Annotated in this window: 45 protein-coding genes; 16 read left to right on the top strand and 29 right to left on the bottom strand. The window is 71.0% G+C overall.

Annotated elements, in window-relative coordinates; genetic code table 11:
• From A3IC_RS0140940 to A3IC_RS0140915, 5 genes are all read right to left on the bottom strand, one after another.
• On the bottom strand, positions 1 to 572 hold a 572-nt coding region (locus A3IC_RS0140940), incomplete at its 3' end, for a potassium-transporting ATPase subunit KdpA (protein ID WP_020555860.1).
• Positions 573 to 662 (bottom strand): K(+)-transporting ATPase subunit F, encoded by a 90-nt coding sequence (gene kdpF, locus A3IC_RS63975; RefSeq protein WP_020555859.1) that lies wholly within the window; start codon positions 660 to 662, stop codon positions 573 to 575. It lies immediately after the preceding gene.
• Positions 663 to 1,044: 382 nt separating this feature from the next.
• Positions 1,045 to 1,863 (bottom strand): DUF3710 domain-containing protein, encoded by an 819-nt coding sequence (locus tag A3IC_RS0140925; protein WP_020555857.1) that lies wholly within the window; start codon positions 1,861 to 1,863, stop codon positions 1,045 to 1,047.
• Position 1,864: 1 nt separating this feature from the next.
• Positions 1,865 to 2,392 carry a dUTP diphosphatase gene (dut, locus tag A3IC_RS0140920; RefSeq protein WP_020555856.1) on the bottom strand — a complete coding sequence of 176 codons (528 nt, stop codon included), beginning with the start codon at positions 2,390 to 2,392 and terminating at the stop codon, positions 1,865 to 1,867.
• A complete protein-coding gene (locus A3IC_RS0140915) occupies positions 2,389 to 2,970 on the bottom strand; it encodes a PaaI family thioesterase (protein WP_106669162.1) in 582 nt (193 codons plus the stop codon). Before A3IC_RS0140915 ends, dut begins: the two co-directional genes overlap by 4 nt.
• A gap of 98 nt (positions 2,971 to 3,068) precedes the next feature.
• Between A3IC_RS0140915 and A3IC_RS0140910 the strand changes: the two genes are divergently transcribed.
• Both A3IC_RS0140910 and A3IC_RS0140905 read left to right on the top strand, forming a co-directional pair.
• Positions 3,069 to 3,962 (top strand): SDR family oxidoreductase, encoded by an 894-nt coding sequence (locus tag A3IC_RS0140910; RefSeq protein ID WP_020555854.1) that lies wholly within the window; start codon positions 3,069 to 3,071, stop codon positions 3,960 to 3,962.
• A gap of 32 nt (positions 3,963 to 3,994) precedes the next feature.
• The gene (locus A3IC_RS0140905) at positions 3,995 to 4,444 is read left to right on the top strand and encodes a DUF3093 domain-containing protein (RefSeq protein WP_020555853.1); all 450 of its coding nucleotides are present in this window, start codon (positions 3,995 to 3,997) and stop codon (positions 4,442 to 4,444) included.
• 277 nt (positions 4,445 to 4,721) lie between these two features.
• Here the strand turns inward: A3IC_RS0140905 and A3IC_RS0140900 are convergent, their stop codons facing one another.
• Entirely contained in the window at positions 4,722 to 5,018 is a 297-nt protein-coding gene (locus A3IC_RS0140900; protein ID WP_020555852.1) for a DUF4193 domain-containing protein, read from the bottom strand.
• Between the two features lie 248 nt (positions 5,019 to 5,266).
• On the opposite strand from A3IC_RS0140900, the gene A3IC_RS0140895 reads away from it, so the two are divergent.
• The 3 genes from A3IC_RS0140895 (at position 5,267) to A3IC_RS69265 (ending at position 8,007) form a co-directional block, all read left to right on the top strand.
• The gene (locus A3IC_RS0140895) at positions 5,267 to 5,785 is read left to right on the top strand and encodes a gamma carbonic anhydrase family protein (protein WP_026219310.1); all 519 of its coding nucleotides are present in this window, start codon (positions 5,267 to 5,269) and stop codon (positions 5,783 to 5,785) included.
• A 123-nt stretch (positions 5,786 to 5,908) separates the two neighbouring features.
• On the top strand, positions 5,909 to 6,814 hold the full coding sequence (locus A3IC_RS69270) for an ABC transporter ATP-binding protein (RefSeq protein WP_020555850.1): 906 nt from the start codon (positions 5,909 to 5,911) through the stop codon (positions 6,812 to 6,814).
• The gene (locus A3IC_RS69265) at positions 6,811 to 8,007 is read left to right on the top strand and encodes an ABC transporter permease (protein WP_020555849.1); all 1,197 of its coding nucleotides are present in this window, start codon (positions 6,811 to 6,813) and stop codon (positions 8,005 to 8,007) included. The genes A3IC_RS69270 and A3IC_RS69265 overlap by 4 nt, the downstream gene beginning before the upstream one ends.
• 73 nt (positions 8,008 to 8,080) lie before the next feature.
• Here A3IC_RS69265 and A3IC_RS0140880 read toward each other — a convergent pair whose 3' ends face one another.
• The 3 genes from A3IC_RS0140880 to A3IC_RS0140870 form a co-directional block, all read right to left on the bottom strand.
• Entirely contained in the window at positions 8,081 to 9,031 is a 951-nt protein-coding gene (locus A3IC_RS0140880; RefSeq protein ID WP_020555848.1) for an acyl-ACP desaturase, read from the bottom strand.
• Between the two features lie 214 nt (positions 9,032 to 9,245).
• On the bottom strand, positions 9,246 to 10,730 hold the full coding sequence (locus A3IC_RS0140875; RefSeq protein ID WP_020555847.1) for a sensor histidine kinase: 1,485 nt from the start codon (positions 10,728 to 10,730) through the stop codon (positions 9,246 to 9,248).
• A gap of 8 nt (positions 10,731 to 10,738) precedes the next feature.
• Positions 10,739 to 11,392: a response regulator transcription factor gene (locus A3IC_RS0140870; protein WP_020555846.1), complete on the bottom strand. Its 654-nt coding sequence runs from the start codon at positions 11,390 to 11,392 to the stop codon at positions 10,739 to 10,741.
• A gap of 332 nt (positions 11,393 to 11,724) precedes the next feature.
• Between A3IC_RS0140870 and A3IC_RS69860 the strand changes: the two genes are divergently transcribed.
• Complete coding sequence (locus tag A3IC_RS69860) at positions 11,725 to 11,898, top strand: hypothetical protein (protein ID WP_020555845.1); 174 nt, start codon at positions 11,725 to 11,727, stop codon at positions 11,896 to 11,898.
• A gap of 153 nt (positions 11,899 to 12,051) precedes the next feature.
• Here the strand turns inward: A3IC_RS69860 and A3IC_RS0140860 are convergent, their stop codons facing one another.
• Entirely contained in the window at positions 12,052 to 12,843 is a 792-nt protein-coding gene (locus tag A3IC_RS0140860) for an inositol monophosphatase family protein (RefSeq protein ID WP_020555844.1), read from the bottom strand.
• Between the two features lie 21 nt (positions 12,844 to 12,864).
• Positions 12,865 to 13,998 carry a ferrochelatase gene (locus A3IC_RS0140855; protein WP_020555843.1) on the bottom strand — a complete coding sequence of 378 codons (1,134 nt, stop codon included), beginning with the start codon at positions 13,996 to 13,998 and terminating at the stop codon, positions 12,865 to 12,867.
• Between the two features lie 150 nt (positions 13,999 to 14,148).
• Here A3IC_RS0140855 and A3IC_RS0140850 point away from each other — a divergent pair, with 150 nt between their 5' ends.
• Positions 14,149 to 15,477: a D-arabinono-1,4-lactone oxidase gene (locus tag A3IC_RS0140850; RefSeq protein ID WP_040878008.1), complete on the top strand. Its 1,329-nt coding sequence runs from the start codon at positions 14,149 to 14,151 to the stop codon at positions 15,475 to 15,477.
• A gap of 64 nt (positions 15,478 to 15,541) precedes the next feature.
• Here A3IC_RS0140850 and A3IC_RS0140845 read toward each other — a convergent pair whose 3' ends face one another.
• Positions 15,542 to 16,447 (bottom strand): hypothetical protein, encoded by a 906-nt coding sequence (locus A3IC_RS0140845; protein ID WP_158696308.1) that lies wholly within the window; start codon positions 16,445 to 16,447, stop codon positions 15,542 to 15,544.
• A 466-nt stretch (positions 16,448 to 16,913) separates the two neighbouring features.
• Here A3IC_RS0140845 and sepH point away from each other — a divergent pair, with 466 nt between their 5' ends.
• On the top strand, positions 16,914 to 18,038 hold the full coding sequence (gene sepH / locus A3IC_RS0140840) for a septation protein SepH (RefSeq protein WP_020555840.1): 1,125 nt from the start codon (positions 16,914 to 16,916) through the stop codon (positions 18,036 to 18,038).
• Positions 18,039 to 18,126: 88 nt separating this feature from the next.
• Here the strand turns inward: sepH and A3IC_RS0140835 are convergent, their stop codons facing one another.
• Entirely contained in the window at positions 18,127 to 18,969 is an 843-nt protein-coding gene (locus A3IC_RS0140835; RefSeq protein ID WP_026219308.1) for a sulfurtransferase, read from the bottom strand.
• Positions 18,970 to 19,079: 110 nt separating this feature from the next.
• On the opposite strand from A3IC_RS0140835, the gene A3IC_RS0140830 reads away from it, so the two are divergent.
• Positions 19,080 to 19,859 (top strand): VOC family protein, encoded by a 780-nt coding sequence (locus A3IC_RS0140830; RefSeq protein WP_020555838.1) that lies wholly within the window; start codon positions 19,080 to 19,082, stop codon positions 19,857 to 19,859.
• Between the two features lie 397 nt (positions 19,860 to 20,256).
• Here the strand turns inward: A3IC_RS0140830 and A3IC_RS0140820 are convergent, their stop codons facing one another.
• The 3 genes from A3IC_RS0140820 to A3IC_RS0140810 all read right to left on the bottom strand — a co-directional run bounded on the left by A3IC_RS0140820 (position 20,257) and on the right by A3IC_RS0140810 (position 25,357).
• A complete protein-coding gene (locus tag A3IC_RS0140820; RefSeq protein ID WP_020555836.1) occupies positions 20,257 to 21,423 on the bottom strand; it encodes an alkaline phosphatase family protein in 1,167 nt (388 codons plus the stop codon).
• Positions 21,420 to 22,007 carry a DUF5998 family protein gene (locus A3IC_RS0140815; protein ID WP_020555835.1) on the bottom strand — a complete coding sequence of 196 codons (588 nt, stop codon included), beginning with the start codon at positions 22,005 to 22,007 and terminating at the stop codon, positions 21,420 to 21,422. The genes A3IC_RS0140820 and A3IC_RS0140815 overlap by 4 nt, the downstream gene beginning before the upstream one ends.
• Before the next feature lie 617 nt (positions 22,008 to 22,624).
• A complete protein-coding gene (locus A3IC_RS0140810; protein WP_020555834.1) occupies positions 22,625 to 25,357 on the bottom strand; it encodes a bifunctional acetate--CoA ligase family protein/GNAT family N-acetyltransferase in 2,733 nt (910 codons plus the stop codon).
• Between the two features lie 123 nt (positions 25,358 to 25,480).
• Between A3IC_RS0140810 and A3IC_RS0140805 the strand changes: the two genes are divergently transcribed.
• Together A3IC_RS0140805 and A3IC_RS0140800 are read left to right on the top strand one after the other, a co-directional pair.
• Entirely contained in the window at positions 25,481 to 25,819 is a 339-nt protein-coding gene (locus A3IC_RS0140805; RefSeq protein WP_020555833.1) for a VOC family protein, read from the top strand.
• A 30-nt stretch (positions 25,820 to 25,849) separates the two neighbouring features.
• Positions 25,850 to 26,860 (top strand): pseudouridine-5'-phosphate glycosidase, encoded by a 1,011-nt coding sequence (locus A3IC_RS0140800; RefSeq protein ID WP_020555832.1) that lies wholly within the window; start codon positions 25,850 to 25,852, stop codon positions 26,858 to 26,860.
• 239 nt (positions 26,861 to 27,099) lie between these two features.
• Here the strand turns inward: A3IC_RS0140800 and pdxA are convergent, their stop codons facing one another.
• Together pdxA and A3IC_RS59470 are read right to left on the bottom strand one after the other, a co-directional pair.
• On the bottom strand, positions 27,100 to 28,167 hold the full coding sequence (gene pdxA, locus A3IC_RS0140795) for a 4-hydroxythreonine-4-phosphate dehydrogenase PdxA (protein WP_040878007.1): 1,068 nt from the start codon (positions 28,165 to 28,167) through the stop codon (positions 27,100 to 27,102).
• Positions 28,154 to 29,449: a four-carbon acid sugar kinase family protein gene (locus A3IC_RS59470; protein ID WP_040878006.1), complete on the bottom strand. Its 1,296-nt coding sequence runs from the start codon at positions 29,447 to 29,449 to the stop codon at positions 28,154 to 28,156. Before A3IC_RS59470 ends, pdxA begins: the two co-directional genes overlap by 14 nt.
• 208 nt (positions 29,450 to 29,657) lie before the next feature.
• Here A3IC_RS59470 and A3IC_RS0140785 point away from each other — a divergent pair, with 208 nt between their 5' ends.
• Positions 29,658 to 31,397 (top strand): AMP-binding protein, encoded by a 1,740-nt coding sequence (locus A3IC_RS0140785; RefSeq protein ID WP_026219306.1) that lies wholly within the window; start codon positions 29,658 to 29,660, stop codon positions 31,395 to 31,397.
• A 48-nt stretch (positions 31,398 to 31,445) separates the two neighbouring features.
• On the opposite strand, the gene A3IC_RS0140780 is transcribed toward A3IC_RS0140785, so the two are convergent.
• A complete protein-coding gene (locus A3IC_RS0140780; protein WP_020555828.1) occupies positions 31,446 to 32,129 on the bottom strand; it encodes a hypothetical protein in 684 nt (227 codons plus the stop codon).
• A 174-nt stretch (positions 32,130 to 32,303) separates the two neighbouring features.
• Here A3IC_RS0140780 and A3IC_RS63345 point away from each other — a divergent pair, with 174 nt between their 5' ends.
• Positions 32,304 to 32,714 (top strand): hypothetical protein, encoded by a 411-nt coding sequence (locus tag A3IC_RS63345; protein ID WP_052174037.1) that lies wholly within the window; start codon positions 32,304 to 32,306, stop codon positions 32,712 to 32,714.
• Between the two features lie 120 nt (positions 32,715 to 32,834).
• Here the strand turns inward: A3IC_RS63345 and A3IC_RS59460 are convergent, their stop codons facing one another.
• The 4 genes from A3IC_RS59460 to A3IC_RS0140755 form a co-directional block, all read right to left on the bottom strand.
• Positions 32,835 to 35,300 carry an HAD-IC family P-type ATPase gene (locus tag A3IC_RS59460; RefSeq protein WP_079027008.1) on the bottom strand — a complete coding sequence of 822 codons (2,466 nt, stop codon included), beginning with the start codon at positions 35,298 to 35,300 and terminating at the stop codon, positions 32,835 to 32,837.
• Between the two features lie 78 nt (positions 35,301 to 35,378).
• Positions 35,379 to 36,743 (bottom strand): M16 family metallopeptidase, encoded by a 1,365-nt coding sequence (locus A3IC_RS0140765; protein ID WP_020555825.1) that lies wholly within the window; start codon positions 36,741 to 36,743, stop codon positions 35,379 to 35,381.
• Positions 36,740 to 38,059 carry a M16 family metallopeptidase gene (locus A3IC_RS0140760; RefSeq protein ID WP_026219305.1) on the bottom strand — a complete coding sequence of 440 codons (1,320 nt, stop codon included), beginning with the start codon at positions 38,057 to 38,059 and terminating at the stop codon, positions 36,740 to 36,742. The genes A3IC_RS0140765 and A3IC_RS0140760 overlap by 4 nt, the downstream gene beginning before the upstream one ends.
• 130 nt (positions 38,060 to 38,189) lie before the next feature.
• Positions 38,190 to 38,435 carry a DUF2630 family protein gene (locus A3IC_RS0140755; RefSeq protein WP_020555823.1) on the bottom strand — a complete coding sequence of 82 codons (246 nt, stop codon included), beginning with the start codon at positions 38,433 to 38,435 and terminating at the stop codon, positions 38,190 to 38,192.
• A gap of 249 nt (positions 38,436 to 38,684) precedes the next feature.
• On the opposite strand from A3IC_RS0140755, the gene A3IC_RS0140750 reads away from it, so the two are divergent.
• Positions 38,685 to 41,153 carry a DNA gyrase/topoisomerase IV subunit A gene (locus tag A3IC_RS0140750; RefSeq protein WP_020555822.1) on the top strand — a complete coding sequence of 823 codons (2,469 nt, stop codon included), beginning with the start codon at positions 38,685 to 38,687 and terminating at the stop codon, positions 41,151 to 41,153.
• Positions 41,154 to 41,251: 98 nt separating this feature from the next.
• Here the strand turns inward: A3IC_RS0140750 and A3IC_RS0140745 are convergent, their stop codons facing one another.
• On the bottom strand, positions 41,252 to 41,725 hold the full coding sequence (locus A3IC_RS0140745) for an HD domain-containing protein (protein ID WP_020555821.1): 474 nt from the start codon (positions 41,723 to 41,725) through the stop codon (positions 41,252 to 41,254).
• A gap of 114 nt (positions 41,726 to 41,839) precedes the next feature.
• Between A3IC_RS0140745 and A3IC_RS0140740 the strand changes: the two genes are divergently transcribed.
• Complete coding sequence (locus A3IC_RS0140740) at positions 41,840 to 42,787, top strand: ferredoxin family protein (RefSeq protein WP_020555820.1); 948 nt, start codon at positions 41,840 to 41,842, stop codon at positions 42,785 to 42,787.
• Here A3IC_RS0140740 and A3IC_RS0140735 read toward each other — a convergent pair.
• The 3 genes from A3IC_RS0140735 to A3IC_RS0140725 all read right to left on the bottom strand — a co-directional run bounded on the left by A3IC_RS0140735 (position 42,781) and on the right by A3IC_RS0140725 (position 47,271).
• Positions 42,781 to 44,394 (bottom strand): solute symporter family protein, encoded by a 1,614-nt coding sequence (locus tag A3IC_RS0140735; protein ID WP_020555819.1) that lies wholly within the window; start codon positions 44,392 to 44,394, stop codon positions 42,781 to 42,783. The two genes, A3IC_RS0140740 and A3IC_RS0140735, sit on opposite strands and share 7 nt — an antisense overlap.
• On the bottom strand, positions 44,391 to 44,771 hold the full coding sequence (locus A3IC_RS69855) for a DUF485 domain-containing protein (RefSeq protein ID WP_169400961.1): 381 nt from the start codon (positions 44,769 to 44,771) through the stop codon (positions 44,391 to 44,393). The genes A3IC_RS0140735 and A3IC_RS69855 overlap by 4 nt, the downstream gene beginning before the upstream one ends.
• A gap of 379 nt (positions 44,772 to 45,150) precedes the next feature.
• The gene (locus A3IC_RS0140725; protein ID WP_020555817.1) at positions 45,151 to 47,271 is read right to left on the bottom strand and encodes a DNA gyrase/topoisomerase IV subunit B; all 2,121 of its coding nucleotides are present in this window, start codon (positions 47,269 to 47,271) and stop codon (positions 45,151 to 45,153) included.
• Between the two features lie 385 nt (positions 47,272 to 47,656).
• On the opposite strand from A3IC_RS0140725, the gene A3IC_RS0140720 reads away from it, so the two are divergent.
• Positions 47,657 to 47,887: a DUF7455 domain-containing protein gene (locus tag A3IC_RS0140720; RefSeq protein ID WP_020555816.1), complete on the top strand. Its 231-nt coding sequence runs from the start codon at positions 47,657 to 47,659 to the stop codon at positions 47,885 to 47,887.
• Between the two features lie 132 nt (positions 47,888 to 48,019).
• Here the strand turns inward: A3IC_RS0140720 and A3IC_RS0140715 are convergent, their stop codons facing one another.
• Together A3IC_RS0140715 and A3IC_RS65915 are read right to left on the bottom strand one after the other, a co-directional pair.
• Positions 48,020 to 48,814 carry a S1 family peptidase gene (locus tag A3IC_RS0140715; protein ID WP_020555815.1) on the bottom strand — a complete coding sequence of 265 codons (795 nt, stop codon included), beginning with the start codon at positions 48,812 to 48,814 and terminating at the stop codon, positions 48,020 to 48,022.
• Positions 48,815 to 49,052: 238 nt separating this feature from the next.
• The coding region (locus A3IC_RS65915) for a sigma factor-like helix-turn-helix DNA-binding protein (protein WP_020553877.1) at positions 49,053 to 49,214 on the bottom strand (162 nt) is incomplete at its 5' end.

Raw genomic sequence — 49,214 nt, 5'->3', positions numbered from 1 at the left:
GACGCGACCAGCACGATCGTGCCGATGATCGCGATCGGCAGCAGGATCCGGATCGAACCGCGGATCAGGTCGACCCAGAAGTTGCCGATCTCGCCCGAGCGGACCCGAACGAACCCGCGCACCAGGGCGATCGCCACCGCCATGCCCACCGCGGCCGACACGAAGTTCTGCACGGTCAGACCGACCATCTGGACCGTGTGGCCCATCGCGGTCTCACCGGAGTACGACTGCCAGTTCGTGTTCGCGGTGAACGACGCGGCGGTGTTGAACGCCTGGTCCGGCGTGATCGGCTTCATCCCGAGGTTGAACGGGAGGTGGTCCTGGAACCGCTGCAGGGCGTACAGGCCCAGCAGCGAGAACATCGAGAAGCCGAGCACGCTGCGCAGGTAGACGGTCCAGCGCTGCTCGGCGTTCGGATCGGCGCCGATCAGCTTGTACAGGACGCGCTCACCGCGCATGTGCTTGTCGCTGGAGTACACACGGGCCATGTAGTCGCCGAACGGGCGATGGACCGCGGCCAGGACGGCTATCAGCAGGGACAGCTGGAGTATCCCCGCGAGCGTGACGCTCACCTAGAACCTCTCGGGGAAGATCAGGGCCAGGACCAGGTAGCCGAGCAGGGCGATGGCAACGCTCAGGCCGACGATGCTGTCCGCGTTCACAGCTTCGCCACCCCCTTGGCGATCAAGACGACCAGCGCGAAGAACGCGATCGTCAGGAATACGAAGGCCAGATCAGCCATCGCGGATGCTCCTTGGGACGGACAGGCGCTTGATCGCCCGTAACGAGGACATTGATAGCACTTCCAAGCCGTCAAAAATCCCCATAAAAAGGGCAAAACCCAAAGCGTTGGCGGCGCCCTAACGCACCCATATGCCTTCTTGATGCGCCCTTGACATCAAAATTCGAAACAACCCGAACCGAACACCACCGGGGCACGCGCCGCCCGACTCCACAGCCCTGCGAAAACCGGGCCCGAAACGCACGAAGCCCGGCCCCGCCTTTCGGCGGAACCGGGCTTCGGTGTCTTGTGGTCCTTCGCTGCTACCGGACCTCGGTGATCTCCGGGCCACGCTGGAACGGGTCCAGATCGCCCGCGAAGCGGTCCTCATCGGCGCCCTGCGGCGGCACCGCGAGCCCGCTGTTCGGGTCGACCTGGGCGTTCTCCGGCAGGCGCAACAGGATCGGGTCGCGCGGTGCCATCGGCTCGTTGCCGCGCACCACCACGGTGTCGCGGAACATGCTCTCCAGATCGGCGCCCACGGCGGGGTCCACCGCGGCACGGCCGGAGATCACTCCGCGCAGGAACCAGCGCGGCCCGTCGCACCCGACGAAGCGGACCAACTGGTGGCCCTGCGTGCCGTCCGGAAGCTGCACGGGCACCTGGGCCCGCAGTTCCCAGCCGAGGCCGGCGTCCTGCTCGTCCACGATGCCACCCTGCTGGGTGATCCCGGAGGCGATCTCGGCGCGCACCTCGTGCCAGATGCTCTCGTTGCGCGGGGCGGCGAACGCCTGAAGTTGCAGACCGCTGTCCTCGAGCACCACGGTGGCGGCGATGATCAGGTCGTTGGAGACCTCGACCCGCAACTCCATCCGGGGATCGCTCGGAATGAGCATCCCGCCGAGGTCGATGCGGTCCTCGTGCGGGTCCTCGAGCTCGTCGAAGTCCCACGGACCGTCCGGCCGGGGCGCGGGCGGGATCGGTCGGCTCAGCTCGTCGAGGTCCGAGTCGTCGGAGCCTTGCGCGGCCCCGTCGCTCGACGCCTCGTCGGCATCGCCCTCGTCATCGATGATCTCGTCGAGGTCTTCGTGCTCCTCGACGGGCAGATCATCCTTTTCGCTGCGTCGGCGACGACCGAACACGTCACAGTCCTTCCCTGTCGGAAGCCGAGTCTTGCACGATGCCCGCGCTGCCCGCCGCCACGGCGCTCGAAACGCCGATCGCGGCGTGCCCGCCGGTGGAACCGAAGCCGCCTTCGCCGCGCCCTGAACCGGGCAACTCGGCGACCTCGTGGAACCCCGCTCGCTCGACCCGTTGGATCACGAGTTGGGCGATTCGGTCGCCGCGACGAAAAACGACCGGCGTACGCAGGTCGTGGTTGACCACGACAACCTTGATTTCGCCACGGTATCCCGCATCGACGGTGCCTGGGGCGTTCACCAGGGATACTCCGCACCGCGCGGCGAGCCCGGAGCGCGGGTGCACGAACGCGGCATAGCCGTCCGGGAGCGCGATCGCGATGCCCGTGGGCAGCACCATGCGCTCACCGGGCGCGATCTCGGCGTCCTGCGCGGTCACCAGGTCCGCGCCGGCGTCGCCCGGGTGCTCGTACGCGGGCAGCGGAAGACCGGGGTCCAGCCGGCGCACCAGGATGTCCACACTCGTGCTCACGGGTTCACCTCGAACGCTCGGGCCGCCTTCATCAGGTCGGGGTTGTCCATGACGCGCTGTACGTCCTCCGCACGTCCATTGTCGACGAAGTGCTCGAGTCCCACGCTCACGAACAGCGCCGCGGCCTCGACCGCGATCGGCCCGTCCGGGGAATCGAGCCGGCCCACCGCGCGTGAGTAGATCTTGCGGCCGGCCACCGCCTCGCACCACGCGTGGATGTGCAGCGTGGACCCCACCGGCACCGGGCGGCGGAAGTCCGTCTCCAGGTGCCCGGTCACCGCCGTGGTGTGCAGCATGTACCCGATCGCCCCGAGCGCCTCGTCGAACGCGCAGGTCAGCAGCCCGCCGTGGGCCAGGCCCGGGGCTCCTTGGTGCAGCGCGGTGACGGTGAACTCGGCGTCCACGGACACGCCCTCGCCGGCGCGCGCGCGAATGCGCAGCCCGCCGGGGGCGGCCTCGCCGCAGCCGAAGCAGTCGCTGTAGTGCTCGCCCAGCTCGGTGCCGGGAGAAGGTGCGTCCGGGTGGGGCCGGGGCGCCACCGCTTCCGGAGGCGGGGTCAGGGATGTTGGTCGACTCACGCCGAAGGACACTACCGTCGTTGCGACCGACACCCGCGCAGCGGCTGGGGAGCCGCCGGCGCCGCGGCCCGAAAGGGGCGCGGGACGGAAGGAAGCGCATGACCAAGAGCGTGGTCGTCACCGGGGCGACCGGTGGCATCGGCCTTGCCGTCGCCCTGGAGCTGGCGGGATCCGGCTTCGACGTGATCGGCACGGCCAGGACCCAGGAACGGGCCGAGCGCCTGCGCGAGGCCGCCGAGCGCGCCGAGGTGGGCGTGCGCACGGTCCTGCTCGACGTCGCCGACGCCACGTCGACGGTGCGCGCGTTCACCGAGATCGCCCAGATGACCGCCGGCGGCCCGTGGGCCGTGGTCAACAACGCCGGGATCGCACAGCCGGGTGCGATCGAGGACGTGGACGACGAGCAGATCCGCGCCCAGCTGGAGACCAACCTGATCGCACCCGCCCGGATCGCGCGCCTGGTGCTGCCGCAGATGCGCCGGCGTCGGGACGGGCGGATCGTCAACATCTCGTCCGTCTCCGGCCGGGTCTCGGCCCCGTTCTTGGGTTGGTATTGCGCGAGCAAGCAGGGGCTCGCCGCGACCACCGACGCGCTGCGGATCGAGACCGCCGGGTTCGGCGTCAAAGTGGTGCTGATCGAACCGGGCAACTTCGGCACCGACATCTGGGAGCGCGGCATGTCCCGCCTGCCGCCGCGCAAGACGTCGGCTTACCACGACTCCTACGACCTCGCCGACGACGTGGTGCGCCGGGCGAAGACGCTGCCCGCTCCGACGCCGGTCGCGCACGCGGTACGGGTCGCGCTGAGCGTGCCGCGGCCGCGGCCGCGCTACCTGGTGGGCAACGACGCCAGGGCCGGCGCACTGCTGGACATGGTGGCGCCGACCGCTCTTTCGGACTACGCCAAAGGGGTGGCGACGGGCCTGCGTACGCCTCCGGAGCGGGTCACCCGTGCGCTGGCCCGGTTGACCCGGCGGCACGGCCCCCGCTGAACCGTGTCCGCCGCGCATGACAGGCTGGGGCCATGCAGGCGTACAGCGAACGACTCGGCGTGCCGGCCTCCTGGTGGGCCCTGACCGTCCTGATGGCCGTCTCGGGCGCGCTGGTGGGCCTGGCCTTCGGGCTCGTGGCGACCATCGTGCTCGCGTCGGTCCTGGGTGCTTTGACGGCGTGGGCCACCAGTGCCTACGGCGCGGTGCGGATCACCGTGACCGAGACCGAGCTGCTGGCGGGCCGGGCCCGGATCCCGCTGACCGCGCTCGGTGCGGGCGTCGCGCTCGACCCCGAGCAGGCCCGCTCGCTGCGGATGGAGAACGCGAACCCGCGCGCGTTCATGGTGCTGCGCGCGTACATCCCGGGGGCCGCGCGGATCGAGGTCACCGACCCTGCCGACCCCACGCCCTATCTCTATCTGTCCTCGCGCAACCCGCAACGTCTGGTCGACGTCGTGGCCGCGCTGCGCGCCCGCGCCTGACCGGGCGCGAACGGGCTCGTTCCCGGCTCGGGCGAGCCGGGAGTGAGCGAATCGTCCGGCGCCCAGGTGGTCACCGGACAGTCAAGAACGCCCGCCGGCGAGTCGGCGGACGTTCGACTTCGTACGTCATGCGTGCGGCTTCATCACTTCCCACGCTCCGTATCGTGCTTTCGCGTTCAAGGACGCTCGGCGAACGTCGACGGTCCAACTCCTGCCGATACCCGTATGGCGTGTGCAGGGTTGCCGTTCATCGCCGGTCGTCCTCGACCGCACACGATCAGGCGCAGTCGCTGCAGATCGCCTGGCCGTCCTTCTCCTTGGCCAGCTGGCTGCGGTGGTGCACCAGGAAGCAGCTGGAGCACGTGAATTCGTCGGCCTGCTTCGGGACGACCCGGACGGACAGCTCCTCATTGGAGAGGTCCGCACCGGGAAGCTCGAGAGACTCGGCCTGCTCGAACTCGTCGACGTCGACCGAACCGGCCGACTTGTCCACGCGCCGAGCCTTCAGCTCCTCGATGCTGTCTTCGTTGATGTCGTCATCGGTCTTACGCGGGGTGTCGTAGTCGGTTGCCATGTACCTCTCCCCCTCCGGGTGGATCTGCGGTGCTCAATCGTGCGACATCGCCCGAGGACCTTCGTGGACGATGCCTTCAGCGCACGTAACGCGCGAGGGGCCGGAGTTGTGCCCGACCCGAAGCGCAGATTTTGCCTTACATCAAGGCTCGTTACGCAATCGACACCCAACCGAACCCCCAAAGAGGTGACTTGGTTGGATGGGGGGCCACTGTAACCCCGTACCGCCCTGCACAACCAGGAGGAATCGTGACGGTCTACGCGCTGGGTGATCAAATACCCAAGGTGCACCCCGATGCATACGTGCACCCTGATGCGGTCGTGATCGGCAGCGTGGAGATCGGCGCGGATTCTACGGTGTGGCCGGGTGCCGTACTGCGCGCCGACCACGGCCGGATCGTGATCGGCGAGCGCACGTCGGTACAGGACGGGTGCGTACTGCACACGACGGCGCCGTGGCCGACGGTAGTGGGCGACGAGTGCGTGATCGGTCACATTGTGCATTTGGAGGGCTGCGTGATCGAGGATCGTTGCCTGGTGGGCAACGGCGCGGTGGTCATGCATCAGGCCGTCGTGCGCACAGGTGCGCTGGTGGGAGCGGGTGCGGTGGTCGGAAATCGGATCGAGGTGCCGTCCTACGCGATGGCCTTGGGGGTGCCCGCGAAGATTCGCGAGAACGCCGTTTCGCCGGGCGCGTTCGCCGAGGCGGTGCGCAGTTACGTCGACAACGGTCGCCGATTCCGTCGGGATCTGCGCCGGATCGACTGATCGGCGCGCCTGCTCGCGGTCGGCGGGGTGTGTCGGATCGCACACGTCCGCTTCGGTTTGAAGGCCCCGTTCGGCCCCGTATATAAGTGCGACACGGGGGCTGGGAATCACACGGGGAGTGTCGTGCTCGAGTTGGCCGGCCTGGACAAACGATTCGGTGAAAAGGTCGTCCTCGACGACCTCTCACTGACCGTACAGCCAGGCCAAATGTTTGGTTTCGTCGGTACCAACGGTGCCGGGAAGACCACGACCATGCGTATCGCGCTGGGCGTGTTGGCGCCGGACGCGGGCGAGATCCACTGGCACGGCGCGGCGGTGGACCGCGGCGTGCGGCGACGCTGGGGCTACATGCCCGAGGAGCGTGGTCTGTATCCGAAGATGCGCATCCGGGATCAGCTGGTCTATCTGGCCGAGCTGCACGGGATGACCCGCGCCCGGGCGCACGAGTCAACCGAGCGCTGGTTGGACCGGCTCCAGGTGGCGGGCGGGCCCGCGGACCGGCTGGAGACCCTCTCGCTGGGCAACCAGCAGCGGGTCCAGCTGGCCGCCGCGCTGGTGCACGAGCCGGAGCTGCTGGTCCTGGACGAGCCGTTCTCCGGCCTGGACCCGGTCGGCGTGGACGTGATGGCCGGCGTGCTGCGCGAGCGCACCGCCGCGGGGGCCTCGGTGGTCTTCTCCAGCCATCAGCTGGAACTGGTCGAGTCGCTGTGCGACGCGGTCGGGATCATCAACAACGGCCGCATGCACGCCGTCGGTACCGTCGCCGAGCTGCGCGGGGACGACCGTGCGGTGCGCTACCGGGTGCGGCTCGCGCAGGCGCCGACGGGCTGGGCGGACGAGCTGCCCGGGCTGAAGGTGCTCTCCGCACAGGACGACACCGTGCTGGTCGAACTGCTTGCCGGGACGAGCGAGCAGGCGCTGCTCGACGCGGCCCGGGCGGCGGGCCGGGTGCTGGCCTTCGCGCCCGCGACCCCCTCGCTCGCCGAACTCTTCCGCGAGGTCGTCAACGGGACGGAGGTCGGCGCGTGAGCACCGGCGGCAGCACGTTTTGGTCCGCCGTGCGTCTGGTCGCGCGCCGCGAGTTCACCGAGCGCATCCGGGATCGGGGCTTTCAGATCTCGGTCGGGGTGATGCTGGCGATCCTGCTCGCGTCGGTGGCCATCCCGGCCGCGATCGGCGGCGGCTCGAACAAGTACGACGTGGCCTTCCTCGGCCCGCAGCAGACGCAGCTGGCGCAGACCGCGCAGCGTCAGGCGACCCTGCTGGACGTGGACGTGCGCGTCGGCTCCGTGGCCGACCGCGCGGCGGCCGAGAGGGCGCTCTCGGACGGGAAGCTGGACGCGGTCGTGGACAACGGCCGGATCCTGGTGGACAGCAAGCTGGCCGACCCGTTGGCCGCCGTCCTGCAGAGCTCGTGGGCCACCGTGGAGCGTGATGTGCGCCTGGGCGCGGCGGGCATCGACCCGAGCGCGGTGAACCAGGCGTCGGCGATCGCGCCGATGCCCAGGACCACCCTGGATCCGAACGCCGACCAGCGCGACGCGCGCAAGGGCATCGCCTTCATCGGCACCCTCGTGCTCTACGGCATGCTCATGCTGTTCTGCATGTGGGTGGCCAGTGGCGTGGTCGAGGAGAAGTCCAGCCGGATCGTGGAGATCCTGCTCGCGACCGTGCCCGCCCGCGCGCTGCTGACCGGCAAGATCCTCGGGATCGGCCTGCTCGGCCTGCTCCAGATGCTGGTCACCGCGGTGGTCGGGCTGGCCGCGGCGTCCGCGCTGGGCACGATCGAGTTGACCGGCGCGATGGTCTATCCGGTGGCGCTGGTGCTGCTGTGGTTCGTGGTGGGCTACGCGATCTACGCGTGCATGTTCGCCGCCGCCGCGGCCCGGGTCTCGCGCCAGGAGGACCTGCAGAACGTCATCACGCCGATGACCTCCCTGCTGATCGCCTCCTTCCTGGCCGCCGTCTTCCTCGGCCAAAAGGGTGGCACGCTCGCCCACGTGCTGGCCTACGTGCCGCCGTTCTCGGCGATGCTGCAACCGGCGATGACCGCCGCGGACGAGGTCTCCGTGCCGGAGAACCTGGCCGCGTTCGCGGTCGCGCTGCTCGCCCTGGTGGGGTTGGTCCGGCTCGCGGCCCGGATGTACGAGGGCGCGGTGTTGCGGATGGGCGGCAAGGTCGGCTTCAAGGAGTCGCTCGGCAAGTCGGCCCGCAAGCGCTGACCCGGTGCGCGCGTACGAAGGCCCGCCGTCCCCGGGGGGATGGCGGGCCTTCGGGTGTCGCGTCGGGGCCGACTCAGCGTCGGTTGGCCGCCTTGCGGGCCTCCAGGGCGAGCCGGCGCTCCTCGAAGCGCACCACCTGGGAGTCCAGGCCGCCCAGGAACAGCGCGAGCTCCTCTCGGGCCTTCTCGCCCTCCGGGCCCAGGTCCGTGCGCTCCATGATCTTGAGGTTGCGCAGCACCGGCAGGATCACGTCGTTCTGGTGGATCGGCAGGTTGTACACGCCACCCACCGCGAGCTTGGCCGCCGCGCGCTCGAAGCCGCTGATCCCGTGCCCGGGCATCCGGAAGTCGGTGACCATCTCGGTGACCGCGCGCATCGCCTGGTCCGGGGCGATCTCGAAGGCGGCCTTGAGCAGGTTGCGGTAGAAGACCATGTGCAGGTTCTCGTCGGTGGCCACCTTCGCGAGCAGCTGCTCGGCGATCGGGTCGCCACACGTGCGGCCCGAGTTGCGGTGCGAGACCCGGGTGGCCAGCTCCTGGAAGGTCACGTAGGCGATCACGTGCAGCGGATTGTCCATGTGGTCGCCCTGGTAGCCGGCCTCCATGTGCTCCATCCGCGAGCGCTCCAGCGCGACCGGGTCCACCGCGCGGGCGGCCATCAGGTAGTCGCGGATCGCGATGCCGTGCCGACCCTCCTCCGCCGTCCAGCGGTGCACCCAGGTGCCCCACGCGCCGTCGCGGCCGAACATCGCCGCGATCTCGTAGTGGTAGCTGGGCAGGTTGTCCTCGGTCAGCAGGTTCAGCGTAAGCGCTATCCGACCGACGTCGGTGAGCCCGGACTCCTCCGGGGTCCACGCCTCGCCGCCGAGCACGCCGTCGAAGTCGCGACCGGCACTCCACGGCACGTACTCGTGCGGGAACCACTCCTTGGCCACTGCCAGGTGGCGGTCCAGCTCGACGGCGACCACCTGCTCCAGTTCACGAAGCAAGTGCTCACCGGTCGGGGCGGGGGCGAGAAGGTTCATCGGCTCTCCAGGGCATAGGCAGACAACGTCGTACAGCGGCAGACACGGAGGACGGCGCTGTGCATCGCCCGCACGACGCGTCCCTACGATTCCGTAACTTACGACAGCGTAGGTTGGTTCCACCCCAAGACGGAAATGTGATCCACGACTCTCGTACGCACGTACGAATAAATTGGGTCACGGCGACGGCCGCACGGGCCGGCCATCGCGTCGATCAGCCCGCCGGGAAGCCGATCCGCATCATAAGACCGCCCTCGTCGCGCGGCTCGACCTCGATCCAGCCGCCGTGCGCGCGCACGATCGAGCGCACGATGGACAGCCCGAGCCCCACGCCCTTGTCGCTGGCGATCCGCTCCGTGCGCAGCCGCCGAAACGGCTCGAACATGTTGTCCACCTCGTAGCCGGGCACCACCGGCCCGGTGTTGACCACGGTGAGCACCGCGACGCCCGCGGTGGACTCGGTGGAGATCTCGACCGTGCCGTCGGGCCGGTTGTAGCGCACCGCGTTTTGGATCAGGTTCATCGCGACCCGCTCCAACAGCACGCCGTTGCCCTGGAGCACGGCGGGAGCGAGCTCGTCGTGCAGGGTCACCTTGCGCTCGGCCGCCTCCGCGCCGGTCTGGTCCACCGCGCGGCGGGCCACCTCGGCCAGATCCACCGGCTTGCGCTCGGTCAGCTCGTTGTCGCTGCGGGCCAGCAGCAGCAGGCCCTCGATCAGGCCCTCGCTGCGCTCGTTGGTGGCGAGCAGGGTCTTGCCGAGCTGCTTGAGTTCGACGGACGCCTCCGGATCACCGAGCGCGACCTCCAGGAGGGTGCGGTTGATCGCCAGTGGCGTGCGCAACTCGTGCGAGGCGTTGGCGACGAACTTGCGTTGCGACTCCAAGGAACGGTCCAGCCGGTCGAGCATGTCGTCGAAGGTGTCCGCGAGCTCCTTGAACTCGTCGTCCGGCCCGTCCAGGTCGATCCGGCGGTGCAGGTTGGATCCGGCCACCTCGCGGGCGATCGAGGTGATCCGCTCCAGCGGGCGCAACACCCGACCCGCCATCACGTAGCCGAAGCCGAAGGCGATCACCGACAGCAGCAGCAGCGCCAGCAGCGACTGCTGGAGCAGCGAGTTCAGCGCGGCGTCGCGCTGGTGGATCTGCTGGATGGTCTGCCACTGCTCGAACTGCTCGGGCGTCATCGGCACGCCGTTGATGGTCATCAACGTGTTCGGTGCCAGGCTCAGATTCAGCCGGCCCTCGGTCAGACTCTGCCGCACGAGCAGGTAGACGGTGCCGAGCAGCAGCACCCCGGCGATCAGGAACATCCCGCCGTACAGCGCGGTCAGTCGCATCTTGATGGTGGACCGCAGCAGCGCGGGCAACTGCGAGGGAGCCATCCGCGACAGCCGGGACATCTCCGCCGCGTCGTCGGCGTCCCGACCCAGGATCAGCCGTCGGCCACCGGCGGTGGGGCGCTGCGGGTCGCGGGCGGGTTCGCGGTTGGGCTTGGGTGGTGTGCCGGGCGGTGCGCTGGGACGCGGCGGCTGGGGCGGGCGGCCCGGGCGCGGCGGTGGACCGGACTTGGGCGCCGGGCCGGGCTTGGCCGGCGTCGAGCTCGGCTTCGCGGGCGCGGTCGAGGCGCCCGCGACCGGCTGCGCGGACCCGGCTGCGGTACTTCCGGCTTCCGCCGGGACTGCCCGAGAGCTGTCGTTCATGGCGGTCCTCAAATGCGGTATCCGGCGCCGGGCACCGTCAGGATGACGGGCGGCTCGCCGAGCTTGCGGCGCAGCGTCATGACGGTGACGCGGACGACATTGGTGAACGGATCGGTGTTCTCGTCCCATGCCTTCTCGAGCAGTTGCTCGGCCGAGACCACGGCGCCGTCGGCGCGCATCAGCACGTCCAGCACCGCGAACTCCTTGGGCGAAAGGTGCACCGGGACGCCCTCGCGCAGCACCTCGCGCCGGTTCGGGTCGAGCCGGATGCCGGCCCGCTCCAGCACCGGCGGCAGCGGGGAGACGGCCCGCCGGCCGAGCGCGCGCACCCGGGCGATCAGCTCGCTGAACGCGAACGGCTTGGGCAGATAGTCGTCCGCGCCCAACTCCAGTCCCTCGACCCGATCGCTGACGTCGCCGGCGGCGGTGAGCATCAGCACCCGCATCGGAATGCCGGTCTCCACCACCGCCCGGCACACGTCGTCGCCGTGCACGATCGGCAGATCCCGGTCGAGCACCACCACGTCGTAGTCGTTGACGGCGATCCGCTCCAGCGCCGCCTCCCCGTCGTATACGACGTCGACGGCCATGGCTTCCCGGCGCAACCCGGTCGCGACCGCGTCCGCCAGGAGCTGCTCGTCCTCGACTACGAGAACCCGCACCGGCTGTGCCTCCTGCTCGATGAAAGGGGATGCATCCGCTGTCCATCTTCCCCCGCACCCCGGTAAAGCCCCGGTAAGCCGACCGGCGGCCCGGGACGGGCGGGGCCGGCCTCTCCGGCCGGGCGGGTCGCGAAGTTACGGCACCCCCCGAAGGAGGGAAGGATTCCGGTACGCCCCGGAAAGTCCCACACCGTGCCGTTGGGTAGGACAAGTCCCCTGGTCAGACGCCTCGGTCGGGCGTCGCCAAAGGCCCGGATCGGTGGTTTCCCCGGCGTTGCACGGGGGGTAGGACAACCGAAACCGGCGACGACGAGTGACATTGGGGCGGCCTTATGGACGAATTCACGGCCGGCGTACTGCGACGCATACGTGAGACCGAGCAGGCACTGAAGCAGGCATGCGACACCGGCGACGATTTCCTCGTCGAGGTCGAGCAGTCCGAGCTGGACGACCTTTTGCGGATGGCGTCGGAGCACGGCGTGCGGGTGCTTCCCGAAAGCGCCTGAGCCGCCGCGACACCACCCGAACCACAGGAGAACACCAGACACACGGATTCTTTCCCCCGGCGAGGTTCCCGAGCGGACGCCGGGGGTTCGGCTGTCGGGCCGACCCGCGCGGGGCCCGGATCATGCGATCCGGGCCCCGCGCCCGCTTCGGGTCTACGCGTGCAGAGCGGCCAGGGCGGTCTCGAGTTCGGCGCGCAGCCCGCTGGGCGCGGCCAGGCAGACGCTCGACCCGTCGGGTTCGGGCCACAGGTCCTCGATCACCTCGGCGCCGGCCTCGCGGGCGATCAGCGCGCCCGCCGCGACGTCCCAGGGGTTCAGGCCGCGCTCGTAGTAGGCGTCGACTCGGCCCGCGGCCACCGAGCACAGATCGATCGCGGCCGAACCACCTCGGCGCAGGTCGCGCACGCGCGGCAGCAGCGCGCCGATCACCGCGGCCTGCCGGGTGCGCCGCTCGACGGTGTAGCCGAATCCGGTCGCCACCAGCGCCCGGGCCGGCACCGCCGCGGGCCGGCAGTGGATCGGCTTGCCGTTGCGGTAGGCGCCGCCGCCGCGCACGGCGTGGAAGGTCTCGCCGACCACCGGCACCTCGACCACGCCCAGCAGGGTGCCCTCGGTGGTCTCGGCGGCGATCGACACGCACCAGCCGGGCAGGTCGTACAGGTAGTTCACGGTGCCGTCGATCGGGTCGATCACCCAGCGCACGCCGCTGCTGCCCGCACTCGCGTCGCCCTCCTCGCCGAGGAAACCGTCGTGCGGTCGGTGGGCGCGGATCCGTTCGATGATCAGCTTCTCCGCGGCCGTGTCCATCTCGGTGACCACGTCGGTGGGGCTGCTCTTGGTCGCCGCGACGCCGAGGTCGGCGGGACGCTCGTGCAACAGGAAGCCGCCGGTGTGCCTGGCCGCGTCGCGAGCGATGGCCAGGAGTTCCGCGGTGTCGATCGTCATGGGCCCATCCTGCCGGCGCGACTAGCCGAGCAGCGCCGCCCCGCGTGGCGCCCGGGCGGCCGCCTCCGGGTCCGCGCGCAGCGCCCGCGGGTCGGGGCAACAACCCACCGGGCACACGTCGTGCGCGGCGCCGAGCGCACCGAGCGCGCAGCGCGCGGGTGCCTGGCCGCGCACCGTGGCGGCGCGTTCCAGCACCAGTTCGCGCACCGCGCCGGCGAACCTGGGGTCGGCGCCGGTGGTCGCGGCCCGACTCACCGGCAGCCCGATCCGCGCGGCGGTCGCGGCGGCCTCCACGTCCAGGTCGTAGACCACCTCCATGTGGTCGGACAGGAACCCGATCGGCACCAGCACCGCCGCCGGCACCTCGTCGTCGCCGCCCAGTTCCACGAGGTGGTCGTTGACGTCGGGCTCCAGCCACGGCACCTGCGGCGGGCCGCTGCGGCTGGAGTACACCAGGTCCCAGTCGTGCTCGCGGCCGAGCACCCGCGCCACGCCCTCGGCGACCAGGCGTGCGGTTTCCCGGTGTTGGGCGACGTAGCCGCCGCCGGCCGGGCCCGCGGTGCGCGCGGTGACCGTGGGGACCGAGTGGGTGACCATCACCAGCCGGGCGCCGGCCCGTACCGGCTCGGGCAGTTCGGCCAGCGCGGCGACCACGTGGTCCACGAGCGGTTCGACGAAGCCGGGGTGGTTGAAGAAGTGCCGCAGCTTGTCGAACGTGGGGGCCCGATCGCCGACTTCGGCTCGGGCCTGGAGCAGGTTCTCGTGGTACTGCGCGCAGCCCGAGTAGGACGCGTAGGCGCTGGTCACCAGGACCGCGGCGCGGCGGATCCCGTCGTCGGCCATCCGGCGCACGGTATCCGCCAGGTACGGGCGCCAGTTGCGGTTGCCCCAGTACACCGGCAGCCGCACCTCGTGCGCGGCGAGGTCGGCCTCGACCGCCGCGATCAGGGCGCGGTTTTGCCCGTTGATCGGGCTGGCGCCGCCGAAATGCGCGTAGTGGCCGGCGGCCTCCTCGAGGCGTTCGCGGGGCACCCCGCGTCCCGCGGTCACGTTCTCCAGGAACGGAAGCACCTCGTCGGGGGCGTCCGGTCCGCCGAAGGAGAGCACCAGGAGCGCGTCGAACGGACTGGGGTCGGGGGCCTGGGTCGCGTGCATGCCCGTGATCCTCGCATCGCGGCCCCCGTCTTCCCCAACGCCCCACCCGCGCGGGCGTGAGTTGCGGCGCAACCGTGCGCGACCCCTTCCCGCTCCGATGACCGGCGAGTAATGTCCGGCTGATCCCACGGCGACCCCAGGAGGAACCCGTTGAGTAGCGCCACCCCCGTCGTCTCCAAGACGCCCCCCACCTGGCGGAACTGGTCCGGGAACCAGTCCGCTCGGCCGCACTCGGTGCTCACCCCGAGGTCCGCCGAGGAGATCTCGGCCGCCGTGCGCCGCGCCGCCGGGCAGGGTCTCGCGGTCAAGGCCGTCGGCGCCGGGCACTCGTTCACCTCGGTCGCGGTCACCGACGGAGTGCAGATCCGGCCGGAGGGGCTGACCCAGGTGCACGCGCTCGACCGCGCGGCGGGCACCGTCACGGTCGGGTCCGGGATGCGGCTGAGCGACTTCAACACGCTGCTCGCCGGATACGGCCTGGCGCTCACCAACATGGGCGACATCGCGGTGCAGAGCCTGGCGGGCGCCACCTCTACCGGCACGCACGGCACCGGGCGGGCGTCCGGCTCGCTGGCGGCGCAGATCCGGGGCATGGAGATCGTGCTGGCGGACGGCGAGATCACCACGTGCTCGCCGACCGAGAACGCGGAACTGTTCGCGGGCGCCCGGGTGGGTCTGGGCGCGCTGGGCATCGTGACCGCACTGACGTTCGCGGTGGAGCCGAGCTTTTTGCTGGAGGCGCGCGAGGAACCGATGAAGTTCGACGCGGTGCTGGCCGAATTCGACGCGTTGTGCGCCGACAACGAGCATTTCGAGTTCTATTGGTTTCCGCACACCGACAATTGCAACGTGAAGCGCAACAACCGGATCGAGGGACCTGCGAAGCCGCTCTCGAAGGCGCGTTTCCTGCTGGACGACGAATTGTTGTCCAACGGCGTCTTCTCGCTCGCCTGCCGGGTGGGCAGGCGGGCGCCGAAGACGGTGCCGTCGATCGCGCGGCTGTCCAGCCGCGCGTTGTCGGCGCGGACCTACTCGGACACCTCGCACAAGGTGTTCACCAGCCCGCGCCGGGTGCGCTTCATCGAGATGGAGTACGCCCTGCCGCGCGAGGCGGCGACGTCGGCGCTGGCCGAGGTGCGCGCGTTCGTCGAGGCCGCCGGTCTGCCGATCAGCTTCCCGGTCGAGGTGCGGGTGGCCCCGGCGGACGATCTGTGGATGTCCACGGCGTACGGCCGCGACACCGCCTACATCGCGGTGCACATGTACAAGGGCACGCCGCACGAGCGGTACTTCACCGAGGTGGAGAAGATCATGGTCGGGCACGGCGGGCGCCCGCACTGGGGAAAGATGCACACCCGCGACGCGGACTACTTCGCGAAGCTCTACCCGAGGTTCGCCCACTTCACGGCGCTGCGGAACCGGGTGGATCCGGAGCGCCGCTTCGGCAACGACTACCTGCGTCGGGTGCTGGGCGACTGAGCCGCGGCGCCCCGGGCCCGGCCCGGCCGATCCCGACGGGATCGCCGGGCCGGGCCCGGCCGCGTCACGACCGGGAGCCCGTGTTCGACTTCGGGTCGCTGTGCGCCGCGCCCCGGGCGCTGCCGGCCGCGTCGTTGCCCGCCGCGGCGCCGCCGTTCGCCGCGCCGCCGCCCGAGCCGCCGGGCGGTGTGGTCGCGGGTGGGGCCGTGGTCGGCGGGCGGGAGCCGGTCGGGTCGGGCGAGGGGGTGTTGCTCGGGCGCGTGGTCGGGGTGGTCGAGGGCGCCGGGGTCGCGCCATCGCCGCCGGGCCCGCCCGAGGTGCCCTTGTCGTCGGTACCGGGGCTTCGGGTGGGCGCCGACGTGCCGGTGCCGGTCGGGTTCGGGGTCGAACCGGTCGGCGACTCGGGCGTGTCGTGCCGGGCGGGCCGGTCCTCGACGATGCGCGAGATGGTCGAGCCGCCCGCGTCGCCGTGGCCGAACAGGCTCGCGAACGAGCGGCCGATGGCGGTCTCGGCGAGCGTCACCACGCCCATCGCCACGACGAACACGAGCACCGCCCCCACCAGCGATCGGCCGAGCCACACCCGTCGGTCGGCGAAGCCGTCGGACGGTGTCTCGCCCCGGGACGCGCCGCCCGGCGAACCCGGACTCGGGCCGATGCGCTCGTAGTCGCCGACCGGCAGCACCATCGTCTCGTCGTTCGCCGGTCGCCGTTGGGCCACGCCGGTGGGTCGATCCGGCACCGCGGTGGGGTCCGGGCTCGGGCCGCCTTCGTGCGGCGGGCTCAGCGTCGCCCGCACGTCGCGCAGTTGCTCGCCGGTGCGCCGGAACAGGTGTACGTAGACCGCGCTTCCGACCGTTGCCACCACGCTCGCGAGCGCGGCGCCGATCACCGTCCCGGCGACGCCGAGCGTGGAGAGCAGGAACGCCGAGGAGATGGCCGCCAGGGCACTGCCCACAACCTGCACCACGTTGACATCGATTCGGCGACGATCATTCTCGGTCCTTTCCGGCATCACTTTCCTTGCCCGTCCGCGCTCGGACGGTGGTTAATCATGAAAAACAGGACTTCACCCTGGTTACGACTGAACGGCCCATCCACATCGTTCCGATCGGCCCAATCTTGTGATCGACATCACCCCGGACGGCCGAAAACGACTCGTCCGAACGGGACGCGCCGATGCGGCGCGGTGTGTCCCGGTAGAGCCCCCGAATGGAGTACTGTTCACGCCAGGTTCCGGAAAGACCTGTGCGCGAAGGGGGAGGCGACCGACCGCAGAGGTCAGGGTGGGGCGCCGCCCCGGTATCTACCCGAAATGGTGTAACCAAGGCAATTCGGCCAGTCAGGTAATAAATCCGACACGCCGGACAACTCGGTCAGGTTGTGGCCATGCCGAGGCTGGGCAGGTCACACTCGTAGCGGGAGCAACGACGCAGGTGACGTCGGCAGGCACCACCCGGGAGGTCCCCATGCCCGAACTGCGTGTCGTGGCCGTCAGCAACGACGGCACACGGTTGGTGCTGAAGGCTGCCGACGGCACTGAGTACATGTTGCCCATCGACGAACGGCTTCGTGCCGCCGTCAGGGGCGACCGCGCCAGGCTCGGCCAGATCGAGATCGAAGTCGAAAGCCAGTTGCGTCCGCGTGACATCCAGGCCCGGATAAGGGCCGGTGCCACCGCGGAGGAGGTCGCACAGCTCGCCGGCATCCCGGTCGACCGCGTGCGGCGATTCGAGGGTCCGGTGCTCGCCGAACGCGCGTTCATGGCCGAGCGCGCCCGCAAGACCCCCATCCGCCGCCAGGGCGAGACCACCGGCCCACTGCTCGGCGAGATCGTCACCGAACGCCTGCACCTGCGCGGCGCGGACTCCGAGTCCGTGCAGTGGGATTCGTGGCGCCGCGACGACGGCAGCTGGGAGATCCTGCTGCTCTACCGCGCCGACGGCGAGATGCGCTCCGCGAGTTGGAGCTTCGATCCGCCCCGGCGGCTGGTCACCACGAACGACGACGAGGCCCGTTCGCTGATCGGCGAACACCCGGCGGCGTCGGAGACCCCGTTCCCGTTTCGGCCGCGCCTGGCCACCATCCCGCGCGAGAGCGACGACGACGCGATCACCAGCCTGCTGGACGCGGTCCCGGGGCTGCGCGGCGAACCGCAGACCCAGTCGGTCTCCCCCGGTCCGATGCGCATCGACGTGACCGCACTGGCCGAACGCCCGCGCGTGGGCAGCATCGAGCGGTCCGAGCGCGCCGAACGCCCGGAGCGAATCGAACGCGTCGAACGCGCCGAGCGGATCGAACGCGCCGAGCGGTCGGAACGCCCCGAGCGCGCCGAACCGATCGAGGAAGAGGAGACCCAGGCCCCCGCCGCGGCGGCGGGCGCGGGCAGCGCGTACGAGAACGTCCTGGTGCCGCGCGGCGTGGTCGGCCCGCACCGCGAGCGCCTGGTCGGCAGCACCGACCGGCAGGCCGAGGCCGACGGCGTGCGCCCCGGCCGCCGGGCCACCGTGCCCAGTTGGGACGAGATCGTGTTCGGGAGCAGGCGCAAACGCCGCGAGTGATCGACGCGTACGGATACGAGGAGAGCCGAGGGTCCGTCGGGCCCTCGGCTCTTTCGTTGCCCGAAACGGCCGGGCCTGGGCTCGGTCGCTACTCGCCGGTGGCCACCGGGCGCTGCGGATCGGTGATCCAGTCGCTCCAGGACCCGGCGTACAGCGCGGCCGGGACACCGGCCAGGGACAGGGCCAGCACCTCGTGCGCCGCAGTCGCGCCGGAGCCGCAGTACGCGGCGACCCGCGCACCGTGCACCGCGCCCCGGGCGGCGAAGTACTCCTTCAGCTCGGCGGGTTCGCGGAACCGGCCGTCGGGGTGCGTGTACTCGGTCGCGGGCGCGCTGGTCGCGCCGGGAATGTGGCCGGCCTTCGCGTCGATCGGCTCGCTCTCGCCGCGGAAGCGCTCGCCGGCACGCGCGTCCAGCAGCACGCCGCCGGCGGCCACCAGCGCCGCGGTCTCGTCCGCGTCCAGCCGCGTCATCCCGCCCGGACGCGGCACGAACGTGCCCGGCTCGGCGGGACCGGGCACCACGTCGGTGACCGGCAGGTTCTGCGCCGTCCAGGCCGCGAAGCCGCCGTCGAGCACCCGCACCCGGTCGTGGCCGAAGTAGCGCAGCAGCCACCACGCCCGCGCGGCGGCGACGCTCTGGCCCCCGTCGTAGACCACCACGTCGGTCTCCGCGGCGATCCCCAGGCGACGCATGGCCGCGCCGAACGCGGCCGGCTCCGGCATCGGGTGCCGGCCTCCGGCGCCGGTGGGGGTGTGCGGTCCGGACAACTCCGTGGCCAGGTCGACGAAGCGGGCGCCGGGCACGTGGGCGATCCGGTAGGAATCGATTCCGGGCGGCCCGCCGAGTTGCCAGGTGACGTCGAGCACCAGCGGCGGCGACGAACTGTCCAGGGCTGCGGCCAGGTCGGCCGCCTTGATCAGGGAACTCATACCCGCATCCTGCCTCGTGCGGCGGTCACCGACGAGCACATGCCCGACCCGGGTGGCAGCATCGGTTTCGAATCGTCCCGAATTGTCGGCGTCTGCCCGAGGAGGCAGTGATGAGCGAGTGGACCTCGCGGTATCCCACCGGCGTGCCGTGCTGGGCGGACCTGGGCGTACCCGACGTCGAGGCCGGACTGGCCTTCTATCGCGGTTTGTTCGGTTGGGAGGGGGAGATCGGGCCGGCCGAGGTGGGCCACTACACGACCTGCACGCTCGGCGGCCGTCCGGTCGCCGGCCTGATGGGGCGCAGACCCGGACAGGAGGGACAGCCCGCGTGGACCACCTACCTGGCGGCGGACGACGCCGATGCGGTGATCGACCGGGTCCGCGCGGCCGGCGGCACGGTGATCGTGTCGCCGATGGACGTGCTGACGTTCGGCCGGATGGCGGTGGCCGCCGACCCCACGGGCGGTGTGTTCGGCGTATGGCAGGCGGGCGACCACAACGGCGCGGGTGTGGTCAACGAGCCCGGCGCGGTGGTGTGGAACGAGCTGTACACGCCGCAGAGCGCGCGGGCCAAACAGTTCTACGCGGCGGTGTTCGACTTCACCTACGAGGACATGTCCGACGCCGACTTCGACTACGCGACGTTCCACGTCGGCGGCGAGCCGCGCGGCGGCGTAGCGGGCGTACGCAACGGCCCGCCGCCGCACTGGGCGACGTACTTCGCGGTGGGCGACGCGGACGAGACCGTGGACCGGGTGGACGAGCTGGGCGGCAAGGTGCTGCGTGGCCCGGAGGAGTCGCCCTACGGCCGGGTGGCCGCGGCGCGGGATCCGCAGGGCGCGGTGTTCAACGTGATCGCGGTGGCGTCGAATCCGAATGATCCGCAATAGCCCGCCTGATCCGAATGCGCGGCCGGCGCCCCGGAACAGGCTTGCCACTCCGACCGGAAACCACTGCACCCTTGAGCCAAACAGGTGACGTAGAGTCGAGTTCGACGGGCTCCCGTCCGGAAACGGGGTCCGGGATCGGCGGGCATCCGTGCGCCTACGTACACACGGAACACGTCGCCCGCGGCCTTCCCGGTCGGGAGACGCATCTTCGTCCGACCATCGAGGGGGTCCATTTCCATGGGCAAGCTGTTCAAGATCGTCCTGCTGCTCGCCGCCGCCGCGGGCGTCGCCACGCTCGTGGCGTCCAAGAAGCGCAACCAGGCCTGAGCGGGCCCCGGTTCACGTCGAGGGGACGGTCTCCACACGGAGACCGTCCCCTCGACGTGTACGGACCCGGTTATCCACGGACCTCCAGGAGCGGAATCAACTGTTCCGCCGAGGTCATCGACCCGTGCACGCCGGTGAGTCGCGACTCGCCCGGCTCGCGCCGGGAGGCCACCACCGCGATGTCGCCGAAGGCCGCCGCGACGATGTCGCCGATGCGCGCCCGCACCCGATCCTCGACGATCGGCCCGAACCAGCCCGATTCGATCGCCTCGTCGCGGGTGAGCACCCACATCTGGTCGCCGAGCATGTCGTCCCAGATCGCGTGCACGTCCTTGGCGGCGCCCGGACGCGTATAGACGTGCCGGGCCCGGGACTCGCCGCCCAAAAGGGCGACACCGGCGGACAGACCGGGGTCGGTGTCCACGTCGACGCGCTGCTCGGGGGCCACGTCGACCATGCCGTGGTCGGCGGTCACGTACAGGACCGAATCCGCGGGCAGGCCCTCGGCCATCGCCCGGACGACGCCGTCGATCCGCCGCAGTTCGGCGCGCCACTCGGGCGAGTCGACGCCCATGCCGTGGCCGCAGCGGTCGAGTTCACTGGCGTAGGTGTACACGAGCACGGGGCCCGGTTGGGCGAGTTGCCGGTGCACGCCCTTGACCCGGCGTTCGCCGAACTCGGCGCCGACGTAGCGACCACCGCCGAGCACCGCCCTGGTCAGCGGGGTGTGCTCGAAGATCACGTCGTTGACCTGCGCGACGGTGATCCCGGCGGCGGCCGCCCGCTCCAGCACGCTCGGGTACGGCTGCCAGTCCCGCGGGCGGATGTCGTCGACCCAACGCAGCTGGTTCATCAGCCGGTTCTCGCCCGGTACCGCCACGGAGTAGCCGACCAGTCCGTGCACCCCCGGAGTGAGCCCGGTGCCGAACGACGCGAGGCTGGTCGCGGTGGTCGCCGGGAAGCCGGCCGTCAGCGGCCGGCCGCTGCCCGCGAACGAGGTGCCCAGGAGCGAGTGCAGATACGGCGCCTCGACCGGGTGGGCTCGCAGCAGGTCCCAACCCAGACCGTCGATCAGGAACACGCACGCGGCGCGCGCGGGTGCGAGGCCGAGTGTGTTCGCCTCCCCCGGCATGCCGAGGGAGGCGGCTATGGAGGGCAACAGGTCGGACAGCGCCCCGGTCCCGTAGCGAGGCAACGGGACCGGGGGTTGTTCGTCGAGCCAGACGGAAGCACTCACTGGTTGATGCCGGCCACTGCCTCGGACAGCGCACGGGCGAACGTGAGGGTGCGCTCGACCGCTTCGGGGCCGTCGGCGGCTTCGCTGACCCGCAGCGAGAGGTCGTCGGCGGTCAGCGAACCGGTGTAGCCGTGGTCGACCTCACAGTTCGGGTCGGCGCATCCGGCCGGTTCGAGGTCGATCCGACCGACCGCGCCCCACCCGATGGTGAGCACGGCTTCACGCGGCGGGGCCCCCTGGACGTACTCGGCGGGGTTGCCCACGACGCGACTGACCACCACCGACTCGAGGCGGTCGATCCGCACCGTCTCGGTGGACGTCGTCGCGTACGGGGTGGGCGAGGTGTCGTCCGGTGCGTGTTCATCGGTGTGGCTGACCAGAAAACGGCCTGGCGTGAGCACCAGAACGGTGATGTGGCGGCGGACCTCATTGGAATCGAACGTGGTCTCCTGGTGCACCAGGAAAGCGTCGACCGGCTCGGTGCCGATCGTGGACTCGACCGCGTCGGCAACGAGGCTCGGGTAGTAACCGCTGCGCTCGATGGCCGTGCGCAGCCCCTGGGTCGAGGTGGTGGTCTTAGCCATACCCCCATCCTGGCATCTCCGGGGGCACGCGTGCGCCATCCGCCCCATGCGAAGGTCGGTTGCGCACGTGCCGTTGCCAAACGGTGACGGTTTGTCGACGTAATGACAGGACCGAACGGGTGAGGTGGATGCGCACTGTTGGTGCAACCTCTACGGATCGCCACCGTGCGCCTTCCGTGCGCCCTCCCGAAGCACGGCTCGGCGGGGTTGACTGGTCTCTCGAGAGGCCCGACCGGGGCAACAGGGACGCGCCGTCGACACGGTGGCACCGGTGGATCTCTCGCATCACTCGTACCCCCGGGCGGGGGCACGAGTGACACCGCCTCACCGCCGGGGACACTCGGGGAAACGACCGGCGCGGGGCGGCTCGGTCCGGACGGCGTCGAACGGCATGAGATGCGCAGCCATGTGGAGGGTAGGCGCGGAGGGGCATGCCGCGGAGCGGATCCGGCCTGGAGTCGCCGCCGTACGTACGTGCCACAGCTCGGGGTGGCATGTGAGTACGGCGGCGGTTCCGCATGTGGGCACGTGCCCGGTCCTGTCTCGACACGCACCCGGGGTGGGCCTGACACATCCGCACCGCAGCCGCGTTCGGGCGGAACCGACGCGACGGCCGGCTACGGTCGGGACAGTGACCGCGGGCCGAGGTCGGTGCGGGCCGGCGGACGGGACAGGCGGATCTGCGCACCCAGCACGTGCGCGCCATCGGCCGCCACCACCACCGGGTTCAACGCGACGGACGTCACCTGCGGCAGGTCGTCGGCCAGCCGGGACAGCCGCAGCAGGACGTCCTCCAGCGCCGGCACGTCCACCGGCCGTGCGCCGCGGTAGCCGAACAACATCGGCGCCGCCCCGACCTCGCGCACCAGATCGGCCACGTCCTGGTCGGTGGCCGGCACCAATCGGTGGGCCACGTCGCCCAGGAGTTCGGTGGCGGGGCCGGCCAAGCCGAACGAGAGCACCGCACCGAACGATTCGTCGTAGGTCAGCCCGAGCACGGTCGCGATCCCGTGCGGCGCCATCGGCTGCACCACCAGACGGGCCTGGTCCGGGCCGCCCAGGCGGGTGGTCATCTCCCTGAACACCCGGCGCAGCCCGGCTTCCGCGCCGATGTCCAGGCGTACCCCGTCCACGTCCACCCGGTGCCGCAGATGTTCGGCGATCGTCTTGAGTGCCACCGGATAGCCCAGTTCGGTCGCCGCGCGGATCGCCGCGTCCTCGCTGTCCACCCGCACCGCGGGCAGCAGCCGGATGCCGTAGCAGTCCAACAGGTCGGCGGCGTCCGCCGGGGACAGGCCCACCGCGTCCGCGGCGCCGAGCCGGGCCCGGACCAGCGCGCGGGCCTGATCGGTGCGCACCTCGGGATGCTCGGGCACCGAGCCCGTGGGCCGCCGGCGCCACGCGGCGTAGCGCACCACCTCGGCGAGCGCGCGGACCGCGTTCTCCGGGGCCGGGTAGGAGGGCACCGAGCCGAGGGCGGGCACGCCGTCCGCGTCCAATCGGCGCAGCTGCGTGGGCAGCCCCTCGTGCGCGAGGTAGGTGGTCAGCAGCGGCTTGCCGATCTGCGCCGCGTGTCCGGCCATCTCCGCGATCGCGCTCGCCACCTCGTCGCCGGAGGTGGTCAGCGGCGGGATGAACACGGTGATCACCGCGTCCGTCTCGGTGCAGGCCAGTGCCTCGGCGAGCGCGTCGCGAAAGTCGTCGGCGGTCGCGGAGGTGGTCAGGTCGACCGGGCGCCGCGGCTTCAGGCCCGCGCTGGCGCACGCGTCCTGGGTGAGCAGGCCCAGCGAGTCGGAGTTGCCGATGATCGCGATCCGGTCGCCGGCGGGCAGCGGTTGGTAGGCCAACAGTTGGCCCACGTCGAAGAGTTCGGCGACGGTGGGCACGCGGATCACCCCCGCCTGCCGGAACAGTGCGTCGACCGCCGAGTCGGGCAGGGACAGCGTGCGAGTGACGTGCCCGAGTGGTACGCCCTGGGTGTGTCGCCCGGACTTGACCGCGACCACCGGCTTGGCCCGGGAGACCCGTCGGGCGAGCCGGGTGAATTTGCGCGGGTTGCCGATCGATTCCAGGTGCAGCAGCACCACGTCGGTGGCCGGATCGTCCTCCCAGTACTGCAACAGGTCGTTGCCGGAGACATCTGCGCGGTTGCCCGCCGACACGAACGTGGACAGCCCGATGCCCCGGCTCACGGTGGACTCCAGGATGGCGATGCCCAGCGCGCCCGACTGGGCGAACATGCCCACCCGGCCGCGGCGCGGCATCCGCGGCGACAGGCTTGCGTTGACCAGCAGTTCGGGGTCGGTGTTGAGCACGCCCAGGCAGTTCGGTCCGATCACCCGCATCCCGAGCCGGCGTGCGGCGCGGACCAGGCGCCGCTGCCGTTCGCGGCCCTCGGGACCGGTCTCGGCGAAGCCGGAGGACACCACGACCAGGCCGTGCACGCCCTTGCGCCCGCACTGTTCGACCACCTGGCGCACCGCGTCCGCGGGGACCGCCACCAGCGCCAGGTCCACTTCCCCGGGGATGTCCAGGACCGAGGCATGGGTGGGCACGCCGTCGATCGGCTCGCTGCCCGCCTTCGGGTTGACCGCGTACACATCGCCGGTGAACTCGCCCGCCCGCAGGTTGGCCAGGAGTGTGTTGCCCACCGTGCCCTGGTGCCGGCTCGCGCCGATCACCGCGACCGAGCGCGGGGTGAGCAGGCGGGCGATCGAGCGCGACTCGGCCCGGTGTTCGCGCGCGAGCATGACGCCGAGCGAGGTTTCGGTGGGCGCGAGTTCCAGGGTGAGCCGGACCACGCCGTCCTCGAAGGCGGACTGTTGGGTGTAGCCGGCCTCGGTGAACACCGTGACCATCCGGCGATTCGAGGGCAGTACGTCGGCCACGAAGCGTCGGATGCCGCGCTCGCGGGCGACCGCGGCGATGTGTTCGAGCAGGACCGACGCGACGCCGCGGCCCTGTTGGTCGTCCTGGACCAGAAACGCCACCTCGGCGGTGGAGGAGCGGCCCTGCGGGCCGGTGCGCACCGCGCGCCCGTCCGGGCCGATCCGGTCGTAGCGCACGATCGCGACCATCTCGTCGCCGACGAACAGGCCCAGGCCCACCCGGTCCACCCAGTCGTGCGTGGTGAAGTGTCGGACGTCGCGGTCGGAGAGTCGGGGGTAGGGCGTGAAGAAGCGCAGATACTTCGACTCGGCCGAGACACGCGCGTAGAAGTCGACGAGGCGGCCGGCGTCGTCCGGACCGACAGGGCGCACGTGAGCGGTGGCGCCGTCGCGCAGCACGACGTCGGCCTCCCAGTGCTCGGGGGGCTTCGGTGGCGGATCTGCGGTGTCGGTGGGCTCCACGTTTGCGAGGCTAACCCCTGCGGCGCACCGCCGGCGTGTTCCGGGCGCCCCGACTCGGTTGGTGTCCGTCCCACCTGATAGACCATCAGATACCGTGCCCGGTCTCGCCTCAGGAGGTAACCCATGTCCGCTCAGGGCCTGTCCGCCGCTTTCCCCGTCGCCGACATGGCCGCGGCGGTGCGGTTCATGACCGCGGTACTCGGTGCGGAACCGACCTTCGTCGACGGTGAGCGCTGGGCGCAGTTCGATGTGAACGGCGGTCGGCTGGCGCTGGCCGGCACCGACCGCGAGGGTGAGTCGGCGTCGGTCATGGTCAAGGTCGCCGACCTCGACGCGGCCTTGGCACCGCTGCGCGAGGGCGGGTTCACCGTGGGCGAGTCGGTCGAGGGGCCGCACGAGGTGCGGGTTCAGGTGACCGGGCCGGACGGCTGGGCCGCCGTGTTGTACCAGCCGCGGCGCTGACCGCGGGTCGCGACGGGACGGCGGATTGCCATGATCATCGGAGTGTCCGAGCGCCGGGGCGAGGCCGAGCAGCCGCGTCCCGGCGCGTATACGGTGCCGCTTCCGCTCGCGCCCGGTAGCGTCCTACCGGTGAACGGCTTGCGGATCCTGCCGGAGGTCGCGGACGCACTCGCCGCGGGCCGACCGGTGGTCGCCCTGGAGAGCACGATCATCGCCCACGGGCTGCCGCGCCCGGACAATCTGCGGATCGCGCGCGAGATCGAGGGGCGGGTCCGGGCCGCGGGCGCGGTCCCGGCGACGATCGCGATCGTGCACGGCCGCCCGTCGATCGGGATGGACGCCGAGACGCTCGAATTCGTCGCCATGTCTTCGGACGTGCTCAAGGCCGGCATGCGTGATCTGGCCCTGGTCGCCGCCCGGGGCGGACACGCCGCGACCACCGTGGGGGCGACCGCGCATCTGGCCCACCAGGCGGGCATCCGGGTGTTCGCCACCGGCGGTCTGGGCGGGGTGCATCGTGAGGCGCGGGAGAGCTGGGACGAATCGGCCGACCTGGTCGCGCTGACCCGGTGCGGGCTCGTCGTGGTGTGCTCGGGGGTCAAATCGATCCTGGACGTCGGTGCGACGCTGGAGCGGCTGGAGTCGCTCAACGTCCCGGTGATGGGCTTCGGCACCCACGCGTTCCCGGGGTTCTACCTGGTCGACTCCGGCCGGCGGCTGGAGTGGCGGGTGGACACCGCGGACGAGGTGGCCGACGTCGTGCGCGCGCACGAGGCGCTCGGACTGGGGCGAAACGCCCTCGTGGTGGCGAATCCGGTGCCGCGGGCCGACCAGTTGGACCCGCGGTTGCACGACCGGGTGCTGAACCGGGCCCTGACCGCGTTGGCCGACAAGGGCATCAGCGGCAAGGCGGTCACCCCGTTCCTCCTCGACTTCTTCCACCGCGAAACCGCCGGCAGCAGCCTGACCGCCAACATCGCCCTCATCCTCAACAACGCCGCCCTGGCCGCCCGCATCGCCCAGGCCCTGACCATCACCTGATCACCCACCCCGAGCCCACCCGACACCAAATCAGCCCATCCGGCGCTTGAGAACACTCGGCCCAGGCCACGCTCCGGCCCGTCCGGCGCTTGAGGACACCCGACGCGGGCCACCACTCCGCCCGCCCTCACCCCTCCGGCCTGCCCGCACCCAATCCAGCCCATCCGGCGTTTGAGGCAACCGACCCGGGCCATGTTCCAGCCCGTCCGGCGCTTGAGGACACCCGCCCCAGCCCACCCTCACAGCCCACGCGGCGCCTGAGCCCACGCGGCCCGAACCCGCGCCCGCACGGGCACATACCGCACCGCGGCCCGAACCGCCTCCCGCATCGACGCGTATTCGGCCGCCCCCGTCCCCGCGATGTCGAACGCCGTCCCGTGGTCCACGGACGTGCGCAGGATCGGCAGCCCGACCGTCACCGACACGGTCCCGTCGAAGTCGAACGTCTTCGCCGCGATGTGCCCCTGATCGTGGAAGTGCGACAACACCCCCGCGTAGCGCCCCCGCAGCCCCTGGTGAAAGACCGCGTCGGCGGGAATCGGCCCGACCACGTCCAACCCACGCGCCCGCGCCCGCTCGACCGCAGGTCCCAGCACCGCGGTCTCCTCGTCGCCGAAGGCCCCGCCCTCGCCGCCGTGCGGATTGACCGCCGCCACCGCCAGCACCGGCGCCTCGTCGTCGCCGAACACCCGCAGCGCGCGACAGGCCGCCTCGATCGCCGCGTCCACCCGCTCGGCGGTGAGCAGGTCCAGTGCCCTGCGCAGCGACACATGCCGCGTGGTGAAGAAGATCTTCAGGCCGCCGACCACGAACATCGTGTCGGGGTGCGCGGCGCCGGTGAGTTCGCCGAGCAGTTCGGTGTGTCCGAGTTGCCCCGCACCCGCGGCCCAGATCGACTCCTTGTTGATCGGGGCGGTCGCGATCGCATCGACCAGACCGCTCTCGGCGGCGCGTACCGCGAGTTCGATCGCGGCGAGCGCGGCGGCACCCGCCCGTGCGCCGACGCGCCCCCACGGCATCGCCTCGGCGATCTCCGCGTCGGTGACGGTCGCGGTGTCCAGGATGTCGACCACCGCGGGATCCGGGTCCGGCGGCACCAGCCGGGAGTCGATCACCCGCACGGTCAGGCCCAATCCGCAGACCTGCGCGCCCCGGCGCAAGGCCGCCGCGTCGCCCACCGCGACACACCGCGCGTCGCCGCGCAGGCCCGGGTCCGCGAGCGCGCGTGCGACGATCTCCGGGCCGATCCCGGCCGGGTCGCCCAGGGTCAGCCCCACCACGGGGAGCGTGTTCCTATCGTCGTCCATCGTCGATCTCCCGAGCCGTGACTGCCGTCGGCGAAGCCGCCTGGACGGTAAAACTCATCCGCAGGTGCAAGGCACACGCCACCGCCGCGTTCGTGTCCCCGACCAGGCCGCCCTTCGCCGCGAACGGCAACCCGTCGTGCGGCCCACCGACCAGCCGGCCGGCCACCACCAGCGGTTGCACCTCGGTCTCCACCGCGAGCCCGTCCGCGCCGAGCGCGGTGCACACCGCACCCGCGATGTCCCCGCCCGTCGCGTACACCCCCGCGAACGGCGCGGCCGCCAGCGCGCGTTTGACCACCTCGCCGAGCAGCACCGGCAGCCGCGCGGCGCGCACCGGGTCGATGCGATCCGGGACCCGGGTGCGGATCCCGGTCAGGGCAGCGCCGGTGCGGGCCAGCGCGACCAGGTCGGCGGCGACCCGAACCGGATCGGGCGCATCGCCCACGTCCAGCCAGCGCGCACCCAGTCGGCGCTGGGTCTCGGAGACCTGCTCACGGCTGAGCCGGCTCAGACTGCCCGCGACGCCGAGCACGGGCGGCCCGGCGGGCACCGCGCCCGACGCACCGACCAGCGCCGCGCCGAACGGCCCGGGATCCACCGGCAACCAGCGCAGTTCGCCGCCCAGGGCGGCGGCCGCGGCGGCCAGCGCGAGCGTCTCCACGTCCGCCTCGGTGACCGCGTCGCAGACCAGGACCCGGGCTCCGGGGTCGCACAGCGCCCGCGCCAGGCCGGCCGAATCGCCGCGCACCACGTCGAGCGGGACGTGCGCGATCGGCCGGTCGATCACATCGAACGCCTCGACCACACACGAGGACGTCACCGGGCAGAACGGGTCGCGGGCAACCTCGCTGTCCGCGAACGGCACGCCGTGCACGTGATGGACGCCGCCCTCGGTGGTACGCCCCGCCTCGGGATGAGCCGGCACCACCAGCGCCCGCACCGGCGGTCCCGGGCGGGCGTCCAGCACGTGCAGCAGCGCCGCGGTCTCCGCGCCCGGGTTGCCGCGCAGCGTGCTGTCCACCCGCTTGGTCACCAGCGGCGCGTCCGGGAACACCGAGGCGCCCGCGACCACCCGGCGGGCGGCCTGCGCGGCAGGCAGGTGACGGCTGGCCAAATCCAGCACGAGCACGTCCGGCGCGCTGACACAGGTCCGGGGCGGTCCACCGGTGACCAGCGTGCGCATCCCGCGCCGGGCGAAGCGCACCGCGGTGGCGTTGGCGCCGGTGAGGTCGTCGGCGAGGACGAGCACGCGCGGGCCGGATCGCCCCGTACCGTCTGTCAATTACGGTCCCGAATGTCGGATCAAGATCAACTTTGTGCGCTTTTTGAGGTGCCTCCGGGAGTCTTGCGGCCCGGCGCGGCGACGGTCAACGCGAGGAGCCCGTGCCCGGTCGTTGACCGCTCGAACGGGTGATGCGAGGGTGCGTTCCGGTACCGACGACGCGATGCTGCGGTACGGCGTTCCGCACGACAGACGGAGGAATTCGGCGATGACGACGGGTGCGACCGAGGCTTTTCGCGCTGCGCGCGACTTCCTGCTCGAACACCGCGAGGACCAGCCCACCGCGTGCCGGGACTTCCCGCGCCCCGAACCCACCGAATTCAACTGGGCGCTCGACTGGTTCGACGTGATCGCCCGCGGCAACGACACGACCGCGCTGTGGATCGTGGCCGAGGACGGCACCGACACCAGGCTCTCCTTCGACGAACTGGCCCGGCGCTCCGACCGGGTCGCCGGTTGGTTGCGCGCGCGGGGCGTGCGGCGCGGCGATCGGGTCCTGCTCGTGCTCGGCAATCGGGTCGAGTTGTGGGAGGCGATGCTGGCCGCGATGAAGCTCGGCGCGGTGATCATCCCGGCCACCACGATGCTCGCGCCGGCCGACCTGACCGACCGGGTCACCCGGGGCGATGTCGCGCACGTGATCGCCGAGTCGGCGGTGACCCCGGGCTTCGCCGAGGTGCCGGGCGGGTGGACGCGGATCGTGGTGGGCGAACCGACGCCGGGCTGGCTCTCGTTCGCCGACGCGCACGACGGGCCCGACGCCGACGACGCGAACGCGGCGTTCGTTCCGGACGGCCCGACCGCCGCGACCGACCCGCTGCTGCTGTACTTCACCTCCGGCACCACCGCGCAGCCCAAGCTGGTGGGCCACACCCAGGCGAGCTATCCCATCGGGCACCTGTCCACGATGTACTGGCTGGGCCTGCGTCCGGGCGACGTGCACCTGAACATCTCCTCGCCCGGCTGGGCCAAGCACGCCTGGAGCAACTTCTTCGCTCCCTGGAACGCCGGGGCCACGATCTTGATCGTGCGCCAGGAGCGGTTCGCCGCACGTCCGTTGCTGGACACGATGGTGCGCTGTGGGGCGACCTCGTTCTGCGCGCCGCCGACCGTGTGGCGGATGCTGGTCCAGGAGGACCTGGGCGCGTGGCGCACCGCGTTGCGCGAGGTGATCGGCGCGGGCGAGCCGCTCAACCCGGAGGTCATCGAACAGGTGCGGGCCGCCTGGGGGTTGACCATCCGGGACGGCTTCGGGCAGACCGAGACCACCGCGCAGATCGGCAACGCGCCCGGGCAGGAGGTCCGGCCGGGCTCGATGGGCCGGCCGCTGCCCGGCTACACCGTGGCCCTGGTCGACCCGGTCTCCGGCGAGGTGGTCACCGGCACCGACGCCGAGGGCGAGATCTGTCTCGAACTCGCCGCCCGCCCGCTGGGCCTGATGACCGGATACCTCGACGACCCCAAGCGCACGGCCGAGTCGATGCGCGACGGTTTCTACCACACGGGCGACGTCGGCACCCGGGACGCGGACGGCTACATCACCTATGTGGGCCGCTCCGACGACGTGTTCAAGGCGTCCGACTACCGCATCTCGCCGTTCGAGCTGGAGAGTGTGCTGATCGAGCACGACGCGGTGGCCGAGGCCGCGGTGGTGCCGTCGCCGGACCCGGTCCGACTGGCCGTGCCCAAGGCGTACGTGGTGCTCGCGCCAGGGCACGAGCCGACCCGCGAGACCGCGCTGTCCGTCCTGCGGCACGCCCGTGCCGTGCTCTCCCCGTACAAGCGGGTCCGCCGGATCGAGTTCGCGGAGTTGCCCAAGACCATCTCGGGCAAGATCCGCCGCGTCGAACTGCGGGGTCGCGAGCGCGAGTTGCACGACGGCGATCCGGCCGGACGGGGCGCCCTGGAGTGGTTCGAGGAGGACTTTCCCGAGCTCAAGGGGAACTGACCGCGGATCCGGGGCCGAGCCGACACCGGCCCGGCCCCGGGCGGCGGATCAGATCTTGTCGGCGATCAGCTTGGCGATCGCGATGTGCTGCGCGCGCGGCAGATCCTTCGCGGCGGGCGCCAGGCTCACGTGCATGTCGACGATCAGATCGCCGTGCGCCTTGGCGAAGTAGATCTCGGGAACGCTGGGCGCCGGGTAGCTGCCGGTGCCCGGCACGTACAGCGTGGGGAACGCGCCGAGGTCGGTGATCGGCTTGCCGTACTTCGACACGTCGTTCTTGGCCACGACGCTCTCCGGGGTGTCGCCGAGCTTGCTGCTGCGGGTGAAGTATTGGAGGGTCACCACCGGCGAGTCACCCGGTCCGTAGTAGCGGCAGGTGCGCAACGAGTCGTCGTTCTTGGTGCGGGTGACCTCGCTGTTCAGCACGCCCTTGAGTTCGGCGGGCGTGAGCAGGTTGCAGAACTCCTTGGGGTTGAGGTCGCCCGCGCCACCGGGCTTGCCGGTGGCCGGCGCCGTCGCGGGCGTGCTGCCCTTGCCCCCACCGGGCTGCGTGGCCGGCGCGCCGGTCGCGCCACCGGTCGAACCGCGGCCCGCCTGGGGCGCGGTCGTGGCCGGGTCCTTCTTCTTGTCGTCGTCGCCCTTGACCTTGTCGACCAGGCCGCATCCGCTGGAGAGCGCGATGACGGAAGCGGCGATCAACAGTCCCGGAACGGCAGGCTTGCGCAGGTACAACGTGGTTCTCCATCCCCGTGGCGCGATCGGCCGCCGCCACCCCCCTGGATGCGTGACGGATGGTCACGATGGCGCCGATCCCGCGATGTTGCCGATGCGTGTGTGCGGCAGAGCGAGGCTAATGCACGAAATCGCCGACCGCTGAAGTGCCGTGGGGGCGATACCGTGACGGATGTGACAAGCACGCTGGGTGATCTCGAGAGCCTCGTTCGCAAAGCGACCTTCGCCTGGGGTGGTGCCCGGGCCGCGCTGGGCGTGGTCGCGCTGCTCGACCCGCCGCGGGTCTCCCGACCGTGGATCGGCGACGACGCGGACCGCACCGGGGCCCTCGTGTTCGCCCGCGCGCTCGGCGGACGCGACCTCGCACTCGGCGCCGGCGCGATGTTCGCGGCCGCTCGCGGCGAGCCGATCCGCACCTGGGCGCTGGCGGCCTCGGCGGCCGACCTCGGCGACACGCTCATCACGTACGGGCACCGCGGCCGACTGCCCCGCGGCCGCCGAGCCTTCATCGCCGGCCTGGCCGGGGGCTCGGCACTGATCGGCGTGGGCCTGGCCTTGGCGGAACGGCGCCGAGGCGGCCGATAGGGACCGGCCACACCGGGGGCAGCCGGGCCGACACAGCGGCCCCCGACGTGGTGCGATCCCACCCGCCGCACCGAACGCGACCGGTGCTGCGGGTGGGTACAACCGAGCCGAGCGCAGCCGCTAGGCCGCGACCTCGCTCGCCAGCCGCCGCTTGTTCCAGTAGGCGACGACCTCCAGCAGGATCCCGGCGACAACCGCAATGCCGACCGCGGTCCACGGCATCCGGGTACCGACCAGCTTGAGTTCGAAGAAGTCCTGAAGCCACGGCACCGTGAGCACCGTGGCGAACCCGGCCCCCATCACCAGCACCAGGGCTATCCGCCACCACGTGTACGGACGGGCGATGATCGCCAGCACCCACAGGCCGACCAGGAACAACGTGAGCGTCGCGATCGACGTCTCGGCCGTACGCGTGGCGTCCGTCGCGCCGTAGTCCGCACGGGCCAGCAGGTACGCGGTGAAGGTCGCCGTACCGGCGATCACGCCGGAGGGGCCCGAGTAGCGCAGCACCCGCTTGACGAAGCCGGGACGGGCCCGTTCCTTGTTCGGTGCCAGGGCCAGGAAGAACGCCGGAGTGCCGATGGTGAACCAGGCCAGCAGCGTCAGGTGCCGGGGCAGGAACGGGTACGGCACGTTGGCGATCACGACCAGGATGGCCAGGAGCACCGAGTAGGCGGTCTTGGTCAGGAACAGGTTGGAGACCCGCTCGATGTTGCCGATCACCCGGCGGCCCTCGCCGACCACCGACGGCAGCGTGGCGAAGCTGTTGTCCAGGAGCACGATCTGCGCGACGCCCTTGGTGGCCTCGCTGCCCGAGCCCATCGACACGCCGATGTCGGCGTCCTTGAGCGCGAGCACGTCGTTGACGCCGTCGCCGGTCATCGCCACGTTGTGACCGCGCGACTGGAGTGCGGCGACCATGTCCCGCTTCTGCTGCGGGGTGACCCGGCCGAAGACCGTGTTGGCCTCCAACACGTCCGCGAGCTCGTTCTGGTCGGTGGGCAGCGTGCGGGCGTCCACCGGGTGTTCGGCGCCCTTGATGCCGAGCTTGGCGGCCACCGCGCCGACCGAGATCGCGTTGTCGCCGGAGATCACCTTGGCCGCCACGCCCTGGTCGGCGAAGTAGTCGAGCGTCGCGCCCGCGTCGTGCCGCAGCCGCTGCTCCAGCACCACGAGCGCGGCGGGCGTCACGTCGGCGCCGTCCGGGCCGCCGACGAGCGCGTCCACGGTGTCCGCGAGCGAGGCGTCGGTGCGGACCAGCATCAGCACCCGCAGGCCCTGGGCGCCCAGCCGTTCGGCATCGGCCAGCAGGTCGCCGTGTGCCTGCGTGGTCACCAGCACCTCGGGGGCGCCGATCAGCCACGTGTCACGGGCGCCGGACACCTCGAAGGTCGCGCCGCTGTACTTGCGGGCGGAGGAGAACGGCACGCTGTCCACCGACGTCCAGCCGGTGTGCGCCGGGCACTCGTCGATGATCGCGGCCAGGCTCGCGTTCGGCCGGGGCTCGGTGGTGCCGAGCGCGCCGAGCGCGGCGCGCACCGGCAGGCCCTCGGCCTGCTCGCGGATCTCGGCGACGTTCATGCCGCCCTCGGTGAGCGTGCCGGTCTTGTCCAGGCAGACCACGTCCACCCGGGCCAGGCCCTCGATCGCGGGCAGTTCCTGGACCAGGCACTGCTTGCGACCCAGCCGCACCACGCCGACCGCGAAGGCCAGCGAGGTGAGCAGCACCAGACCCTCGGGCACCATCGGCACGATGCCCGCGATCATCCGGGTGACGGCCTCGCGCCAGGTGGTGTCCTCCAGCCGGTACTGGCTGATGATCAGCGCGATCGAGGCCGGGAACAGGATCCACGTGACGTACTTGAGGATCGTGCTGATGCCGTTGCGCAGTTCGGACGCCACCAGCGTGAACTTGCTGGCCTCCTCCATCAGCTGCGCGGCGTACGCCTCGCGACCCACCCGCGTCGCGGTGAACGCGCCGTTGCCGGCCACCACGAAGCTGCCGGACATCACCGGGTCACCCGGGCGCTTGATCACCGGGTCGGCCTCGCCGGTGAGCAGCGACTCGTCGATCTCCAGGTTGTCCGCCTCGACGACCACGCCGTCCACGGCGGCCTTGTCGCCCGCGCCCAGCTCGATCACGTCGTCGAGCACGAGGTCCGAGGGGGACAGCGCCACGGGTTGCCCGTCCCGGCGCACCACCGGCTTGGATTCGCCGATCACCGCGAGCCGGTCCAGGGTGCGCTTGGCGCGCATCTCCTGGATGATGCCGATCCCGGTGTTGGCGATGATCACGAAGCCGAACAGGCCGTCCTTGACCGACCCGACGGACAGGATGATCAGCCAGAGCACACCGATGACGGCGTTGAACCGGGTGAAGACGTTCGCCTTGACGATCTCGGCCGTCGAGCGGCTCGACCGCACGGGAACGTCGTTGACGTCCCCTCTGGCGACCCGTTCCGCGACATCCGCGGCAGTCAGCCCGACGCCCAGAGGCACATCGGGTTCGCTTGCTTTCCCGTCGGGTCTGTCGAGCGGGATGGCTGTCGTCTCTCCGGGCCCGGCGCCCGGCAACGGCTGAGTCATGGGTCTACCGTAAGTGCCCCAAGAGATCGCGGTTGGCGGTGGGCCGACCGTTGTCGTCCGCCCACCGCCGGATCGCGATTATTCGACGACCGTGACCGGTCCGAGTTCGAGGGCTTCGAGCGGTTCGCGAATCTTGTCCGCGTCGCCGACCAGGACCACCACGAGGTGCTCGGGATCGAACCCGGCGGACACCGCCTCGGCGGCGTCCTTGGTCGCGACCTCGGCCAGCCGCAGGTAGAGCTGCGGCAGGTAGCCGTCCGGCTGCCGCTCGGCGGCCATGTCGGCCAGCGAGTCGCACACCGCGCGCGGCGTCACGTACTTGAGCGGCGCGACGCCCACGATGCTCTGCACCGCCGCGTCCCGCTCGCCGTCCACCAGGCCCTCGGCGGCCAGCGTGCGCAACACGGCGACCAGGTCGGCGACGGCCGGCCCGGTGACGTCGGTCTCCACCGAACCCTGGATCGCCAGCAGCGAGCCCTCCTGCAACGACTGGTTCGCCGCGCGCACGCCGTAGGTGTAGCCCTTCTCCTCGCGCAGCACCCGGTCCAGCCGCGAGGTGAGCGTGCCGCCCAGGCAGTACGTGCCGATCGTCAGGGCCGGCCACGAGGCGTCCTCGCGGCCCGGCCCGACCCGCCCCACCAGCAGCTGCGTCTGCACGCTGCCCGGTCGGTGCACGATCAGTACGCGGGCGTGGTCGTCGGCGAGCACGGGAGCGGGCCGCGAGGGCTCGGCGGGTTGTGCGCTCCAGGTGCCGATCGTGCGCTCCAACACGTCGGTGACGTCCACGCCGGCGAAGTCGCCGACCACGACCAGGGTGGCGGTCTGCGGGCGCACATGCGCGGTGAAGAAGTCCCACACGGCCGCGCGGTCCACTCGCGCGACGCTCTCCGCGGAGCCGGCCCGCGGCCGGGACAGCCGCATCGAGGCGTCGAACAGGGTGCCGCTGAGCGCGAGCGCGGCGCGCCGCGGCGGGCTGGCCAACTCGTGCACGATCTCGTCCAGCCGCTGGCGCACCAGCCGGTCCACCTCGGCCGCGGGGAAGGCCGGTGCCCGTACCGCGTCCGCCAGCAGCCCCAGTGCCCGCTCCAGGCGCGAGGCCGGCACATCGAGCGCGACCCGCACGCCCGGGTGGTCGGCGTCGGAGTCGATCGTCGCGCCGCACCGCTCCAGCTCGGCGGCGAACTCCTCGGCGCCCATCCTGTCGGTGCCCTCGGTGAACGCGCGCGCCATGATCGTCGCCACGCCCTCGCACTCGGCCGGTTCGGCGGCCAGCGGCGAGTCGAGCACCAACTCGACGGCCACCACCTTCTGGCCGGGCCGGTCCACGCGCAGCACGGCGAGGCCGTTGCCCAGCACGAAGCGCTCGGGCGTGGGGAAGGTCCACTCACGGGCCGGGCCCGCGCCGGGGCGCGGGTGGAACACCATCTCGCCGGTCTGGGTCACGCGACCTGCTCCTCGTTCTCGTCCGCGTCGTCGGTCGGTTCGTACACCAACACCGCACGGTTCTCCGGCACCAGGCGTTCGGCGGCGACCGCCCGCACCTCCTCGGCGGTGATCTCCAGCAGCCGCTCCAGCGCGGTGAACGCCAGGTTCGCGTCACCGAACAGCGTCGCGTAGCGGCACAGTTCGTCGGCCCGGCTGCCCACCGTCGCCATCGTGTCCAGGTAGGCGCGCTCCAACTGGGCCTGTGCGCGCTCGAGTTCGGCCGGGGTGGGGCCCTCGGCGGCGAACCGGGCGAACTCCTCGGCCAACGCCGAGTCGATCGCCGCCACCGCGCCCGAGCCGGACGCCTTCACATCCAGCATGCCCACCGACGCCGTCCCGGCCTGACGCATCAGGCCCACTCCCGCGTAGAGCGCGAGTTCGTCGTGACGCACCAGACGGGTGTTCAGCCGCGAGCTCTCCCCCTCGCCCAGGATGGTCAGCGCGATCTCCGCGGCGTCCGCGCCCCGCGTGCCGTCGGCCGGCATCCGGTAGGCGGCCATCAGCGCCGGCGAGGGCACGTTCTCGCGCACGACCTCGCGCAGCTCGGCCCCCAGGACCGGCGGCAGCACGCCGTCCGCGGGCACCGGCTTGCCGTCGTGCGCCGGAATGGTGCCGAAGTACTTCTCCACCCAGGCCAGGGTCTGCTCGGGATCCACGTCGCCCACGATCGCCAGCACGGCGTTGTTCGGCGCGTAGTAGGTGCGGAAGAACTCCTGACAGTCCGCGAGCGAGGTGGCGTCCAGGTCGGCCATCGAGCCGATCGGCATGTGGTGGTACGGGTGGCCCTCGGGGTAGGCCATCGCCACCAGGCGCTCCCACGCGGTGCCGTAGGGCACGTTGTCGTAGCGCTGACGGCGCTCGTTCTTGACCACGTCGCGCTGGTTCTCCAGGCTCTCCTCGGTCAGCGCCTGGAGCAGTCCGCCCATGCGGTCCGCCTCCAGCCACAGCGCGAGTTCCAGCTGGTGCGCGGGCATCGTCTCGAAGTAGTTCGTGCGCTCGAAGCTCGTGGTGCCGTTGAGCGAACCGCCCGCCGACTGCACGAACTCGAAGTGTTCGTTGCCGTGCACGTTGGCCGAGCCCTGGAACATCAGGTGCTCGAAGAGGTGCGCGAGCCCGGTCCGCCCGGGCCGTTCGTGCCGTGAGCCCACGTCGTACCAGAGGCAGACGGCGGCCACGGGGTCGACGTGGTCCTCCGAGAGCACCACGCGGAGCCCGTTGCCGAGGGTGTGCGTGGTCGCGGTGAACCCCAACGATGCAGTCGCCGGTCCTGCCATAAGCCCATCCGTCCTCTCCTGGAGGGTGACCGCCGCGACGGCGGCCACCCTCACCCTAACGACGCGTGGTGCCCGTTCGACTCCCGCTCGCGAGGGTGTTCGCGATGGGCGAAGCGCGCCCGCCGGCCGCCTACTGCTCGTAGCCCTCGACCTCGCGCACCGGCCGCGCGGCCGCGCTCGCCGGGTCCGCGCCCGCGTCGCGCAATGCCTGACGCTGCCTCAGCAGGTCCCAGCACTGGTCGAGTTCGGCCTCCACCTCGGCCAATCGACTGTGCTCCTCGCCACTGGAGATGCTGCCTTGCGCAAGTTGCTCCCGCAGGGCACGCTCCTGCTCGACCATGTCGGTGATGCGTTCGCGAATCTGCTTGTCGTCCATCGCGAAACCCTTCTTTTTCCTGCTCGGACGGCGGCCGGAGACTGCGGCGCTACCGTGGGCCAAAGGGCTGTCCTTCCCTCCTTGCACGGCCCTCAAGCACGGTGTCACCCGGGTCGATGCACTCACATGTCGCACCGGCGCGTCACAATGGGCACGCCGTGCGGGCCGTCCCCGGCCGCGCCGCCCTCGGGCGGACACGGGAGACACGGCCCGGCGCCGGCCCGAAGAAGCAAAGGAGCAACGCCGCGCATGGCCCGCCGTAGTACGAAAACTTCCGGTCCGCAGCCACCGGACGACTTCGAGGAACGCATCCTCGACATCGATGTCGTCGACGAGATGCAGGGCTCCTTCCTGGAGTACGCCTACTCGGTCATCTACTCGCGGGCACTACCGGACGCCCGCGACGGGCTCAAGCCCGTGCATCGCCGCATCCTGTACCAAGCCGCCGAGATGGGCCTGCGTCCCGACCGGGGGTACGTCAAGTGCGCCCGTGTCGTGGGCGAGGTGATGGGCAAGCTGCACCCGCACGGTGACGGCCCCATCTACGACACCCTCGTGCGGATGGCGCAGCCGTTCTCGATGCGCCTGCCGCTGATCGACGGCCACGGGAACTTCGGCTCGCTCGGCGGCGACGACCCGCCCGCCGCGATGCGATACACCGAGTCCCGGCTGTCCACGGCCGCGATGTTGATGGTCGACTCGATCGACGAGGACGTCGTCGACTTCGGCCCCAACTACGACGGCCAGGAACAGGAACCGGGTGTCCTGCCCGCCGCGTTCCCGAACCTGCTCGTCAACGGGGCGTCCGGGATCGCGGTCGGCATGGCGACCAACATGCCGCCGCACAACCTGGTCGAGGTGGTCGCCGCCGCGCGCCACCTGATCCGACACCCCACCGCCACGCTCGAAGACCTGATGCGCCACGTGCCCGGCCCCGACCTGCCCACCGGCGGTCGGATCGTCGGCCTGGGCGGTGTCAGGGACGCGTACGAGAAGGGTCGCGGCACCTTCAAGATCCGCGCGACCGCGACGGTCGAGTCGGTCACCGCCCGCCGCAAGGGCATCGTGGTCACCGAACTGCCCTACAACGTCGGCCCGGAGCGGGTGATCGCCAAGATCAAGGAGCTGGTGCAGTCCAAGAAGGTCCAGGGCATCGCGGACCTGAAGGACCTCACCGACCGCTCGCACGGACTGCGCCTGGTCATCGAGATCAAGAACGGCTTCAACCCCGAGGCGATCCTCCAACAGCTCTACAAGCTGACGCCGATGGAGGAGACCTTCGGCATCAACAACGTCGCCCTGGTCGACGGCCAGCCGCTCACGCTGGGTCTGAAGGAACTGCTCCAGGTCTACGTGGACCACCGCTTCGAGGTGGTCCGCCGGCGCAGCGAGTTCCGCCGCCGCAAGCGCCAGGAGCGCCTGCACCTGGTCGACGGTCTGCTCGTCGCGCTGATCGACATCGACCGCGTGATCGAGCTGATCCGCTCCAGCGACAACTCGGCGCAGGCCAAGGAACGTCTGATGGAGACGTTCGCGCTGTCCGACATCCAGGCGTCCTACATCCTGGACACCCCGCTGCGCCGGCTCACCCGGTTCGACCGGATCGAACTGGAGGCCGAGCAGGAGCGGCTGCGCGCCGAGATCGCCGAACTGACCACGATCCTGGAGGACGACAAGCTGCTCCGGAAGGTGGTCTCGGACGAGATGGCCGCGGTGTCCAAGAAGTACGGCACGCCGCGCCGCACCGTCCTGCTGGAGTCGGCCGACGTGCCCGCCGCGGCGGTCCCGCTCCAGGTCACCGACGCGCCGTGCACGGTGCTGCTGTCCTCGACCGGCCTGCTCGCGCGCACCTCGACCGGCGGCCCGCTGCCGCCCGAGGGGGGCAGGTCCAATCACGATCTGGTGGTGTCCTCGGTCGCGGCCACCGTGCGCGGCGAGGTCGGCGCGGTCACCAGCACCGGCCGGCTGCTCCGGATCAACGTGGTCGACCTGCCCTCGTTGCCGGAGACCGCGACCGCGCCGAACCTGGCCGGCGGCGCACCGCTGTCCGAGTTCGTCTCGCTGGAATCGCACGAACGACTGGTGTGCCTGACCACACTGGCCGCCGACTCCCCCGGGCTCGCGCTCGGCACCGCGCAGGGGGTGGTCAAGCGGGTCGTGCCGGACTATCCGGCGAACAAGGACGACCTGGAGGTGATCACGCTGCGCGAGGGCGACTCCATCGTCGGCGCGGTCGAGTTGCGCACCGGCGAGGAGGACCTGGTCTTCATCACCGACGACGCCCAGTTGTTGCGTTTCCAGGCTTCGATGGTGCGGCCGCAGGGTCGCCCGGCGGGCGGCATGGCCGGTATCAAGCTGGGCGCCAAGCAGTCCGTGCTCTCGTTCACCGCGGTGGATCCGGGCGCGGACGCGGTGGTGGTCACGGTCGCCGCCTACAGCGGCGACGCCCTGTTCGGCTCGGAGCACGGCACCTGCAAGGTCACCCCGTTCGCGGAGTATCCGCGCAAGGGCCGAGCCACCGGCGGCGTACGCTGCCAACGCTTCCTCAAGGGCGAGACCACGCTGCGTCTGGCCTGGGCGGGCCCGGCGCCGGCCCGAGCCTCGGACGCCAAGGGCAAGCCGGTCGAGCTGCCCGCCCTGGACCCGCGCCGGGACGGCTCCGGCACGCCGCTGGCCAAGCACGTCGACACGGTCGGCGGCCCTCCGGGCACCGTCTGAGTCGACCCATCGACGAGGCCCCCGCAGCGTCCCTCGCTACGGGGGCCTCTCCCGTTCCGTCGTCTCGTCGTTCCGTCGCCGGGCGCACCGCGCCGGCCTCAGCGTGCGGCGAACTCCTCGAGGAGCTCGATCGAGCGCGCGTACTTGCTCCGCAACCGCACCTGCGTCGGTGCGTCGAGCTGGCCCAGCCGGGCCTCGGAGCGGTTGTCCGCGATGTCCGCCCGCTTGACCACGAGCGCGATCGGGTCCGCCGCCGCGCGCGCGATGCTGACCTCCAGCGGTTCGCCGGGCAGCTTGGACAGCGCGATCACCGCGGCCACCACCCGCTCCGGCACGCCGGCCGCGCGCAGGTCGTCCGCGCCCACCGGTGTGTCCTCGATCACGTCGTGCAGCACCGCCGCCATCTGCGTGTAGGTGCCCTCGACCTTCCGCATCACCCGCAGCGGGTGCGTGATGTACGGGTGACCGCCCTTGTCCAACTGACCGTCGTGCGCGGCCCTGGCGAGCGCCACCGCGTCGTCCAACGTGAAGCCGGCTATCGCCGCTCTCCCGTCGGGCCGTCCCTGGGGCATGGCCGCCTCCCATCGTTACCGTGTGCAACAACCGTACCGGGATCACCGGATCCGGGCGCTCGGGGCGGGGCCGATCAGGCCGGGCGGCGGGTGCAAGCTATACGGTGCACAGTCGTGGAAACCTGCGTCTTTCTCTCGCACGAACTCGCCGAGCCGATGGCCGGCACCGCTTCGACCGCGCGCGGCTGGCTGCTCGTCGAGCACCCCGGGCCGTGGGCCGCCAAGGCGCTGACCGGCAGTCGCGGGCTCGACGACGGGGTGGGCGCGGAGTTGGACGAGCGGGCCGGGCGGGCCGGTTTCCGCGCCGCGCTCATCCGTCGGCCGGACGAGGCGAGCCGCCGCCCGGACGAGGCGGGCCCCGGGAGCGAGAGGAGCGACCGCGCCGCGGACGGTCTCCGGACCGCCTTCCTGGCCTGGACCGAACCCGGCGGCACGTGGTTGCGCCGGCTGCGCGTGCGCACCGCCGCCGACCTGCTCACGCTCGACCTGGCCGCGCTGGCCGGACCGGCCGAACCCTCGGTGGGCGAGTCGGCCGCCGAACCGCTCCTGCTGATCTGCACCAACGGCAAGCGCGACCGGTGCTGCGCGGTCGCGGGCCGACCGCTGGCCGCCGCGCTCGCCGTGAGCTTCCCCGAGGCCACCTGGGAGGTCAGCCACCTGGGCGGGCACCGGTTCGCCCCGACCGCCGCCGTACTGCCCCAGGGCTACCAGTACGGGCGCCTGGACCCCACGTCGGCCCGCGCCGTTCTCGCCGCCGCCCGACGCGGCGAGATGTCGCCGGATCGCTGCCGGGGCCGGGCCACCTACTCCCGGGCCGGTCAGGCCGCCGAACTCGCGGTTCGCGCGGACTGCGGCGAGCGCCGGGCCGACGCGCTGTCGGTCTACGACGAGCGCGCGGAGGACGAGGGCGGCTGGACGGTCCGGGTCGATCACATCGACGGCCGCACCTGGACCGTCGCGGTGGACGCCCACAAGGAGGCCCCCGCCCGGCCGGAGAGTTGCGGCAAGGACGAGGGCCTCCCGACGAGCATGCGGGCGCGCCTGTTGACACACCGTCAGTAGGCGCCCGCCCCGGTCAGTGAACGGACCTCCATCTCGGCGTACTTGGCGGCGTCCGCCTCGTCGTCCGAGCGCAGCGTGCCGATCCAGCCGCACAGGAAGCCGATCGGGATCGACACGATTCCCGGGTTCTCCAACGGGAACCAGTGGAAGTCGGTCCCGGTCACCAGCGGGGTCTTGCCTCCGGAGACCACCGGCGAGAACAACACGAGCACCAGCGCCGAGCCGAGCCCGCCGTAGATCGCCCAGACCGTGCCGTTGGTGTTGAACCGCCGCCAGAACAGGGTGTACAGCAGCGTGGGCAGATTGGCCGAGGCGGCGACCGCGAAGGCGAGCGCGACCAGGAAGGCGACGTTGAGCTTCTGCGCGGACAGACTCAGGCCGATCGCGATCCCGCCGATCACGATCGCCGAGAGCCGGGCGGCCCGCAGTTCGCTCTTCTCGTCGGTCGCCTCCTTGCGGATCACGTTCGTGTACAGGTCGTGCGCGAAGGACGCCGAGGAGGCCAGCGTCAGCCCGGCCACCACCGCCAGAATGGTCGCGAACGCCACCGCCGCGATCACCGCGAGCAGCACCACACCACCGAACGAGTCCGGCCCGCCGCCGAGTTCCTCCGCGAGCAGCGGCAGCGCGGTGTTGCCGGCCGCGTTCGACTTGCGGATCTTGTCCGAACCGAGCACCGCCGCGGCGCCGAATCCGAGCACGATGGTGAGCAGGTAGAACGTGCCGATCAGGGCGATCGCCCACATCACCGAGTGCCGCGCGGCCCGCGCGGTGGGCACGGTGTAGAACCGCACCAGGATGTGCGGAAGCCCCGCGGTGCCGAGCACCAGCGCGATCGCCAGGCTGATGAAGTCCAGCCGACTGGTCAGATTCTTCCCGTACTTCAGACCCGGTTCGAGGAACTGCTGTCCGTGGCCGCTGGTGTGCGCCGCGGTGTCCAGCAACTCGTCGAGGTCGAAGTGGAATCGCAGCAGGACCAGGATCGTCATCAGGATCGCGCCGCCGAGCAGCAGCACCGCCTTGACGATCTGGATCCAGGTGGTGCCCTTCATCCCGCCGAAGGTCACGTAGACCACCATCAGCGCGCCCACGCCGACGATCGTCCAGGTCTGCGCCGAACCGCCCGTGTCGCCCAGGAGCAGGGCGACCAGCGTGCCCGCGCCGACCATCTGGGCGATCAGGTAGAAGATCGACACCACGATCGTCGCGGCCCCCGCCGCGGTCCGCACCGGCTTGCGGCTCATCCGGAACGCGACCACGTCGGCCATCGTGAACCGCCCGCAGTTGCGCACGAGTTCGGCCACGAGCATGAGCACGACCAGCCACGCGACCAGGAAGCCGATCGAGTACAGGAAGCCGTCGTAGCCGAACAGCGCGATCAGTCCGGCGATGCCCAGGAAGGACGCCGCCGACATGTAGTCGCCGGCGATGGCCAGCCCGTTCTGGGACGCGGAGAACTCCCGCCCGCCGGCGTAGAAGTCGTTGGCCGTGCGGTTGTTCCGGCTGGCCCACACGGTGATGCCGAGCGTGATCACCACGAAGACCACGAACAGCAGGCCGGTCAGGCCGCGGTGGCCGCCGGCCGCCGCGAGGTAGGCACCGTTCACCGGAACATCTCCTGGGTCTCCCACCGCAGGTTGAGCGCGGACCGGTCGCGTTTGCCGCGCGCGTTGCGGGCGTACGACCACGTGATCAGGAACGTGCTCGCGAACTGGAGCAGACCGAAGGCGAGCGCGATGTTGAACGCGCCCAGGATCCGGTGCGCCATGAAGCCGCGCGCGAAGGTGGACGCGAACACGTACAGCAGGTACCACGCGAGGAACGCGAGCGACATCGGGAAGACGAAGTCGCGATAGCGGCGCCGAATCTCCTGGAATTCCGGGCTCGCCTGCACACGTAGATAGATGTCCGCGCGCGAATCCGGTTCCGGGTCGCCGAACGGCACACCCCGGGTGGGTGTGGGTCGGTACGAACTGGTCGTCACCGTAGCTCTCCTCGTCGATTGCCGAACCGCGCGCGATTTCGCCCCGAACGGACACCCGAGACAGGCGTTCGATGGGACCGGTGTTCAGCATGGGCAGCGGGCGCGGGCCGCACGGCCAGGTTCTGCACGATTCACCTGTACGGATGAATCGCCGGCACGGCCGCACTCCTGGCTCCGCCATGCGTCGTGGAATCGTCTGGCCAACGAGGATCCGAGCCCCGGCGATACGGGAGGGGTGACGGTCACACGCCAATGAGTGACATTCGTCCTTCTATCGCAGATATACGGACTGTTTGCCCCGGATCGTGATCATGAAAAAAGCCGGGCCCGAAGGGACGAATCCCTTCGGGCCCGGCGCACGACCGGCGGTCCGGTGTGCTCAGACGTCGATCCGCGAGCGGTCGAGCAGCGACGCGGAGTTGGTGATGAATTCCTTGCGCGGCGCCACCTCGTTGCCCATCAGCAGGTCGAACACACGCTCGGCCGCCTCCAGGTCGCCCAGGTTGATCCGGCGCAGTGTGCGGTGCCGGGGATCGACCGTGGTCTCCGCGAGCTGGTCGGCGTCCATCTCGCCCAGACCCTTGTACCGCTGGACCGGGTCCTTCCAGGCGATGCCCTTGCGCTGGTACTCCAGCAGGGTGCGCTTCAGCTCGGCGTCCGAGTACGTGTAGACGTACTTGTCCTGACCCTTCTTGGGCCGGGACAGCTCGATCCGGTGCAGCGGCGGAACCGCGGCGAAGACCCGGCCGGCCTCGACCATCGGGCGCATGTAGCGCTGGAAGAGGGTGAGCAGCAGGCAGCGGATGTGCGAGCCGTCGACGTCGGCGTCCGCCATGAAGATGATCTTGCCGTAGCGGGCCTGGTCGATGTCGAACGTACGCCCGGAGCCCGCGCCTATGACCTGGATGATCGCGGCGCATTCGGCGTTCTTGAGCATGTCCGAGACGGACGCCTTCTGCACGTTCAGGATCTTGCCCCGAATCGGCAGCAGGGCCTGGAACTCCGAGTTGCGCGCGAGCTTGGCGGTGCCCAGCGCCGAGTCGCCCTCGACGATGAACAACTCGCTGCGGTCGACGTCGTCGCTGCGGCAGTCGGCCAGCTTGGCCGGCAGCGCCGAGGTCTCCAGGGCCGTTTTGCGCCGCTGGGCCTCCTTGTGCTGCCGCGCGGCGATCCGGGTGCGGGCCGCCGAGACGACCTTCTCCAGGACGGCGCGCGACTGCGCCTTGTGGTCGCGCGCCGTGGAGGTCAGGAACGCCTTGAGTTCCTTGGACACCACGTTCTGCACGATCCGCGCGGCGGCCGAGGTGCCCAGCACCTCCTTGGTCTGCCCCTCGAACTGCGGCTCGGCCAGCCGCACGGTGACCACGGCGGTCAGGCCCTCGGTCGCGTCGTCCTTGGTGATGTCGTCCTCGGCCACGCGCAGCAGCTTGGTCGAACGCAGCACGTCGTTGACCGTGCGCCGAAGCGCCTGGTCGAACCCGGCGACGTGGGTGCCGCCCTTGGGCGTGGCGATGATGTTGACGAAGGAGCGCAGGGTCGAGTCGTACCCCGTGCCCCAGCGCAGCGCCACGTCCACGCCCAGCTCGCGCTGGACCTCGGTGGGCACCATGTGCCCCTGCTCGTCGAGCACCGGCACGGTTTCCTTGAAGGTGCCGGAGCCGGTGAAGCGCAACACGTCGCAGAGCGCGCGGTCGGGAGCGAGGTATTCACAGAACTCGCTGATCCCGCCGGAGTAGTGAAAGACCTGTTCATCCACTTCGCCCGGATTCGCACCATTACGCTCGTCGCGAACAACGATAGTGAGTCCGGGCACAAGGAAGGCGGTCTGGCGGGCGCGCGCGTACAGCGATTCCAGGTCGAGCGCGGCGTCCTTGAGGAAGATCTGCCGGTCCGCCCAATAGCGAACCCGAGTGCCGGCCTTGGCCTTGGAGATCTTCTTGATTTTACGCAGCCCGTTACCGGCACTGAACGGAGCGTCGGCGCCGAGGGCGGCGAACTCGCCGGGCACGCCGCGGCGGAACGAGATGGCGTGGGTGTGCCCGCTGCGGTCCACCTCGACGTCGAGTCGGGCGGACAGGGCGTTGACCACGGAGGCGCCGACGCCGTGGAGGCCGCCGGAGGCGGCATAGGATCCGCCGCCGAACTTGCCGCCTGCGTGCAGCTTGGTCATGACGACCTCGACACCGGACAGGCCGGTCTTGGGCTCCACGTCGACGGGGATACCGCGACCGTTGTCCCGAACCTCCACCGAGCCGTCAGCGTGCAGGAGCACCTCGATCCGGTCGCCGAAGCCCCCGAGGGCCTCGTCCACCGAGTTGTCGATGATCTCCCACAGACAGTGCATCAGGCCCCGACTGTCGGTGGAGCCGATGTACATGCCGGGCCGTTTGCGGACCGCGTCAAGACCCTCGAGAACGAGGAGATGCCGCGCGGTGTAGTTCGAGTGGTCGGGCTCGCCCGCCAGGAGCGCGGTGGACTGCGCGGTCGTCTGGGCGGTCACGCGGTGCAACTCCTCGCATGTAGTCGCGTAGTCGAATCGCCGCGTAACGCGTCGATCCGTACGGCGCGCGGCGGTGTCCGAGCCCATGAAATCGGGCCCGCTGATCACCCCCGTCGCGCCGGAGAGCAAGGCTACCGGGGCCGGAAGACAGCCCGGCGACGGCTCGCCGCCGCATCCTAGCCGGCATCCGAACACATCTTCGACCACCCGATCGGGTGGCCGGCATGAACCGTACGCGCACAGGGCACGTCCTATGCACAAGGAATGAGTTGCAGAAGGGGTGTGCCGAGAAGCTGTTGAACATGACACGATCACCCCGGGAACGTTCGAGGCTGATTTGATGTTGGACATCGATGAAGGCTTCGTCGAGTAGAGAAGAGGCGACGTGAATTCGGTTCTGACACCCGCCAGTCCGTTGACGGCCGCCGACCGTTGTGATCGGTGCGGCGCCCAGGCATACCTTCGGGTTGTCCTTTCCAGCGGCGGCGAACTGCTGTTCTGTGCGCACCACGCCCGCAAGTTCGAGCCAGAACTTCGGAAGGTGGCCGTGGAGATACAGGACGAGACCGACCGCCTCACGGCGGTCCCCGTTACCGCACCGGACGACGACAACTGACCAGACAGCCGACCCTCTGAGACCCCGACGAGCAGACATCGCGCCGATGGCGGCCACCGCGAGGTGGCCGCCATCGGCGTCTGTCGTGCTCACCGACGGGGTGGTCGGCGCCATCGAGAGGCGTGATATCCCTCACAATCCGGCGGCATCCCGGATGTCCCGGGCGAACGTGGCGACCCGGGTATAGACACCCGGTTTGCCCGGCAGGGCACATCCGTCGCCCCACGAGACGATCCCGGCGACCCGACCGCCCACCAGGAGCGGGCCGCCGCTGTCCGCGCTGCACGCGTCCTTGCCGCCCTGCCGCTCACCGGCGCACACCATCGCGGTGGCGTCGTACGTCCCGAACCGCCCGCCCGGGTACGCGGTCCCACAGGCCGCATCGGACACCAATGGCACGGTGACCTGTCGCAGTGTCGAGGAGTAGTCGCCGAGTCCCGTGGTGTCACCCCACCCGATCACGGTCGACGCGGACCCGCTCGCGTAGACGTCCGCGCCCTGTTCGACCATCGACGCGACGCCGCTGTCGAGCGGCTCGTGGAGGGTGAGCACCGCCCAGTCGCCCAGGATCCGCCCCGGATCGAAGTCCGGATTCACGTACACCTTGCCGACCACCACCTCCCGGCCCTTCGTGCTGCGCAGGTCGGTCCGCCCCTGGATCACTTTCAGGTCCGGGCGGTCGTCCCGCTTGCCGTTCGCGTCGTACATGCAGTGCGCGGCGGTCAGCACCTTGGTGGGCGCGATCAGCGTGCCGCCGCAGAACTGCCCCGATCGTGCGGAGCCGTACTCGGCCCGACTGGACAGGGCCACCGCCCACGGATAGGTCGCGGTGTCCGCGGGAATCCCGCCGACCACCACGCGCGGAGGTCCCGAAGGCATGGCGCCGGTCAGGACCGCCGCCGTCACGGCCGCGGCAAGGGCGACCATCGGTCCTCGTGTGTACCGCCGGAAACTGCTGCGTCTGTTCCGCTCGGGCGCTCGCACCATCATGGGGAACCTCTCGCCGGCTACCGTCAGGTAGAAGCCGGTGCCCCAGCGTGGCCGAGCGGAACCCTCACTCGGTGCGAACGGGTGATTTCCTCGGTAATCGCACACACGAAAGCCCCGGATGGTGTATCCGGGGCCGATGTCGTGCGGTGCGCTCCGCCGGGTCCGCGCCGCCGGCTCAGTCCAGGTAGTCGCGCAGCACCTGGGAGCGGGACGGGTGGCGCAGCTTCGACATGGTCTTCGACTCGATCTGGCGGATCCGCTCCCGGGTGACCCCGTAGACCTTGCCGATCTCGTCGAGCGTCTTGGGCTGACCGTCGGTGAGCCCGAAGCGCATCGA

This window comes from Embleya scabrispora DSM 41855 (assembly GCF_000372745.1).
In the GTDB taxonomy this organism is placed as follows: domain Bacteria; phylum Actinomycetota; class Actinomycetes; order Streptomycetales; family Streptomycetaceae; genus Embleya; species Embleya scabrispora.
Note: the sequence above shows the minus strand (reverse complement) of the source record. Positions and strands in the feature narration are given on the sequence as shown.

Coding starts and splice junctions, on each gene's coding strand:
- A3IC_RS0140910 (WP_020555854.1), top strand. CDS start 3,069: ATGACCAAGAGCGTGGTCGTCACCGGGGCGACCGGTGGCATCGGCCTT.
- A3IC_RS0140905 (WP_020555853.1), top strand. CDS start 3,995: ATGCAGGCGTACAGCGAACGACTCGGCGTGCCGGCCTCCTGGTGGGCC.
- A3IC_RS0140900 (WP_020555852.1), bottom strand. CDS start 5,018: ATGGCAACCGACTACGACACCCCGCGTAAGACCGATGACGACATCAAC.
- A3IC_RS0140880 (WP_020555848.1), bottom strand. CDS start 9,031: ATGAACCTTCTCGCCCCCGCCCCGACCGGTGAGCACTTGCTTCGTGAA.
- A3IC_RS0140875 (WP_020555847.1), bottom strand. CDS start 10,730: ATGAACGACAGCTCTCGGGCAGTCCCGGCGGAAGCCGGAAGTACCGCA.
- A3IC_RS69860 (WP_020555845.1), top strand. CDS start 11,725: ATGGACGAATTCACGGCCGGCGTACTGCGACGCATACGTGAGACCGAG.
- A3IC_RS0140860 (WP_020555844.1), bottom strand. CDS start 12,843: ATGACGATCGACACCGCGGAACTCCTGGCCATCGCTCGCGACGCGGCC.
- A3IC_RS0140855 (WP_020555843.1), bottom strand. CDS start 13,998: ATGCACGCGACCCAGGCCCCCGACCCCAGTCCGTTCGACGCGCTCCTG.
- A3IC_RS0140835 (WP_026219308.1), bottom strand. CDS start 18,969: ATGAGTTCCCTGATCAAGGCGGCCGACCTGGCCGCAGCCCTGGACAGT.
- A3IC_RS0140830 (WP_020555838.1), top strand. CDS start 19,080: ATGAGCGAGTGGACCTCGCGGTATCCCACCGGCGTGCCGTGCTGGGCG.
- A3IC_RS0140815 (WP_020555835.1), bottom strand. CDS start 22,007: ATGGCTAAGACCACCACCTCGACCCAGGGGCTGCGCACGGCCATCGAG.
- A3IC_RS0140805 (WP_020555833.1), top strand. CDS start 25,481: ATGTCCGCTCAGGGCCTGTCCGCCGCTTTCCCCGTCGCCGACATGGCC.
- A3IC_RS0140800 (WP_020555832.1), top strand. CDS start 25,850: ATGATCATCGGAGTGTCCGAGCGCCGGGGCGAGGCCGAGCAGCCGCGT.
- pdxA (WP_040878007.1), bottom strand. CDS start 28,167: ATGGACGACGATAGGAACACGCTCCCCGTGGTGGGGCTGACCCTGGGC.
- A3IC_RS0140785 (WP_026219306.1), top strand. CDS start 29,658: ATGACGACGGGTGCGACCGAGGCTTTTCGCGCTGCGCGCGACTTCCTG.
- A3IC_RS59460 (WP_079027008.1), bottom strand. CDS start 35,300: ATGACTCAGCCGTTGCCGGGCGCCGGGCCCGGAGAGACGACAGCCATC.
- A3IC_RS0140760 (WP_026219305.1), bottom strand. CDS start 38,059: ATGGCAGGACCGGCGACTGCATCGTTGGGGTTCACCGCGACCACGCAC.
- A3IC_RS0140755 (WP_020555823.1), bottom strand. CDS start 38,435: ATGGACGACAAGCAGATTCGCGAACGCATCACCGACATGGTCGAGCAG.
- A3IC_RS0140750 (WP_020555822.1), top strand. CDS start 38,685: ATGGCCCGCCGTAGTACGAAAACTTCCGGTCCGCAGCCACCGGACGAC.
- A3IC_RS0140745 (WP_020555821.1), bottom strand. CDS start 41,725: ATGCCCCAGGGACGGCCCGACGGGAGAGCGGCGATAGCCGGCTTCACG.
- A3IC_RS0140715 (WP_020555815.1), bottom strand. CDS start 48,814: ATGGTCGCCCTTGCCGCGGCCGTGACGGCGGCGGTCCTGACCGGCGCC.